At 37.9% G+C, this 57,671-nt stretch carries 51 protein-coding genes (2 of these 51 cut by a window edge); 31 read left to right on the top strand and 20 right to left on the bottom strand.

Translation table 11 applies throughout. The features are described 5' to 3' along the window. Positions 1–66, bottom strand: partial view of a uracil-DNA glycosylase gene (locus ACFINR_RS00500; RefSeq protein ID WP_375620809.1) — the start only. It extends 603 nt beyond the left edge of the window; 66 of the gene's 669 nt are visible here — the first part of the coding sequence; the start codon lies at positions 64–66; the stop codon falls past the left edge of the window. A 572-nt stretch (positions 67–638) separates the two neighbouring features. Here ACFINR_RS00500 and rpoZ point away from each other — a divergent pair. From rpoZ to panB, 11 genes are all read left to right on the top strand, one after another. Beyond that, a complete protein-coding gene (gene rpoZ / locus ACFINR_RS00495) occupies positions 639–1,037 on the top strand; it encodes a DNA-directed RNA polymerase subunit omega (protein ID WP_273791104.1) in 399 nt (132 codons plus the stop codon). 128 nt (positions 1,038–1,165) lie between these two features. After that, positions 1,166–3,391 (top strand): RelA/SpoT family protein, encoded by a 2,226-nt coding sequence (locus tag ACFINR_RS00490; protein WP_375631699.1) that lies wholly within the window; start codon positions 1,166–1,168, stop codon positions 3,389–3,391. 16 nt (positions 3,392–3,407) lie between these two features. Next, positions 3,408–3,986 (top strand): orotate phosphoribosyltransferase, encoded by a 579-nt coding sequence (gene pyrE, locus ACFINR_RS00485; protein WP_375652362.1) that lies wholly within the window; start codon positions 3,408–3,410, stop codon positions 3,984–3,986. A gap of 93 nt (positions 3,987–4,079) precedes the next feature. After that, positions 4,080–4,688 (top strand): DUF2062 domain-containing protein, encoded by a 609-nt coding sequence (locus ACFINR_RS00480; protein WP_375631701.1) that lies wholly within the window; start codon positions 4,080–4,082, stop codon positions 4,686–4,688. A gap of 26 nt (positions 4,689–4,714) precedes the next feature. After that, complete coding sequence (gene acpS / locus ACFINR_RS00475; RefSeq protein WP_375652288.1) at positions 4,715–5,116, top strand: holo-ACP synthase; 402 nt, start codon at positions 4,715–4,717, stop codon at positions 5,114–5,116. Between the two features lie 79 nt (positions 5,117–5,195). Further along, positions 5,196–6,008 carry a signal peptidase I gene (lepB, locus tag ACFINR_RS00470; protein ID WP_375611213.1) on the top strand — a complete coding sequence of 271 codons (813 nt, stop codon included), beginning with the start codon at positions 5,196–5,198 and terminating at the stop codon, positions 6,006–6,008. Further along, the gene (gene rnc / locus ACFINR_RS00465) at positions 5,989–6,696 is read left to right on the top strand and encodes a ribonuclease III (RefSeq protein ID WP_375631703.1); all 708 of its coding nucleotides are present in this window, start codon (positions 5,989–5,991) and stop codon (positions 6,694–6,696) included. Before lepB ends, rnc begins: the two co-directional genes overlap by 20 nt. Further along, on the top strand, positions 6,689–7,591 hold the full coding sequence (gene era, locus ACFINR_RS00460; protein ID WP_375631705.1) for a GTPase Era: 903 nt from the start codon (positions 6,689–6,691) through the stop codon (positions 7,589–7,591). The genes rnc and era overlap by 8 nt, the downstream gene beginning before the upstream one ends. A 28-nt stretch (positions 7,592–7,619) precedes the next feature. Further along, a complete protein-coding gene (gene recO / locus ACFINR_RS00455) occupies positions 7,620–8,366 on the top strand; it encodes a DNA repair protein RecO (protein ID WP_375612947.1) in 747 nt (248 codons plus the stop codon). A 23-nt stretch (positions 8,367–8,389) separates the two neighbouring features. Further along, positions 8,390–9,250, top strand: a complete 861-nt coding sequence (gene panC / locus ACFINR_RS00450; RefSeq protein WP_375612946.1) for a pantoate--beta-alanine ligase — start codon at positions 8,390–8,392, stop codon at positions 9,248–9,250. Beyond that, the gene (panB, locus tag ACFINR_RS00445; protein WP_375612945.1) at positions 9,247–10,062 is read left to right on the top strand and encodes a 3-methyl-2-oxobutanoate hydroxymethyltransferase; all 816 of its coding nucleotides are present in this window, start codon (positions 9,247–9,249) and stop codon (positions 10,060–10,062) included. Before panC ends, panB begins: the two co-directional genes overlap by 4 nt. Positions 10,063–10,653: 591 nt before the next feature. Here panB and ACFINR_RS00440 read toward each other — a convergent pair. Next, complete coding sequence (locus ACFINR_RS00440) at positions 10,654–11,271, bottom strand: YfbR-like 5'-deoxynucleotidase (RefSeq protein WP_375652287.1); 618 nt, start codon at positions 11,269–11,271, stop codon at positions 10,654–10,656. Then, complete coding sequence (locus ACFINR_RS00435; protein ID WP_375652286.1) at positions 11,264–12,136, bottom strand: YgfZ/GcvT domain-containing protein; 873 nt, start codon at positions 12,134–12,136, stop codon at positions 11,264–11,266. Before ACFINR_RS00435 ends, ACFINR_RS00440 begins: the two co-directional genes overlap by 8 nt. Before the next feature lie 64 nt (positions 12,137–12,200). Between ACFINR_RS00435 and ACFINR_RS00430 the strand changes: the two genes are divergently transcribed. Then, entirely contained in the window at positions 12,201–13,529 is a 1,329-nt protein-coding gene (locus ACFINR_RS00430) for a dihydroorotase (protein ID WP_375612943.1), read from the top strand. Between the two features lie 417 nt (positions 13,530–13,946). On the opposite strand, the gene ACFINR_RS00425 is transcribed toward ACFINR_RS00430, so the two are convergent. After that, on the bottom strand, positions 13,947–14,315 hold the full coding sequence (locus ACFINR_RS00425; RefSeq protein WP_375612942.1) for a TIGR02301 family protein: 369 nt from the start codon (positions 14,313–14,315) through the stop codon (positions 13,947–13,949). A gap of 499 nt (positions 14,316–14,814) precedes the next feature. On the opposite strand from ACFINR_RS00425, the gene cysS reads away from it, so the two are divergent. The 5 genes from cysS (at position 14,815) to pssA (ending at position 20,708) form a co-directional block, all read left to right on the top strand. After that, a complete protein-coding gene (cysS, locus tag ACFINR_RS00420; RefSeq protein WP_375652285.1) occupies positions 14,815–16,323 on the top strand; it encodes a cysteine--tRNA ligase in 1,509 nt (502 codons plus the stop codon). Positions 16,324–16,373: 50 nt separating this feature from the next. Beyond that, positions 16,374–17,045: a DUF421 domain-containing protein gene (locus ACFINR_RS00415; protein WP_375631812.1), complete on the top strand. Its 672-nt coding sequence runs from the start codon at positions 16,374–16,376 to the stop codon at positions 17,043–17,045. A gap of 115 nt (positions 17,046–17,160) precedes the next feature. Continuing rightward, on the top strand, positions 17,161–19,044 hold the full coding sequence (locus ACFINR_RS00410; protein WP_375612940.1) for an ABCB family ABC transporter ATP-binding protein/permease: 1,884 nt from the start codon (positions 17,161–17,163) through the stop codon (positions 19,042–19,044). A gap of 117 nt (positions 19,045–19,161) precedes the next feature. After that, positions 19,162–19,860, top strand: a complete 699-nt coding sequence (locus ACFINR_RS00405) for a phosphatidylserine decarboxylase (protein WP_375612939.1) — start codon at positions 19,162–19,164, stop codon at positions 19,858–19,860. An 8-nt stretch (positions 19,861–19,868) separates the two neighbouring features. Then, positions 19,869–20,708: a CDP-diacylglycerol--serine O-phosphatidyltransferase gene (gene pssA / locus ACFINR_RS00400; RefSeq protein ID WP_375611225.1), complete on the top strand. Its 840-nt coding sequence runs from the start codon at positions 19,869–19,871 to the stop codon at positions 20,706–20,708. 70 nt (positions 20,709–20,778) lie between these two features. On the opposite strand, the gene ACFINR_RS00395 is transcribed toward pssA, so the two are convergent. The 9 genes from ACFINR_RS00395 to rpsF form a co-directional block, all read right to left on the bottom strand. Next, positions 20,779–21,528 (bottom strand): SDR family NAD(P)-dependent oxidoreductase, encoded by a 750-nt coding sequence (locus ACFINR_RS00395; RefSeq protein WP_375640134.1) that lies wholly within the window; start codon positions 21,526–21,528, stop codon positions 20,779–20,781. Between the two features lie 2 nt (positions 21,529–21,530). Beyond that, on the bottom strand, positions 21,531–23,024 hold the full coding sequence (purF, locus tag ACFINR_RS00390) for an amidophosphoribosyltransferase (RefSeq protein ID WP_375631714.1): 1,494 nt from the start codon (positions 23,022–23,024) through the stop codon (positions 21,531–21,533). 82 nt (positions 23,025–23,106) lie between these two features. Continuing rightward, entirely contained in the window at positions 23,107–23,682 is a 576-nt protein-coding gene (locus ACFINR_RS00385) for a CvpA family protein (protein WP_375629260.1), read from the bottom strand. 142 nt (positions 23,683–23,824) lie between these two features. Continuing rightward, positions 23,825–25,201 (bottom strand): DNA repair protein RadA, encoded by a 1,377-nt coding sequence (radA, locus tag ACFINR_RS00380; protein ID WP_375612937.1) that lies wholly within the window; start codon positions 25,199–25,201, stop codon positions 23,825–23,827. A 6-nt stretch (positions 25,202–25,207) separates the two neighbouring features. Beyond that, the gene (locus ACFINR_RS00375; protein WP_375610161.1) at positions 25,208–26,698 is read right to left on the bottom strand and encodes a replicative DNA helicase; all 1,491 of its coding nucleotides are present in this window, start codon (positions 26,696–26,698) and stop codon (positions 25,208–25,210) included. Positions 26,699–27,292: 594 nt separating this feature from the next. After that, the gene (gene rplI, locus ACFINR_RS00370; RefSeq protein ID WP_273791080.1) at positions 27,293–27,889 is read right to left on the bottom strand and encodes a 50S ribosomal protein L9; all 597 of its coding nucleotides are present in this window, start codon (positions 27,887–27,889) and stop codon (positions 27,293–27,295) included. Positions 27,890–27,914: 25 nt separating this feature from the next. Then, positions 27,915–28,895, bottom strand: a complete 981-nt coding sequence (locus ACFINR_RS00365; protein WP_375631716.1) for a hypothetical protein — start codon at positions 28,893–28,895, stop codon at positions 27,915–27,917. 149 nt (positions 28,896–29,044) lie between these two features. Beyond that, complete coding sequence (gene rpsR / locus ACFINR_RS00360) at positions 29,045–29,293, bottom strand: 30S ribosomal protein S18 (protein ID WP_012754957.1); 249 nt, start codon at positions 29,291–29,293, stop codon at positions 29,045–29,047. Further along, positions 29,293–29,700 carry a 30S ribosomal protein S6 gene (gene rpsF, locus ACFINR_RS00355; protein WP_375612935.1) on the bottom strand — a complete coding sequence of 136 codons (408 nt, stop codon included), beginning with the start codon at positions 29,698–29,700 and terminating at the stop codon, positions 29,293–29,295. Before rpsF ends, rpsR begins: the two co-directional genes overlap by 1 nt. A 335-nt stretch (positions 29,701–30,035) precedes the next feature. On the opposite strand from rpsF, the gene ACFINR_RS00350 reads away from it, so the two are divergent. The 7 genes from ACFINR_RS00350 (at position 30,036) to gmk (ending at position 36,445) form a co-directional block, all read left to right on the top strand. Continuing rightward, positions 30,036–30,623, top strand: coding sequence for an undecaprenyl-diphosphatase (locus ACFINR_RS00350; RefSeq protein ID WP_375631718.1), 588 nt, complete (start codon positions 30,036–30,038; stop codon positions 30,621–30,623). 77 nt (positions 30,624–30,700) lie between these two features. Beyond that, on the top strand, positions 30,701–31,645 hold the full coding sequence (gene fabD / locus ACFINR_RS00345; protein ID WP_375612933.1) for an ACP S-malonyltransferase: 945 nt from the start codon (positions 30,701–30,703) through the stop codon (positions 31,643–31,645). 18 nt (positions 31,646–31,663) lie between these two features. Beyond that, positions 31,664–32,401 (top strand): 3-oxoacyl-[acyl-carrier-protein] reductase, encoded by a 738-nt coding sequence (gene fabG / locus ACFINR_RS00340; RefSeq protein WP_375652284.1) that lies wholly within the window; start codon positions 31,664–31,666, stop codon positions 32,399–32,401. 260 nt (positions 32,402–32,661) lie between these two features. Then, on the top strand, positions 32,662–32,898 hold the full coding sequence (locus ACFINR_RS00335; protein WP_375652283.1) for an acyl carrier protein: 237 nt from the start codon (positions 32,662–32,664) through the stop codon (positions 32,896–32,898). Positions 32,899–32,999: 101 nt separating this feature from the next. Further along, entirely contained in the window at positions 33,000–34,262 is a 1,263-nt protein-coding gene (gene fabF, locus ACFINR_RS00330; protein WP_375652282.1) for a beta-ketoacyl-ACP synthase II, read from the top strand. 96 nt (positions 34,263–34,358) lie between these two features. Further along, complete coding sequence (gene mltG, locus ACFINR_RS00325; protein ID WP_375652281.1) at positions 34,359–35,468, top strand: endolytic transglycosylase MltG; 1,110 nt, start codon at positions 34,359–34,361, stop codon at positions 35,466–35,468. A gap of 299 nt (positions 35,469–35,767) precedes the next feature. Continuing rightward, a complete protein-coding gene (gene gmk, locus ACFINR_RS00320; RefSeq protein ID WP_375652280.1) occupies positions 35,768–36,445 on the top strand; it encodes a guanylate kinase in 678 nt (225 codons plus the stop codon). 29 nt (positions 36,446–36,474) lie between these two features. On the opposite strand, the gene rsmA is transcribed toward gmk, so the two are convergent. From rsmA to lptF, 6 genes are all read right to left on the bottom strand, one after another. Further along, complete coding sequence (gene rsmA / locus ACFINR_RS00315) at positions 36,475–37,305, bottom strand: 16S rRNA (adenine(1518)-N(6)/adenine(1519)-N(6))-dimethyltransferase RsmA (RefSeq protein ID WP_375611238.1); 831 nt, start codon at positions 37,303–37,305, stop codon at positions 36,475–36,477. Beyond that, positions 37,296–38,309 (bottom strand): 4-hydroxythreonine-4-phosphate dehydrogenase PdxA, encoded by a 1,014-nt coding sequence (pdxA, locus tag ACFINR_RS00310; protein WP_375631728.1) that lies wholly within the window; start codon positions 38,307–38,309, stop codon positions 37,296–37,298. The genes rsmA and pdxA overlap by 10 nt, the downstream gene beginning before the upstream one ends. After that, positions 38,309–39,265 carry a SurA N-terminal domain-containing protein gene (locus ACFINR_RS00305; RefSeq protein WP_375620739.1) on the bottom strand — a complete coding sequence of 319 codons (957 nt, stop codon included), beginning with the start codon at positions 39,263–39,265 and terminating at the stop codon, positions 38,309–38,311. The genes pdxA and ACFINR_RS00305 overlap by 1 nt, the downstream gene beginning before the upstream one ends. A 109-nt stretch (positions 39,266–39,374) precedes the next feature. Next, positions 39,375–41,735: an LPS-assembly protein LptD gene (locus ACFINR_RS00300; protein ID WP_375652279.1), complete on the bottom strand. Its 2,361-nt coding sequence runs from the start codon at positions 41,733–41,735 to the stop codon at positions 39,375–39,377. Then, a complete protein-coding gene (gene lptG / locus ACFINR_RS00295) occupies positions 41,736–42,827 on the bottom strand; it encodes an LPS export ABC transporter permease LptG (RefSeq protein ID WP_375629231.1) in 1,092 nt (363 codons plus the stop codon). It abuts the gene before it with no gap. Beyond that, complete coding sequence (lptF, locus tag ACFINR_RS00290; RefSeq protein WP_375631736.1) at positions 42,824–44,014, bottom strand: LPS export ABC transporter permease LptF; 1,191 nt, start codon at positions 44,012–44,014, stop codon at positions 42,824–42,826. The genes lptG and lptF overlap by 4 nt, the downstream gene beginning before the upstream one ends. Positions 44,015–44,421: 407 nt before the next feature. On the opposite strand from lptF, the gene ACFINR_RS00285 reads away from it, so the two are divergent. The 3 genes from ACFINR_RS00285 to ACFINR_RS00275 are packed head-to-tail and all read left to right on the top strand — an operon-like array spanning position 44,422 to position 45,300. Then, positions 44,422–44,868 carry a DNA polymerase III subunit chi gene (locus ACFINR_RS00285; RefSeq protein WP_375652278.1) on the top strand — a complete coding sequence of 149 codons (447 nt, stop codon included), beginning with the start codon at positions 44,422–44,424 and terminating at the stop codon, positions 44,866–44,868. Next, positions 44,868–45,047 (top strand): hypothetical protein, encoded by a 180-nt coding sequence (locus tag ACFINR_RS00280; protein WP_375629223.1) that lies wholly within the window; start codon positions 44,868–44,870, stop codon positions 45,045–45,047. Before ACFINR_RS00285 ends, ACFINR_RS00280 begins: the two co-directional genes overlap by 1 nt. Next, positions 45,037–45,300 (top strand): hypothetical protein, encoded by a 264-nt coding sequence (locus ACFINR_RS00275; RefSeq protein WP_375629333.1) that lies wholly within the window; start codon positions 45,037–45,039, stop codon positions 45,298–45,300. The genes ACFINR_RS00280 and ACFINR_RS00275 overlap by 11 nt, the downstream gene beginning before the upstream one ends. Here ACFINR_RS00275 and ACFINR_RS00270 read toward each other — a convergent pair. Then, on the bottom strand, positions 45,297–46,586 hold the full coding sequence (locus tag ACFINR_RS00270; protein ID WP_375611247.1) for an MFS transporter: 1,290 nt from the start codon (positions 46,584–46,586) through the stop codon (positions 45,297–45,299). The two genes, ACFINR_RS00275 and ACFINR_RS00270, sit on opposite strands and share 4 nt — an antisense overlap. Before the next feature lie 570 nt (positions 46,587–47,156). Here ACFINR_RS00270 and bafA (ACFINR_RS00265) point away from each other — a divergent pair. From bafA (ACFINR_RS00265) to bafA (ACFINR_RS00250), 4 genes are all read left to right on the top strand, one after another. Next, positions 47,157–52,661: a BafA family autotransporter gene (gene bafA, locus ACFINR_RS00265; protein ID WP_375652277.1), complete on the top strand. Its 5,505-nt coding sequence runs from the start codon at positions 47,157–47,159 to the stop codon at positions 52,659–52,661. Positions 52,662–53,022: 361 nt separating this feature from the next. After that, the gene (bafA, locus tag ACFINR_RS00260; protein ID WP_375652276.1) at positions 53,023–55,587 is read left to right on the top strand and encodes a BafA family autotransporter; all 2,565 of its coding nucleotides are present in this window, start codon (positions 53,023–53,025) and stop codon (positions 55,585–55,587) included. A 229-nt stretch (positions 55,588–55,816) separates the two neighbouring features. Continuing rightward, positions 55,817–56,068, top strand: coding sequence for a hypothetical protein (locus ACFINR_RS00255; RefSeq protein ID WP_375652275.1), 252 nt, complete (start codon positions 55,817–55,819; stop codon positions 56,066–56,068). A 357-nt stretch (positions 56,069–56,425) separates the two neighbouring features. Next, a protein-coding gene (gene bafA, locus ACFINR_RS00250) for a BafA family autotransporter (protein WP_375652274.1) crosses the window boundary here: on the top strand, positions 56,426–57,671 show its 5' end (the start). The gene runs 1,343 nt beyond the window's last position; the window shows 1,246 of its 2,589 coding nt (coding positions 1–1,246); its start codon is at positions 56,426–56,428; the stop codon falls past the right edge of the window.

Here is a 57,671-nt window from a genome sequence, read left to right as displayed (position 1 = left end):
AAGCCTAGGACATAAATTGCAATTTTGGGGTGGTTCTGGGCAAAGTGATGTTAATTGGCTATTCATGGTGTTAGGCATCAATCGTTTTTCTATTTTTTTGAGTCTTTATATAGCGTATATGACGGGTTATGTTTTGATAAACAATCTATAATGAATATAAATAAACTTTTTTAGAAGAAAGTTTAATATAAACTTATTGCTCATTATTGTGTAAAGAGAGGTCATCTTTCAGTAATTTATTCGATGAATAAGAGTGCAATACACATGATGTTCAAAGAAAAAAAGTTGTCTCTTTAGATAAAGATATTATCATAAAAAGTATGTATAAGGCTGCTGTTATTGCAAAGGGTTTAAACAGCAGGTATTCCTTTTAAAAGGATAAGGACTCCAGACAAGTATTTTGTCAAGAAAGACCTCCCTTCGTTTGAAGTCAATCTATTGGAATGCTTTTAAAAGAAATTTTGATAACGAGCATGAATAGGTCATACATTTTTATAAATTTTCCAAGAATTTTTTTAAATAAGTTCTTTAATCAAAAAATATAAAAGTTTGTGTTGTTTTTCTTGTGTTTTATTTTGATTATTGTATATACTCCTTTATCCGCTATTAAATTTTTTTTATTTGAGAAAGAGGCATAAATGGCCCGCGTAACGGTAGAAGATTGTATTGATAAAGTTGACAACCGCTTTGAATTGGTACTTTTAGCAGGTCATCGGGCGCGTCAGATTTCACAAGGAGCGCAGATTACGGTTGATCGTGATAATGATAAAAATCCAGTTGTTGCTTTGCGTGAAATAGCAGAAGAAACATTGTCGCCTGCTGATTTAAAGGAAGACCTTATTCATTCGTTGCAAAAGCATGTGGAAGTAGATGAGCCAGAAATGGCAAGTGAATTTATTACCCATTCAGGTGAAGCTGAAAGTGTTTTTAATACGTCGTCGCAAGAAGAAGGTACTTCATTTGATCATATGTCAGAAGAAGAGCTTTTAGCGGGTATTGAAGGTTTGGTTGTTCCAGAAAAAAGTGACGATTATTAATTGCAGCAATTTATGTTACAGGAGTAAAGATACCTTGTCATGTAAGGAGCAATTATTTTTCTTGTCTTTTATTGATAGGACATGTTCAATAAAGATTAGAGGTGTGAAAAGATAAAGGATATGCTCGTATGATGCGTCAGTGTGAGCTTGTTGGACGTGTTCAACGTTACAAGTCTGACGTAGATGAGGCTCTTTTAAACAGGGCCTATGATTATGCAATGAAAAAGCATGCACATCAAAAGCGTGCATCAGGTGATCTTTATTTTTCTCATCCTTTAGAAGTTGCTGCTATTTTGACAGATATGCGGTTGGACGAGGCAACGATTGCTGTTGCTCTTTTGCATGATACAATTGAAGATACAAGCGCTACACGAGCAGAAATTGATCAGCTTTTTGGTTCTGAAATTGGGAAGTTGGTTGAAGGGCTTACAAAGCTTAATAAGCTTGATCTTGTATCAAAGAAAGCTGTACAAGCAGAAAATCTTCGTAAACTTCTTATTGCTATTTCTGATGATGTTCGTGTTCTTTTAGTCAAACTTGCTGATCGTCTTCATAATATGCGTACCCTTGGTGTTATGCGTGATGATAAACGTCGGCGAATTGCTGAGGAGACGATGGATATCTATGCGCCACTTGCAGGTCGTATGGGTATGCAGGATATGCGTGAGGAATTAGAGGATCTCTCTTTCTTTTATTTAAATCCAGAAGGTTATCGTACGATTACCAATCGACTTTCTGAATTATTGAAACACAACCGTGATTTGCTTTCCACAATTGAAAATGAATTGACAAAACTTTTTTTCGAGCATGGCATTAAAGCAGATGTTAAAAGCCGTCAGAAAAAATCTTATTCAGTTTTTCGCAAAATGGAAAGTAAAGCATTATCTTTTGAACAATTATCGGATATTTTTGGATTTCGTGTGATTGTTGAGTCCGTGAATGATTGTTATCGTGCTCTTGGTGTCATTCATACGACATGGCCAATGGTTCCTGGTCGTTTCAAAGATTATATCTCTATACCAAAGCAAAATGATTATCGTTCTATTCATACAACAATTGTTGGCCCTTCAAGACAACGTGTTGAGTTGCAAATTAGAACGGCTGCTATGGATGAAGTTGCTGAATATGGGGTTGCTGCTCATTCCATCTATAAAGAGCATGGTTCCAATTATTCGACTGTGAAGTTATCAAGTGAAACGAATGCCTATGCATGGTTGCGTCAAACGATACAATCTTTGTCTGATGGAGATAATCCAGAAGAGTTTTTAGAACATACAAAACTTGAGCTTTTTCAAGACCAAGTTTTTTGTTTTACGCCGAAAGGTCGATTAATTGCTTTTCCTAAAGGAGCTACGCCTATTGATTTTGCTTATGCCGTCCATACAGACATCGGTGATTCTTGTGTGGGTGTAAAAATCAATGGTCGTATTATGCCTTTAATGACCAAATTAAAAAATGGTGATGAGGTTGATATTATTCGCTCACACGCTCAAATTCCGCCAGCAGCATGGGAATTTCTTGTTGTCACGGGTAAAGCACGTTCAGCTATTCGACGAGCAAGTCGTGCAGCGGTACGTAAACAATATTCGGGTTTAGGATATCGTATTCTCGAGCGTTCATTTGAATATATGGGAAAGCAATTTTCAAAAGACCTTTTGAAGAAAGTTTTGCCACGTTTAGCACGTAAAGATGTAGAGGATGTATTGGCTGCTGTTGGGCGTGGAGAGCTGTTTTCCGCTGATGTGATTAAAGCGGTTTATCCTGATTATCAAGATCACCGTGTGGTACAAAAGTCATCTTTTAGGCCTGGGGAAGAAGGTTGGTTTAATATTGAAAATGCTCAAGGTATGATTTTTAAAGTTCCAGAAAATGAAAAGAATGCAAAGGTCGAGAATCATCAATCTAAAGCATTGCCTATTAGAGGAACCCGTGGAGATATACCCGTACGTTTTTCACCGGAAGGAGCAGTACCTGGAGATCGGATTGTTGGTATTATGCAGCCAGGAGCTGGGATCGTTATTTATCCAATACAGTCTTCAGCTTTGATGGCGTATGATGATCAGCCAGAACGATGGATTGATGTTCGCTGGGATATTGATGCCCAAATGAATGAACGTTTTCCTGCACGGATGAATATTTTGGTTGTAAATAGTCCTGGTTCTTTGGCTGAAATTACACAAATAATTTCTGCTAACGATGCCAATATCCAAAATTTATCTTTTATCCGTACAGCACCAGATTTTACAGAAATTATGATTGATTTGGAAGTGTGGGATTTAAAACATTTGAATCGTATTTTTTCTCAGTTAAAAAAGGCAGGTTCAGTAAGTACAGTACGGCGGGTTCATGGATAAAAAGAAAGATTGTGCAATGAATACACAAGATGTCATTGATATTTTTAGACAAGCAGATGCTATTCTAGAAGGGCATTTTATTTTAACATCGGGGCGCCATAGTGCGACTTATATGCAAAAAGCGAAAGTATTCATGCATGCTAACTTGACGGAAAAGTTATGTCGTGGATTGGCTAAAAAAATCAAAAAATCTATCGAGGGAAAAATTGACTATGTTGTTGGTCCCGCAATTGGTGGTCTTATTCCTTCCTATGAAACTTCACGTCACCTTGGTGTTCCTTCTCTTTGGGTAGAGCGTGTAAATGGCATCTTTGAATTGCGTCGTTTTGAAATCAAGAAGGGTGCACGGGTTGTTATTGTTGAAGATATTGTAACAACGGGTCTTTCCATTCGTGAGACTGTTGAAGCGCTTGTTGCAGCAGGAGCAGAGGTATTGGCCAGTGCATGTATCCTTGATCGTTCTGGTGGTAAGGTCAATGTTGGAGTTCCATTGATTGCGCTTGCTGAATACGAGATAACCTCTTATGCTAGTGATGCACTTCCTGCAGAGCTTTCTGTTCTTCCCGCGATTAAACCAGGCAGTCGAAATATTTAATTGTCGTTCTATTTTTTTTGTGCAAAAGCTTAAAAAGATTAATTTGGATGATATAGATTATTTCATCATCAAAAGATGTATATTGAGAGTCATATGCTTTTTCGTCGTCGAGAACCAATAGATTTTGTAACGCGTATTCGACTTTGGTTATGGCCACGTCGTTCATTTTCTCGCTCATTTTGCTACATACATAAACGTATTTTGCGTATATCAGCAACACCGCATGAAGTAGCATTAGGGGTTGCTGTTGGCGTTTTTTTAGCTTGTTCCCCTTTCTTTGGGCTGCATATTATTTTGGCAATATTTTTTTCTTGGCTTTTGCGTGCAAACTTTGCTGCCGCAATCATTGGGACAATTTTTTCTAATCCACTCACATTTTTATTGATTGTCATGGCTGATTATAAAGTAGGGTATTTTTGTTTATCACTTTTTAGCGATGTCAAAGAGATTTCTCTTTCGCAAATTCGTGCTCTATTTAATGGTTTGACATTGTCAAATCTCTCTCTCCTCTTTAAAGGCGCATGGGACACAATTATGAGTCCTATGATTTTAGGGGGAACTCTTTTAGGTGTTGTTTTTGGTGGTTTATCTTATATAGGTGTTTACAGAGCAACGGTTCGTTTTAAACAAAAGCGATATCAAAAGATTATAAAAAAAAGGCGTTTAAAGAAGCGCTCATCGCCTGTATTAAAACAGAAATAAATTTAAGAAAGATCGGGTAATATCTTATGATTATTGGTCTTGGAAATGATCTGGTTGATATACGACGTATTGAGAAAATGTTGGTTCGTTATGGTGAGCGTTTTATCGAACGTATTTTTACGGATATTGAAAGAAATAGATCTGAAAATCTCAAAAAAAGCTCCTCTTCCTATGCAAAAAGATTTGCTGCTAAAGAAGCATGTGCTAAAGCCTTAGGAACGGGAATCGCTTGTGGTATCAATTGGAAAGACATGGGGGTAGTTAATTTGCCATCTGGTAAACCAATAATGCAATTAACAAATCGTGCGCAAGTGCAACTTCAAAAGTTATTACCTCCTCATCATGATGCAGTTATTCATCTTAGTATAACAGATGATTTTCCTTGGGCACAGGCATTTATTATTATCGAAGCACTTCCACGTGGATAGATGGCATGAGAGATTGTGCTTTTGTTATTTGAATATTATGATGAAAAAAATTATATCTGTGATGAGAAGGCAGTTGGTGATGATCCAAAAAGATAAAGTGCATAAAAAAGAAAAAAAAGGTGGGCTTCGTGAATTTATTTCTGTTTTAATACAGGCTTTGCTTTTAGCAGCGTTTATTCGGACACTTTTTTTCCAGCCGTTTAGTATTCCTTCCGGTTCAATGCGTCCTACTTTGTTGGTGGGAGATTATCTGTTTGTTTCTAAGTATGCATATGGGTATTCTCGTTTTTCCATCCCCTTTTCTCCTCCTCTTTTTTCTGGACGGATTTGGGCATCTCAACCTCAACGTGGAGATGTGGTCGTTTTTCGCTTACCAAGTAATCCGAAGATTGATTATATAAAACGCGTTGTTGGGCTACCAGGTGATCGTATACAAGTCCGTCAAAGTGTCCTTTATATTAATGATGAGGCTGTTTCACGTCACTTTATGGGGGAGATTGATAATTCTGATATAACAGAGGTTAACTATCCTGTTGAGGTTTATCGCGAGACAATGCCTAACGGTGTCAGTTATGATACACTTGATTTAGCTTTCATCCCGAAAGTTGATGATACAGAAGTCTTTGAAGTTCCTCAAGGACATTACTTTATGATGGGAGATAACCGCGACAATTCAGATGATAGTCGTTTAGATGTAGGCTATGTTCCAGAAGAAAATCTTATTGGTCGCGCGAGCGTGATTTTCTTTTCTATCAGTAATGGTTCAAGTGCTTGGCAGATTTGGCGCTGGCCATTTGATGTGCGTTGGAAACGTTTGTTTTCTTTCATAAATACGGTTCATGATTTGCCGCTTATCAAGCAAGGAAACAACGATGAAACGTCTCATGATTGATCAGCTTTTCAAGCTGACGGGGCATCGTTTTAAAGATGAAGAGAGGTTAAAGAAGGCATTAACACACTCGAGTGTACAAGATTCGGAACAGGGGAATTATGAACGACTAGAGTTTCTAGGGGATCGGGTTTTAGGGCTTTTGATTGCAGAGATGCTGTATCAACTTTTTCCTCAGGCAAGTGAAGGTGAATTATCAGTCCGTTTAAATCATCTGGTCAATGCACAGACATGTGCTGATATTGCGCGTGAAATGAGACTTCCTGATATGATCCGTGTTGGTTTTGAGATGAAAAATTTTGAGGGGCGTCGACTTATCAACATGCATGCAGATGTCGTGGAAGCTTTGATTGCCGTAATATATCTCGATGGAGGATTGGAAAGCGTTCGCCCTTTTATTCAAAAATATTGGCAAAGTCGGGCAAAGAAAATGGATGCTGGTCGACGTGATGCCAAGACAGAATTACAGGAATGGGCGCATATCCAAGGCAATGCACAACCACATTATCAGGTTATAAAACGTTCAGGTCCAGATCACGATCCTGTTTTTATTGTAGAGGTCAGTATTTCTGGGTTTGCTTCAGAGATTGGGCAGGGAAGCTCCAAAAGATATGCTGAAAGAATGGCAGCTGAAAAAATTTTGCGACGAGAGGGTGTATGGAAAACAGTGGGAAAAAATGATCATGAGTGACGTTATGAAAACGCGTTCTGGGTTTGTTGTGCTTATTGGGATGCCTAATGCCGGTAAATCGACACTGGTTAATCAATTGGTTGGAACAAAGGTTTCAATTGTAACACATAAGGTACAAACAACACGAACTTTAATCCGCGGTATTGTCATTCATGATGATGTGCAAATTGTGTTGGTCGATACACCGGGTGTTTTTCGTCCCCATAAGCGCTTAGAACGAGCCATGGTCTCTGCTGCTTGGGGAGGGGCTAAGAGCGCTGATGTTCTACTCGTTTTAATTGACGCTCAAAGTGGTCTTTCGGATGAAGTTGATATGATGTTAGATATTGTAAACAATATGAAACAAGAAAAAGTTCTTGTTCTTAATAAGGTTGATACAGTTGTTAAATCATCTCTTCTAGCGTTAACCACTAAAATAAATGAACGTGTAAAGTTTGCGCAAACATTTATGATTTCTGCTCTAAACGGTTCTGGTTGCAAGGATTTACTTCATGCGTTGAGTAACATGATGCAGGAAGGGCCATGGTATTATCCGGAAGATCAAATTTCTGATATGCCTATGCGTCATCTTGCTGCTGAAATTACGCGTGAAAAACTTTTTCTTCGTCTTCATGATGAACTTCCTTATTCCTCAACGGTTGAAACAGAAAACTGGGAAGAGCGTTCAGATGGTTCCGTTAAAATTAATCAAGTTATTTATGTCGAGCGTGAGAGTCAGAAAAAAATTGTCTTAGGAGCAAAAGGCGATACAATTAAAGCGATTGGTCAAGCAGCACGTAAAGAACTCATGGAAATTATGGATCAAAAGGTGCATCTTTTTCTCTTTGTGAAAGTGCGCGATAATTGGGATACCGATCCAGAACGTTATCGTGAAATGGGATTGGATTTTTTTTAATAAGATTTTTAAAAATAATTAAAGTAAAATGAAGTGGAAAGAACAAGCCGTTATACTTGGTACACGCCAATATGGTGAAACAAGTGTTATTCTTGAGATTATGACACGTGAACATGGTCGTTATATGGGAGTGGTAAAAGGGGGGCGCTCGCGTCGCATGGCAGCTCTTCTTCAACCTGGAAATTTTGTGGAGGCTGAATGGTGGGCTCGTTTAGACGAACATTTGGGACTTTTTCGGCTTGAAGCTCTTGATTTACATGCGGCACGATTAATCTGTCTACCAGAAGCACTTTATACTTTGCAATTGATAGCTTTTCATTTGCGGCTTCTTCCCGAACGTGATCCGCACCCCATTTTATATGATATTTTACACCTTTTTATGCAGAATTTTGATGAACCATTTGTAAATGCAGAATTGCTTGTACGTTTTGAAATGCGGCTTCTTGAAGAACTTGGTTTTGGTCTTGATTTATCTTGTTGTGCTGCAACAGGTCGTCAGGAAAGGCTTCATTACGTATCACCAAAATCTGGACGGGCTGTCTGTGAAGAAGCAGGGGAACCTTGGAAAAAAAAGCTTCTCATTCTACCACAGTTTCTTGTACAAAGAACGACTCGTCCTGCTGATTTTAGTGACATAATAAATGGTTTTATACTGACGGGTTTTTTTCTTATGCGTCATGTCTGGGAGCCACGAGATATAAAGCAGCCGTCAGTGCGCATGAATTTGATACAATTGTTTGAGCGTCAATTTGGTGTACAGGCATTAATTGGTTGATCTGATGATAATTGAATGGGAAAATGAGAATTTTAAAGACAATTGCTGAAGTCCGCCAATATACTTCAGAGGAACGACGTTTAGGTTTTTCGATTGGTTTTGTTCCAACAATGGGGGCATTGCATGATGGACATCTTGCATTAGTACAGTATGCAAGAGCAATGTGTGATCGCGTAGTGGTTTCTATTTTTGTCAATCCAAAGCAATTTGGACCTCATGAAGATTTTTCTCAATATCCAAGAGATTTGAAGGGCGATTGTGCTTTGTTAAAAGAAGCAGGTGTTGAATGTGTTTTTGCTCCTTCTGTCGATGAAATGTGGCCACTGGGGAATGATACAATTGTACAAGTGAAAAAATTATCACGTATTTTGATGGGAAAATTACGTCCGGGGCATTTTTGTGGTGTAACAAGCGTTGTTGCTAAACTTTTTAACATTGTCCAACCAGATAAGGCTTTTTTTGGGGAAAAAGATTTTCAACAAATTTTAATTATTCGGCGTATGGTTGAAGATTTGGCTTTTCCTATTGAAATCGTTGGAGTTCCTATTCTACGGGAGTCAGATGGTGTAGCGTGTTCTTCACGCAATCAGCTTTTAACATTAGAAGATCGTAAAGCTGCCAAAATTATTCCTGAAAGTGGAAAAGCTGCTGAAAAGCTTTATCATGAAGGTGAACGGTCGGTTGATAAATTATGCAAAACTGTTCGTGATATTTTACAACAAGAAACGCGTGCAATCATTGAAGCGATAGATTTACGGGATATGGAAACTTTATGCGTGGTTAAAGGAACATTGAATAAACCAGCAGTTTTACTTCTTACTGTCCGCTTTGGTGAGATAAGGCTGATTGATCAATATATATTGCAAGAGAAGGGTGGAAAATGAGTGTACATAAAACCGTAAAGCGTATAACATCTTCCGAAATACGTGCACGAAAGGGACAACAGCCAATTGTTTCTTTAACAGCTTATCAAGCTTATACTGCGCGGATTGCTGATCCATATTGCGATATCCTTTTGGTTGGTGATAGCGTTGGGATGGTTGTGTATGGGTTTGAGACAACGCTTCCTGTTAATTTAGATATGATGATTTCACACGGGAAAGCCGTGGTGCGTGGATCTCAAAAAGCTCTTGTTGTTATTGATATGCCTTTTGGTTCTTATGAGGAAAGTCCAGAGCAAGCTTTTTTAAATGCATCGCGCATTCTTGCACAAACGGGGTGTGGTGCAGTTAAGCTTGAAGGGGGCGTTTATATAGCCGAAACAGTAGATTTTTTGTGTAAACGTGGCATTCCAGTGATGGGGCATATCGGTCTTACACCCCAAGCAATGAATCGTTTTGGTGGTTTTAAAACACAAGGACGCAAGGAGAATGATTGGCAAAGAATTGAAGCAGATGGAGCAGCGATTGAAGAGGCAGGTGCTTTTGCTGTTGTTTTAGAAGCAATGGTTGAACCTTTAGCGGTGAAACTGACAGATAAGCTTTCTATCCCTACGATCGGTATAGGGGCGTCCAATCAATGTGATGGGCAAGTATTGGTTATGGAAGATATGTTGGGCTATGGTTCTCATGTGCCAAAATTTGTACGCCGTTATGGAGACCTTGAACAAGCCATGGAAACTGCAATAAAGAATTATGCAGAGGATGTCACATCTCGTGCTTTCCCAGCGGATAATGAAGTTTATAAACTAAAATAAACTTCAGTTTAAGATGAAAGGTTTGACAAGAGAACATTTGTTATTTTGATAATGAATGTGCATTTTTAATATATTTTATATGCAATTTGAACTGTGATTTTTTCCATTTCTTTAATGAAGTCACGCCTCTCATGCAAAACAGAACGCCATTGGGTCGCTAATTCACATGCTTTTTTAAAGAAAGCTTTCTTAAGGTACCCAACCTATTTCGCGACGGCGTTCGTGAATAGTATAGTGGTAAGTCCCTTATGAAGTGTATAAAATTTATAGAGTACTCCCGTCTTTACGCTTCATAAGAGAGCAAGCCGGCATCATCACACACTTTGCCAATTTTCAATGCTGCGACAGCGCTTAGCACTTGAGATGGTTCATAAGAAGCATTTTAACTCTTTCTTTAAAAAATTTTACCCACACGCCAGACCCGCTTGTGGTGTGCAAGAGAATGATTTTGATTGATTCAATATAAACAGATTTGAAATGAGTGAAGCTTACGATATTAGGAGCTCTCATTCAAAATGAAAAAACAATGAATTATTATTATAAGTCAGTGTGATGATTCTGTAATGACAAGGAATCAACAATGCGAAGAGTCTATAATCTTTGGGCATCCAAGTCATTAAAGCGCGCTAAAAATGCGTTTTCAATGTGTTGTGTAGAATAAGGGGATAAATTAAGATCATCGGGTAGAATATTATTGGGAAAGCCAAAATAGCGAAGGGCTTCTTCTGTATTAAATCCAGCAAGCGTAATCGCTTCATAATAGGCAGCAATACAGTCGGCTTGTTTAATTTTTTTTAAAAGTTTTTGAGAAAGATCAACGGGAAGAGAAAAGCGCATGTGGATAGCATCTTGGATGCGCTTTTCAACGCGTTCATATTGTTTTCCTATGACAGCTTTAAAAGGGGAAATCATATCGCCGATGACATATTCTGGAGCATCATGAAGAAGGGCATAAAGACATTCGTTGCTTCCCGATTGTGGAAAAAGTTTTTGAAATATTTGTTCAACCAAAAGTGAATGTTGTGCAACAGAATAGGCATGCTCTCCTCGTGTTTGACCGTTCCAACGTGCCACGCGAGAAAGTCCATGGGCAATATCTTCAATTTCAACATCAAAAGGAGACGGGTTGAGAAGATCAAGTCGCCTTCCAGAGAGCATCCTTTGCCAAGCGCGGGCTTCTCCATTTTTTAATAATTCAGCTTTAGCCATGAGTGTTTTCTATAGTATTTTCAGGAAAGGTAAAATTCATATTTTCAGCAATGCTTATAGTGACAGGAATGTTTTTTACAGTAAAGGGGATGTTATGATCCATAGCATCTTTGACGTGGTCAATACGCATTAAAGCAAGAGCCTCATTTTCTACACATGTTCCCAAGTAGCCAAGCACTTTTGTTCCTGCTTCAATGCTAGATTGAGGGGTTAATTTACACTGGCCTTTTACAATAAAAATACGGCGATGTGCTGCACGGCGGTGGTGCATTCGTGAAACAATTTCTTGTCCAATATAACATCCTTTATTGAATGCAAGTCCATTGATTTGATCGTAATTAATATCATGAGGAAAGACTTTGCCAATTTCATAGTCTTGATCACTTTCCGCAATTGCATAACGGATACGCAATTGATTCCATGTGTCATGATATTCTGAAGTTAAAAAAGGTTTTTTGCCATAGATTCGTATTATTTTTTCTTTTTGTGGGAAGCGTTTATCAACAAAACTTGAATCAAAATTTAAAGCATCTGATTCATTATTCAAAGAAACTGTAACAAGCTCTTGGAATGGTTGTGTAATTTCTACTTTTTTGCGCAGCTTATAGAGCAACAGACGCTTATGGAGCGTATCAGCTAAAGGCATCCTGATATCAATCAGGTAACCATCTTCTTTTTTTCCGATAAGAAAATCAGCAAGAACCTTTCCTTGTGGGGATAAAAGGGCTCCAGGGAAAAGTTCCTGTGGACTGATTTTTTTTACATCTGTCGTGATCAGGGATTGTAGAAAATCTGTTGCTTCTTCGCCTGTAATTTGAATAAGTCCGCGGTTTTTTAAGCAAATGGCATTTTGTTTTTCAATCATGGTTCTTGCCTTTCTGCTCAAAGTTACATAATCGATAAGTGAGCAATATGTAAGGAGCGTGGTTATGTTTAAAACATTTGATACAATTTTTAAAGGTGCAACACTTGTGAATCATGATGGAAGAAGCAAGCGTGATATTGGTATTACAAATGGTCGTATTGCTGAAATAGGCGACCTTACATGTGCATCGGCTAGTGAGGTCATTGATTGTACGGGGCTTCATATTTTACCAGGAATTATTGATAGCCAAGTGCATTTTCGTGAGCCAGGAAATGAATATAAGGAGGATTTGGAAAGTGGCTCGTATTCTGCTGTGTTAGGGGGTGTTACGGCAGTTTTTGAAATGCCTAATACCAATCCATTGACAACATCAGAAGAAACATTAAGCGATAAGGTTCAACGCGCATTTCATCGAATGCATTGTGATTTTGCATTTTGGGTTGGAGGAACGCGTGAAAATGCTCATGAACTATCTGAATTAGAAAGACTTCCTGGTGCGGCTGGAATTAAAGTCTTTATGGGGTCCTCTACCGGTGATCTTTTGGTTGATGATGATGAAAGTGTACGCCTTATTTTGAAGAATACACGCCGTCGTGCGGCTTTTCATTCTGAAGATGAGGCGAGGCTCAAAGAGCGTAAAATATTGCGTATTGAAGGGGATGCATCGTCACATCCGATTTGGCGTGATGAAGTTGCGGCATTAAAATGTACGCAGCGTTTGGTAAAAATTGCTCATGAGACGAAGGCTCGGATTCATGTGTTACATCTTTCGACAGAAGAAGAAATTGATTTTCTAAAAAAACATAAGGATGTTGCAACAATTGAAGTGACACAACATCATTTGACGCTCACGGCTGATGATTATAAGAAGTTTGGTACATTAATTCAGATGAATCCGCCTATTCGTGAGCCGCGCCACCGTGACGCTCTTTGGTACGGTGTTCAACAAGGAATTATTGATGTCTTAGGTTCAGATCATGCGCCTCATACTCTTGAAGAAAAACTTCAACCTTATCCCTCTTCACCTTCAGGTATGACAGGCGTGCAAACAACAGCAGCAATTATGTTGACACATGTGAATGCAGGAAAAATATCTCTTGAACGTTTTGTTGATCTCACTTCACATGGCCCTAGTCGTATTTTTGGTATAAGTTGTAAAGGGCGCATTGCTGTTGGGTTTGATGCTGATTTAACCATTGTTGATCTTAAGCGAGAGGAAATTATTACGAATAGCTTAATTGGTTCTCGCGCCGGTTGGACACCTTATGATGGTCAAAAAGTTAAAGGTTGGCCTGTTGGGACTATTATCCGTGGTATGCGCGTTATGTGGGAAGGTGAAATTGTCACACCTTCACAAGGAGAGCCTGTTAAATTTATGGAAACTTTGGTGTAAACAGATTAAAATTATAAGTATGCCGTAAAATACCATCCTTTAGAGTGGTGATATAGGGTATGTCAGCCTCTTTGATACATAAGTGTTTTTTTTATGCGTGGTGAATATTCTTAGGCTTGTTTGTAGAAACTATGCAGCAAATTACATGTGTTAGAAGCCAAGAGAAACCTTGTTCAACAAGAACCTAGATTATTTACAGAGCAAATTTAGTTAAAAATCTTTGTCCGTTAAAGTGTGGGGAGGAAGCCAAAGAACAGTTTTGTATGGGGAAAAAGGCGCATATGAATAAAAGCGTATCAAGACATTATTCTTTAAACGTCTCTCTATTTTCAGAGCTGGTTTATTGCTCCCCGCATTTGTGAAAGGAGTATCATTGATATCGCTAAGATTGAGAGAGCTACTTTTTGTATAGATTAATTATTTATAATGCATGAGGAGGTTTTCAGATAAAATTCTTCCTTCCTCAATGTATCTTTGGTTGGCTTCAATGGCTGCTTGTGTACAATGATGATAATTTTCTGAGAAAGCACGATACGCTTCATTAAACGCTTCATAAAAATAAGCACGTCTTTGTGGAATGGGGCGTTCTGCTTCAATCAGTGCATTCATATAGTCATACCATTGGTTTGTTGGAGGCTCGCAAAGATTTTGGAGAGAATGCAATGATCCCAAAATTTCTGCTAGTCGGAGTAATTTTTTTTCATAAGGTGGAGATTGTTGTGCAAAGGTTGGCATTGAAATGACAAGAAATATTAAAATAATGATGTTCATCAATCTATACCGCATTATTTTTATTGCTTTCTTTGAATAAAAATCTGTAAAGATAAAATAATTTTGTCATGAGAACGGTGTAAAAAAATAAAGTTAATTGCTACATTATTCTCAATTATTGATTATAAAATATAGGGCGTAAGAGGCAGTAAGGAACCCATTGTGGAATATTGAAAATACTGACGAAGCTTTGTGTGGTTAAAAATTTAAGATTTTCTGCCTGCAAGCTATCTATTTTTCACATAGATTTATATTGTATTGCCTATAGATTTTTTTCTAAGCTCATTTTCTTTAAGGAGAGAACGCATCTCTAATGATAGAACGCTTTTGTCCAATCAAATAAAATAGATTGTTTTTATGATAAACGATGAATACAGCCGTAAATACAATGGGAAAATGGTAAGAAGAATTTACTATAAGATACAAGTTTTTAGCTTAAACCGCGTAATACAATGATTTGAGATAAGATACATCTAAAAGGATCGGTGCATAATATCGTCCATGGAGTCAATAAATGAAAGAGTTGCGATTTTATAATACGCTAACACGTAAAAAAGAAAAATTTACACCAATAGATGCGACAAGAGTACGCCTTTATGTTTGTGGACCGACAATTTATGATTATGCGCATATAGGAAATGCACGTCCTGTTATTGTTTTTGATATTTTATTTCGCTTATTGCGTCATGTTTATGGCAATGAGCATGTTCTATATGCACGTAATATTACAGATGTCGATGATAAAATTAATGCACGAGCAGCTAGCGAATATCCAAACGTATCATTGAATGAGGCTATTCGTCACTTAACAGAACGTACATATTCTCAGTTTCAACAAGATACCATAGCACTTGGTTGTCTGTTGCCAACCAGTCAGCCACGCGCCACTGAGCATTTAGAGGAGATGCGCTCTTTAATTGAAAGGTTGCTTGAAAAGGGGCACGCTTATGAAGCCGAAAATCATATATTATTTTCTGTAAGTAGCATAAAAAATCCTCCCCATTATGGGGCATTTGCAAATCGTTCTTTAGATGAAATGAGGGCGGGGGCGCGTATCGATGTTGCTGCTTATAAAAGGGAAGAGATGGATTTTGTTTTGTGGAAGCCTTCTGTGGAAGGAGAACCAGGTTGGAAATCACCGGGCGGAATTCCTGTTTTAGGTCGTCCAGGTTGGCATATTGAATGTTCTGCAATGTCAATGGCAAAGTTATTAGCGCCCTATGGCGGTGGTTTAACCTGTGATGATCCGACCGCCAATGTTTTTGATATCCATGGTGGTGGAATTGATTTAATTTTTCCTCATCATGAAAATGAGATTGCACAAAGTTGTTCAGCTTTTGGGACGGAGCGAATGGCTAATTTTTGGATGCATAATGGTTTTTTACAAGTTGAAGGCAAAAAGATGTCGAAAAGCTTTGGCAATTTCATAACTATTCGTTCTGTTTTAGAGAGTAATTTGGGGGAGTTTAATGGTATTTTAGCCGATGAAATGAAGCAAAATTGGGCTGGTTTGTCTGCGCGTTTTTCGATGTTGCAAACGCATTATCGTGAACCATTAAATTGGACAGCACAGCGTTTAATACAATCGAGCAGCGAACTGTATCGTTGGTATGAATGGCTTCGCAGCAAAAAGAGTGAGATGAAAAACAATGAAGCAATTGATGATACTTTGATAGATGCACTTAGTGATGATCTTAATACTCCAAAAGCACTGACTCTTTTGCGAAAATTTTATAAAGAAGGAAATGCTTTGGCTCTTCTGAATGGGATGAATTTATTAGGACTGTTAAGACAAGAATGGATTAAAGAAATAGATTGCCCATTATTTATGAGAAAAACTTTCCTTGATACAAAATTTATTGATCAGCGCATTGCCGAAAGACTAAGACTTATCCATAATAAAGAGTGGGAAGCTGCGGATACAATTCGTGATGAGCTTGCAGCCGAGGGGGTTCTTTTAAAAGACAGTAAGGATCCGCAGAGTGGTGAGCGCATAACTGTGTGGGAAATAAAGCGACACTAAAGCGACACTAATGTCTCTATTCCAGCAGCTCCATAAAAAAGGAGAATATGATGGAATTTTTATATCATTATGGGTATGTTGCACTAAAACTAGTTGTAGGACTTATCGCTTTCCTCTTGATTTTAAGAACCACAGGTCGTGGTAGTCTTAGTCAAATGACGCCAGTTGATTTGGTAAGTAATTTTGTCATGGGAAGTATTATTGGAGGCGTTATTTATAGTCCGGATGTTAGCAGTATTCAATTGTTGATTGTCTTATTTATTTGGCAGACTTTAGTCACATCTCTTAATTTTCTGATGCGCTATTCAGTTTTTTTTCGTCGTCTCATTGCAGGACGACATATTGCATTGGTTTTAGATGGAGTATTTCAAGTGGATAAGATTAAAAAATTAGGTATCAGTGTGAATGATCTGATTACAATGTTGCGCATTAAAGGCTGTAGTTTACATGAAGCTGCTTTCGTTCGTTTAGAAACCAATGGCGATTGTTCCGTTATTAAAAAGGAAGAAGGAAAGAAGTCTATCATTTTAATACAAAATGGTGAAATTCTTGATAAGGGGCTGAAAGAGATTGGTAAAACAAGAAAGTGGCTTCATGCAGAACTGAAAAAAAAGCGTGTAAAGTCTGAGAATTTATTTGCGGCAGAGTGGTATGAAAATACAGATCCAAATAATAAATTGTATAGTGGATTATTTCTTGTTCCTTTTTCAAAAACAGTCTAACTTCAAAAAACGGGTAGGTATAGCTTATTGGAAGCCGTAATGAAGAGATGAATCTATAAATAACCACAGAGGGTATTTTGCCTGTTTGTGCGGATGATAGAGAAGTAAGGACTTTATGAAACGCAATGAAATGACAAAAACTGTATCATCAGATACAGGGAAGACTCTGCACACACTTTACAATTTATGGCCCTATATGTGGCCGGTAGGGCGGCGTGATCTAAAAATGCGTGTGCTATGGGCAATATTTTATCTTGTTTTGGCTAAGCTCGTTCTCATATCTGTACCGTATTTATTTAAATATTCTACGAATGTGCTTGATTCAAGCTTTCAGCTACCTGAATGGTTCCCATCCAGTTGGATTATTCCCATCATGCTCGTTTTGGCATACAATGTCGCGCGTATTATGCAGGCTGGATTAAATCAATTACGCGATTCCCTGTTTGCCACTGTTGGTCAATACGCTGTTCGTCAATTAGCTTATAAAACCTTTGTACATATGCATGAGTTATCTTTGCGATTTCATTTGGAACGCCGAACAGGTGGGCTTTCTCGTGTGATTGAGCGTGGAACAAAAGGAATTGAAGCGATCGTAAGATTTTCAATTCTTAGTACAGTACCGACAGTTTTAGAATTTATATTAACGGCACTGGTATTTTACATAAGTTATGGGTGGCATTATCTTCTCATCGTTGTTGCAACGGTTGGATTATATATCTTGTTTACCATTAAGGCGAGTGATTGGCGTATTCGTATTCGGCAAAAAATGAATACAGCGGATACTGAGGCGAATACTCGCGCTGTTGATTCTCTTTTGAATTTTGAAACGGTCAAATATTTTGGTAATGAAACTCTAGAAGCCGATCGTTTTGATGCTTCTATGGTAGGTTATGAAAAAGCCGCAACAAAGATTTGGACATCTTTAAGCTGGCTTAATTTTGGTCAGACTCTTATCTTTGGTATTGGAATGACGATCATGATGCTGATGTCAGCTTATGAAGTTTTTTATAAGACACAAACTTTAGGAGATTTTGTTTTTATTAATGCGCTTTTAATGCAACTTTCCATTCCACTAAATTTTATTGGTTCAATGTATCGTGATATTCGACAAGGTTTAACGGATATTGAAGCAATGTTTGATCTTTTAGATGTTCAGAAAGAGATCGTTGATAAATCGGATGCTAAACCGTTAGAGATAAGCGATGGGACCATTTGTTTTCATCAGGTAAAGTTTTCCTATGATTCGAGACGTCAGATTCTCAGAGATATTGATTTTGAAGTTCCTGGAGGAAAAACAGTCGCTATTGTCGGTCCATCAGGTGCCGGTAAATCTACTATTTCTCGGTTGCTTTTTCGGTTTTATGATGTTGATGCAGGCTCTATCACAATTGATGGGCAGGATATTCGTGACGTAACACAAAAGAGTTTGCGTGAAGCGATTGGCATGGTCCCACAAGATACGGTGTTATTTAATGATACAATTGCCTATAATATTTGCTATGGGCGTCCAAGTGCTACAGATGAAGAGATGCGCAAAGCTGCTGAAATGGCACAAATATCAAAATTTATTGAAATTTTACCGGAAGGTTTTCAGTCTATGGTAGGAGAGCGAGGTCTCAAATTATCAGGTGGTGAAAAACAACGCGTGGCTATTGCACGGACACTTTTAAAAGCTCCTCCACTTCTTATTCTAGATGAAGCAACGGCGGCTCTTGATACGGCGACGGAACAGGAAATTCAACAAGCATTGGATATTGTAAGCCGTGGACGTACAACATTGATTATTGCGCACCGTCTTTCTACTGTTATCAATGCGGATGAAATTTTAGTTCTTAAAAGTGGTCGTATTATTGAAAATGGGACGCATACAGAGCTTTTACGCAAGAAAGGTCTCTATGCTTCAATGTGGAATAAGCAGCTTGAAGCATCGCAAGCGGAAGAAAAATTACGTAAAATGCGTGAAGAAGATGAGACGAGTGTTGTTAATCGTAAAAAATAAATAGAGCAAAATGTAATCTATATCTTTATATGGAGTGATTGATTAAATACATAAAAAGACACAAGAGGAACAAAAAGCTTTGTTGCTTGTTTAAGTTTACGATGAATAGGAAATTATATGAGTATTCTGCAATCTTTCCATAATAGCTTTGTAACGGTTCATAAAGAAGGTTATCCTTTTATTGTAGCGTTTTTTGTTATTTCGCTCATTCTTGGTTGGATATGGAGTCCGTTGTTTTGGTTTGGTCTCGTTCTCACGGTGTGGTGTGTATACTTTTTCCGTGATCCAGATCGTGTGATCCCTTTGAATTCAAATTGGGTTATGTCGCCTGCAGATGGGCGTATTTCATTTGTGGAATCATGTGTTCCACCTGAAGAATTAGGATTAGGGAAAGATGAAATGATCCGTATTTCCATTTTTATGGATGTTTTTTCATGCCATATTAATCGTATTCCTATCAGTGGTACAGTAGAGTCTATCGTTTATCATCCAGGTCGATTTACCAATGCTGACTTTGATAAAGCTAGTCAGTTTAATGAGCGTAATGGGGTGGTAATTGATAGCAAACATGGTAAAATTGGTGTCGTACAAATAGCGGGAATGGTTGCGCGCCGGATTGTTTGCTGGTCAAAAGAAAACGATGCCGTTATGACTGGTGAGCGATTTGGATTGATTCGTTTTGGTTCTCGCCTTGATGTTTATATACCAACTGAAATGAAATTGCGTGTTGCAGTTGGACAGACAGCAATTGCTGGAGAAACAGTTTTGGGTTCTTTTGATGATAAGAGTGCCACAACGGACTTCAGATACGATTAGGACTCACAATGAAAAATTTTTCGCCATTTTCTTCATTCAATCCTGAGGGGCAGCATGATGATGTTGCAAATCGGCGGCGTTCACCTACATCAATGCGGTATGTCATTCCTAATATCATTACTATTTTAGCAATTTGTGCAGGGATGAGCAGCATTCGTTTGGCTTTTGAACATCGCTATGAAGCTGCTATTTTAATGGTGCTTTTGGCCGCAGTTTTAGATGGTGCTGATGGTCGCATTGCCCGTTTAATAGATGGTAGTTCATCTTTTGGGGCACAGATGGATTCTCTTGCTGATGTTATAAATTTTGGTGTTACCCCTGCACTCATTGTTTATTCTTTTATCTTGAATCAAGCGAATCATATTGGGTGGGTTGCTGCCCTTGTTTATTGTGTTGCTTGTTGTTTGCGATTAGCACGTTTTAATGTGATGTTAGATAACCCCAATATACCTAAGTGGCAGAGAAGTTATTTTGTTGGTGTTCCAGCACCAGCAGGAGCATTATTACTTTTATTGCCTACCTATTTAGGCACTCTTGGTTTGGTCCCCAATTGGGGGTGGGCATTATTTTTTAGTCTTTATACTGTAATTATTGCTTTTCTTTTGATTAGTCGTTTACCGGTATGGAATGCAAAAACAATTGATCAAAATTTAAGGCGCGATATCGTTATACCTTGCATGTTGGTCATTGTTATTTATGTCGGTTTTCTTGCGACTTACACATGGGAAACTTTATTGATTACAGCTGTTAGCTATATGATTTTTCTCCCTTGTAGTTTTATCGCTTATAATAAACGTGCTACTTTAGAAGAGAAAAAGGCTGATGCTAAAGCTATCCAAGAATTATAAAGTGCTTCATTCTTCTGTCGAAAAGCACAGGAAAAAGAGAGAGTCAAACGATTTACTTCTCATATGATGATCAATCAGGTACATGATAATCTACAAACCGATTTTTATGGACATTAAAGAGTTTTCCAGTTTCCTTTAAATCAGGTGATAACAAATGGACTATCTTTTTTGCAACCTCTTGTGGTGAAGGAAGAGTTTGTGGATCTTCACTGGGCATAGCTTCAGCGCGCATGGCAGTGCGTGTGGCACCAGGGTTGACACAATTAATCTTAATAGGGGTTTGTTTGAGTTCTTCTGCCCAACAGCGGGCAATCACCTCTAAAGCCGCTTTAGAGGCTGCATAAGCTCCCCAGAAAGGGCGCGCAGCATGCGCAACGCTTGAGGATAACAGGATGGCTCGTCCAGCATCAGATTCACGTAATAAAGGCTCAACGGCTTTCATTAAGCGCCATTGGCTGAAAAGATTTATTTGAAAAACATCTTCAAATACCGTGTTTTCTATATGCGCTATTGGTGAGAGTGTTCCAAGAATTCCTGCGTTTGCAACGATAATATCAAGTTTTTTCCAGCGTTTGGCAATTGAGATAGCAAGGGTATCGATGTTTTCCATATGATGCAAGTCAAGGGGAACAAGGGTTGCATGAGCTCCTTTTTCTCGGATTTGATTATCTAATTCAGTAAGTCCACTGACTGTTCGTGCAAGAGCAATAATATGAGCGCCGCGTGCAGCAAGCTCGAGTGCCAAATAATAGCCAATCCCTCTTGATGCGCCAGTAACAAGTGCAACACGCCCATGGAGACTAAAGTCACGTTTTGTCATCATTAATCTCTTGTTTTAAGAACAGATGATTGATGAATTTTGGAGAGATTTTCTTGATCAACCAGATGCGTAGGATAATATCCAGTAAAATAATGGTCAGTAAATTGTGGATCGGCGTTATTCCGTTTTTCCCCTGCTACAGCAAGATATAATCCATCCGTTGAAAGAAATTCTAATGAATCCGCTCCAATAAAATCACACATAGATTTTAAATCTGGATATTGATTTGCTAAAAGGTTTTCAGCTTTAGGTGTATCAATACCATAAAAGTCAGGATAAAAAATCATAGGGCTAGAAATGCGCATATGAACTTCTTTTGCTCCTGCATCGCGAAGCATTCGTACAATTTTAAGGGATGTTGTTCCACGCACAATAGAGTCATCAACCAGAATAACACGTTTTCCTTCAATCACAGGACGGTTTGCCGAATGTTTTAACTTGACGCCAAAAGCGCGAATTTGTTGTGTTGGTTCGATAAAAGTGCGGCCAACATAGTGATTACGAATAATACCAAGCTCGAAGGGAATTCCAATTTCTTGTGCATAGCCAATTGCGGCAGGTGTTCCTCCGTCAGGAACAGGAACTACAACATCACCCTTACAGGGGGCTTCTTGTGCTAAACGAATTCCCATATTTTTACGTGTTGTATAAACACTACGCCCTCCAACGATTGAGTCCGGGCGGGCAAAATAAACATATTCAAATAAACAAAGCTTTTCTGGTGTCTCATTTTCTGGTTTTATAATTTTTTTCGTAATTTCCCCATTTTTTTGTATTTCACATATGATGATTTCTCCATTTTTAACATCACGGACATATTTTGCTCCAATAATATCAAGAGCACAAGTTTCAGAACAAAAGATAGGCTTACCATCAAGTTCCCCCATCACGAGAGGTCTAATTCCTGTTGGATCGCGTGCCGCAATAAGCTTTGTACGTGTGAGCGCTAACATAGCATACCCACCTTCTACTTGCCGAATCGCATCAACAAAACGATCAGAGGACGATTCATAACGTGAGCGGGCGATAAGATGGAGAAAAACTTCTGAATCTGACGTTGATTGACAGATAGCACCAGAAGCGATGAGTTCACGGCGTAATGTGAGACCATTGGTAAGATTACCATTATGCGCAATAGCAATACCTCCAACTTTCAATTCAGCAAAAAGGGGTTGAACATTGCGTAATGCCACTTCTCCAGTTGTTGAATAACGGGTATGTCCAATAGCACGATTTCCTGGTAAGCGGGCAAGTGTTGCAGGGTTTGTATAGTGATCGCCAACAAGACCTAAATGCTTTTCTTGATGAAATATTTTATTATGGTAAGAAACAATCCCAGCTGCTTCTTGCCCACGATGCTGAAGTGCGTGGAGTCCAAGAGCTGTTAATGTTGCAGCATCTTCATGCCCAAGAATACCAAAAACTCCACATTCTTCATGAAGGGTATCATCATCTAATGAAAATTCTTGACAGAAAACATCGCTTTTTATCATCATATTCTTTCAGTTGTGATATGGAGGAATCATTAATATCACATTTTACATCATTTAGTTCTCTTTCCTCATGAAAAACTATTCTCTATTTTTTGAAAATTATCTTTTCATGAGAGTGTTGCTCATACGTATGTTTATTGCTGTCTTTAAACAAATTTTCCGTCTTTTCGAGAACAGATCCAATATCTTTGGGGAGTATTTCCCAAACTTTTTGTCCCAATGAATCTAAAATAGGCCTTGTTTTTGCATTTTTTAACCAATTCGCTTGAAGCTCGGGTTTAATCAGTGCATTAAGCAGCAACATACCGATGACCATGATAAGTAAACCACGAAGTGCTCCAAAAATAAAACCAATAGCACGGTCAAGGATACCAATTCGACTATCAATAATAAAATCAGAGATCTTCATTGTAATAATTGAAGTAATAATGAGAACAATAATAAAAATTGTGACCAATGTTGTGATCAATGCAATCATTTTATTAGAGAGATATTGTTCAAAGAAAGGTAAGACAGGTTTGAATAAAAACAGTGTCGTAACAGCTGCAACTGCCCAAGAAATCAACGATAACACTTCACGTGAAAATCCTCGAAGCATAGCAAGAAAAGCGGACAACAGGATGATTACTACGACAATTCCATCAAGGATTGTTATGATCATTTGTTTGTTCCTTATACATAAAGTTGTGTTCTTTTAAGTCTGTGTGCAAATATATTTTTTGTTATGCCATTTTTTGTTCTTATAGCAAGGATCTTTTGTATTTTATAGAGTTTTTTCTATATTATCATATCTGTGGTGCAGATCATTTTTTACTTACGGTAAGAGTAGCAACGAGTTCGGGAAGGTCGGAGAAAGTTTTTTGTTGAAAGTTGAGCGACTTCATCATTTCGGTTGTTGTTGTGGGGTGAAAGGCTCCTTGAAAGCCGAGTTTTTTTGCTTCATTGATGCGCTGTGCTGAATGTGCAACAGCGCGGGTAGCTCCTGAAAGACTGACTTCACCAAAATATACATAATCCGTTGGCAATGCGATATTGGCAAGAGAAGATACCAAAGCAGCGGCTACAGCTAAATCAGCAGCAGGTTCTGATATGCGATATCCACCTGCCACGTTCAGATAGACATCATGCTGTCCAAAACGAATGCCACAATGAGCTTCTAAAACGGCAAGAATCATAGAAAGGCGATTTCCATCCCATCCGACAACCGCACGTCTTGGTGTCCCAAGGGAAGAAGGAGCAACAAGCGCTTGAATTTCTACGAGTATCGGGCGTGTCCCTTCCATTCCTGCAAAAACAGCAGCGCCTGGTGCTTTTTCATTACGTTCCCCTAAAAATAATTCAGATGGATTTATCACTTCGCGTAATCCTTTATCAGACATTTCAAAGACACCAATTTCATCTGTTGGTCCGAAGCGATTTTTTACAGTTCTAAGAATGCGATAATGATGTCCTCCTTCACCCTCAAAATAGAGAACGCCATCAACCATATGTTCAACGACTCGAGGACCAGCAATTTGTCCATCTTTTGTAACATGCCCAACAAGAACAACGGCGGCTCCTGTTTTCTTGGCAAAGCGGATCATTGCCTGAGCACCGATACGTACTTGTGTGACAGTGCCAGGTGCTGAATCTGCTGTATCTGACCATAGGGTTTGAATCGAATCGATAATCACCATATCAAGGTTTTTATGTTCGCTTAAGGTTGCCAGGATATCTTCAACATTGGTTTCAGCAGCAAGTTTCACTTCTGTATTGTTAGCTTCAAGCCTTTGTGCGCGCAGACAAATTTGCGCAATAGCCTCTTCACCTGAAACATAGATGACATTATATCCTTTACGTGATAAAGCAGCGGCTGTTTGTGTCAGCAATGTTGATTTACCAATACCCGGATCACCTCCAACAAGGAGTGCTGATCCACGGACAAAGCCCCCACCGGTAACACGATCAAGTTCAGCAATACCAGAATGAATACGTGGAGCATCTTCGATATTTCCAGAAAGAGATGTGAGTGTGACAATGCGTCCTTTACGAGCATTTTGCTTAGGACCACTTCCTATGCCGCTATTTATAGTTTCTTCGATAAGGGAATTCCATTCCCCACAAGCGCTACATTTTCCTGCCCAACGGGAATGGATGGTTCCGCAATTTTGACAGATAAATTGAATACGATTACGCGCCATGTCGATTTAACCAATTTGCTCTGGAAGGTAATTGCTATCGGCCAGATCACTAAAGCGTGTGAAATCAGATTGAAAGGCAAGGGGCACGATTCCTGTCGGCCCATGGCGCTGTTTTGCAATAATAACGTCAGCTTTTCCAAAAGCTTTATCCATTATTTCTTGCCATTTCGTATGTTCCAAGCTACCTAGTTTTGGTTCTTCATTTTTGAGATAATATTCTTCGCGATAGACAAACAGAACGATATCGGCATCTTGCTCAATTGAACCAGATTCACGTAAATCTGAGAGCTGTGGACGTTTATCTGTTCTATTTTCTACTTGACGAGAAAGTTGAGAGAGAGCGATAATAGGAATATTCAATTCTTTTGCTAATGCTTTTAATCCTGTGGTAATTTCTGTGATCTCTTGAACACGATTTTCTGATGAACGCTTTGAACTGCTTGTCATGAGTTGGATATAGTCAATAAACAAGATATCTAAACCATGTTGCCGCTTGAGACGCCGCGCACGAGCAGCTAATTGCGTAATTGATATTCCCCCAGTTTGATCAATATAAAGTGGTGCCTTTTGTAGTTGGTTCACCGCACGAATAATTTTTGAAAATTGTTCATCTGAAATATTGCCACGCCGAATATCAGAAGAAGAGACTTCTGTTTGTTCAGAAATAATACGGGTTGCAAGCTGTTCGGATGACATCTCAAGTGAGAAGAATCCCACAATGCCGCCTTCATTTTCTTGGATATTGGCATTACGATTATAAGCATTAGCAATATTAAAGGCAATATTGGTAGCCAGTGAGGTTTTACCCATACCAGGGCGGCCCGCAAGGATAATTAAGTCAGATGCTTGTAATCCTCCCATTTTTTCATCAAGTGTTTTAATATGGGTGGCTATCCCTGATAATTGTGAAGAGCGCTTTTTCGCAGCACTTGCCATATCGATAGCTTTTTTAATAGCCTCATTAAAATTTTCAAATCCACCTCCATATTTCCCTTTTTCTGCTAGCTCAAATAACTGATTTTCAACAGTTTCAATTTGTTGGGTAGGCGTGAGTTCTACAGGAGCATCAAAGGCTGTATTGACGACTTGAGTTCCAAGGTTAATCAAAGACCGGCGGATAAAAAGATCGTAAATGACGCGTCCATAATCTTCAGCGTTAATAATAGTGACTGCCTCTGTGGCTAAGCGAACAACATATTGGTATACAGTAATATCTCCAATTTTTTCTTCCATTTGGATATAGGGCTTGATTGTAACTGGATCTACACGTTTTCCTATTTTAATAAGGTGAGATAAAACATGATAAATTTTTTGATGCAATGGTTCAAAAAAATGTTCTGGTTTTAAAAAATCTGAAACGCGGTCAAGAGAATCATTGTTGATAAAGATGGCACCAAGCAATGCCTGTTCAGCTTCAATATTATGCGGAAGTTGCCGAAAAGAAGGAGAATCCTCTTTCTTTGAAGAGCTGACATTAACAACGTTAGTTTCTTCCATAATATTTTTCCACTAAAATTCTAAGTCTAGCTACTTTAGGCGATAAATTGAAAATCGTATAATTAAAAGAATAGAGCGACAAATCTTCATTTTAAGTTAAAATTATATAATTTTTTAAAACTCTCTTTTCGTTCCTCATTTATCATTTGTGTATTATTTATATAACATCTATCTATTTTATTTTATAATATGTGATTTTAAAGTGGAAGTTTTACTACTCTAAATTTAAGTATTTTTAAGTTACTTAACCTTAAAATTCCAATATCTGTGTAAGTAGAATTATTTTTTTATAACTGAAATTATTTCAGATCATGTGAGGATATAATCAACTTAACGCTCATACAAACTTTAGCCTTAAGGGTAGAACTTTAAATTATTTTTGCTTTATATGCTGGAAAACAAAAGACATTTCCTCTTAGTGATATTATTATTCTCGGCATGTAATGCCTTTAAATAGTATATTTCTAATTCTTTCATAAAAATTAGGTTCTTTATGTACGATAGCCATAAAATACTCACTTTTAAAGTGTGAGTATTTTATGATCGATATTTAAAATGGAATAAAAAATATAAAACAGAAAGAAAAAATAGAAATTAAGCTTCTTGATGAGAACTGTTTATATCGTTGTCATTAATTTCTTCTGCCAATAATTCTTCCTGACTTTCTTCTAATAATTCTTCTTGAATATTATATATTTCTTTAGCCGAAGTGAGAGTTTCACCTTCTGCTTGGCGTTGTGCTTCACTGGTAGAACGCGCAACATTAATAATCACAGAAATTTGAACCTCTGGATGTAAACTAAGAGTGATAGTGTGAAGACCGATCATTTTTATTGGATGATTAAGTTCGATTTGATTTCTCCCAATAGAAAAGCCTTCATCTGTTATAATTTCAGCAATATCACGTGTTGACACAGAACCATAAAGTTGTCCTGTTTCACCAGCAGAACGAACAACAATGAATGATTGTCCATCAAGTTTTTCAGCAATTTTTTGCGCTTCGCTTTTGCGTTCAAGATTACGTGCTTCAAGTTGTGCACGTTGTACCTCAAAATGTTTTTTATTAGCTTCATTTGCGCGTAAAGCTTTACCTTGAGGCAAGAGAAAATTACGCGCATAACCATCTTTAACTGAGACAATATCACCCATCTGACCAAGACGAGGAATGCGCTCAAGTAAAATAATATCCATAGTTTTTCCTTTCGAACAAATAAATTTAGTGGAGTTTTTTGCGTGATTGAAAATTGTATTGAATAGCAGCCCAAATTCCCATCAAAAGCATCATGAAAACAATAGGTGGAGTAAAAACGACTGTAAAAATAGCAATATAAACAAGAGAAAGTATAATAATCCGACCGTTTACCCCTTTTGTAATATTGTGAAGATATGCTAGACCGCTAATTAATATGATGACAGTGTATGCAGTACTAAAGGCAAGGGTACTCAAGTTAAGAGAAGCGCTCAACTCAATCATCGATGCTATGCAAACAATAATAAAAATAATAATTCCAGAAATTGGAAGGCGGAGAGTTTGGCTCCAATCATCACGGGGTCTTTTCAGCCATTTCATATGTTGTGCTGCTATCATGGAAAAGTAAAGGTTACCAATGAGAAAAACCAAACTATAAATAGTCAAAGAAAAAGCAGTAAAAGTTGCTGTATGCGTCATTAAAAGCTCATTAAAAGCGCGTATATCGGCTTCTTTTATTGACTGTGTTTGTTGCAGAGTTTGTGCTATGTTTTCGGTGATTTTTTTTGCAACGATGGGTGTGGAAGGACGTGTTTGAACATAAAGCCCAATGAAAGTTGCTATAAGAGCGATAAAATTAGTTAAATGAAAAATAACCGATGATAATGGATACCATATCAGTTCGTTTTCTTTTTGCGCTGGTCGTGCAAGCCCAAGAAGCCAAGAAGCATAGACAGCAGGAAGGAAAAATAAGAACATAAAGCCAAGAGCAATATAGGTATTAGTGGTTATGCTAAGAACAACAGTGGCACTTATGAGGGCGATGAGACTGGCTAATGTTCCTTGACCGAACGCAACAATAAAAATTGGCAATGAAAGAAAGCAGCCAAGAAGAAGAGAAAAAAAGGGCGCGATATTTGCAACACTGATGATTGCCAGTCCTATCACAACAGCAAATAATCCTGCCAAAATACCGGTTAATATCTCATAAGTACGATTTTTTTTCATTTATTGCTGTCCTGCTTTCTGCAGTTAGAGGCGTGTCAATACCCCAACTTTGACATTTAATAGCTTAACATAGGATACAACAAGCTATTTTTTAACCATATAAGAAAAGCAACTGGAGAAACTCTCCAGTTGCATAGCGTATTGATTGCTTACTTTATAACGTACGGAAGTAAGCCTAAAAAGCGAGCACGTTTGATAGCATTAGCTAATTCACGCTGTTTTTTCTGACTAACAGCAGTAATCCGTGAAGGAACAATTTTCCCACGTTCGGAAATATAACGTTGTAACAACTTGATGTCTTTATAATCAATTTTGGGAGCATTGGTCCCTGAAAAAGGACATGTTTTACGACGACGATGAAAGGGGCGACGTGCAGAGTTTTGATTAGTATCAGTCATCATTCTACCCCTTCTATAGTATTTTCACGTTGACGACGTGGAAAACGGGGACGCTCTTCATCATGTCCAATGTGACTATTGCGATCAAGGTGTGAGAGCATAGCAGATTTTTCTTTTTCGTGTTTTTCTACGCGAATGGTCATATAACGCAAAATATCCTCATTGATGCGCATCTGACGCTCCACTTCAGCAATTGCTGAAGCTGGTGCATCAATATTGACTAAGACATAATAAGCTTTACGGTTTTTACGAATACGGTAAGCAAGAGGACGAAGTCCCCAATTTTCTATACGCCCAACTTTTCCACCATGCGCTTCAATGACACCTTTGTAGAGACTCAAAAGTTCATCAACTTGCTGCGGTGCAATGTCTTGTCGGGCAAGGAACATATGTTCATAAAGAGCCATTGTTTTGCCTTTCTTCAATTAAATTTCACCGGTTTTAGCGCAAAGCCTCTGCGACTTGTCTTTTTTGGAAATCCAAAGAAGAAAGGACGCGTTTACAATTCGAGACATCTCAGAGCGGAGATACGGGAGGCCGGAAACATTATATTTCCTACTGATATTTTACAGCCCTCCGTTCAACCTCCAGCTAAAGTGCCGGCAACGAATATTTCATATCTACAGGTTATCTTTTAAAATAGCAAGTTTATGCACATAAAAAAATTGATTTGTTAAATCTTGATATATTTCCTTCTTCTACAAAAAGATAATACTGTAATATAAAGGCAAAGGAGGGAAAAATGGACTTTTTAAACCAGATTGATGTTACACTCTTTGAAATGTTTGTCGGCAATCATCAAGCTTGGTCGATTGTAGTTTTGTTTAGTATTTTTTGTGCAAAGTTTTTAATTTATATTATTCCTCTCCATCTTTGTGCGTTGTGGTTTTGTGGTGGGGAGAGGGAACGGTGTGTTGTGCTAAGCATTTGCATGAGTATTTGTGCATCTCTTTTCATAGGTTATCTCATTTCTCTTTTTTATTTTCATCCTCGCCCATTCGTGGTAGGGCTGACGACACCGCTTATTCAACATCGTGCAACAGCTTCTTTTCCTAGTAATCATGCCTTGACCATTGCATCTTATGCAGCTAACTTTTATTTTTACCGATACAAAGTTACTTTTAAATTTGCCACCGTATTTTTGTGTTTGATCTGTTGGGCGCGCATCTTTGTGGGTGTACATTATCCCTTTGATATTTTAGCAGGGGCAATTTTAGGAAGTCTCATAAGTTTGGGTGTTATTCAGTTTATAGCACCTTATTTTCCTAAGTTTTTATATCAAATTCCGCCTTTAAAATATAATTTTAAGTGTGGTATTCGTTTTAAATAAAGGGCTTTATCTTGATTTGTGCGGATGAATAAGGTCAAAAGAAAATAATTTAATTGTACAGTTTTAGGAGTTGATAAATGGGTGCAGCTTTTATTTTTCCAGGGCAGGGGAGTCAACTTGTTGGTATGGGGAAAGCGCTTGCAGAGCAATTTATTGTCGCACGGATGGTTTTCGAGGAAGTTGATGATGCTTTGGGTGAGAAATTATCAAAGATCATTTTTGAAGGACCAGCAGATGTTTTAACGTTAACAGCAAATGCACAACCGGCATTAATGGCTGTATCTATGGCTGTCATTCGTGTGATGAAACAATTAGGGCTTCGTATAGAAGAAAAGGTAAGGTTTGTTGCTGGTCATTCTTTAGGCGAATATTCGGCTCTTTGTGCTGCTGGTACATTTACTCTCACAGATACGGCAAGACTTTTGCGTATTCGTGGCAATGCTATGCAGGCTGCTGTCGCGGTTGGTGAAGGTTCTATGGCTGCATTAATTGGTTTAGAAGAGCACATTGTGGAAGAAATTTGTGAAACTGTTTCTGGAGAAGGACTATGTCAGATTGCTAATGATAATGGTGGTGGGCAAATTGTTATTTCCGGTAAAGCAAAAGCAGTTGAGGCAGCGGTAGAGATTGCATCAACAAAAGGTGCAAAACGTGCACTTCTTCTTCCTGTTTCTGCACCTTTTCATTCATCTTTAATGCAACCTGCTGCTGATGCCATGAAGAAAGCACTTTTGACTGTTAACAAAATGTCCCCTATTGTTCCTTTGATTGCCAATGTTTCTGTTGCACCTGAGAGCAATCCAGAGCGTATTACTACTCTTCTTGTCCAACAAGTGACTGGGAGGGTGCGATGGCGTGAAACAATAGAATGGATCGCTGCTAATGGAGTTGATACGCTTTTTGAAGTTGGTTCTGGAAAAGTATTAACAGGTTTAACGCGTCGTATTAACAAAGATATAAAGGGGGTAACCATTGGAACAGTTGATGAAATAGAATCAGCGCTAGGTATGCTCGGCGTTTAATCTATAAGGAGTTTAAAAATGTTTAGATTAACAGGACGTAAAGCTCTTGTAACGGGGGCTTCGGGAGAAATTGGTGAGGCAATTGCACGCTGCTTTCATGCACAAGGAGCTATTGTTGGACTTCATGGAACACGTGAAGAAAAGCTCAGAGAAGTGGCGGCAGAATTAGGGCAGAATGTTTTTGTATTTCCCGCTAATCTTTCTGAACGCCAATCGATTAAACAATTGGCTGAAGTTGCAGAGAGAAAAATGGATGGCGTCGATATTTTGGTTAACAATGCGGGAATCACTAGGGATGGTCTTTTTGTGCGTATGCAAGATAAAGACTGGGATGATGTTTTAGAAGTTAACCTAACAGCTGCTTCTCTTTTGACGCGTGAATTAATACATTCTATGATGCGCCGCCGGTATGGAAGGATTATTAACATTACATCTGTTGTTGGTGTTGTGGGAAACCCTGGACAAACGAATTATTGTGCTGCAAAAGCAGGCTTGATAGGTTTTTCTAAAGCATTGGCACAAGAAATTGCTTCGCGAAACATCACTGTCAATTGTATTGCTCCAGGATTTATTAAATCCGCAATGACAGACAAGCTTAATGAAAAGCAAAAAGAAGCCATTATGGCTGCGATTCCGATGAAACGTATGGGAAGTGGGCAAGAAATAGCCGCTGCTGCTGTTTATTTAGCAAGCGATGAAGCAGCCTATACGACAGGTCAAACACTCCATATCAATGGTGGAATGGCAATGATTTGAGTATTTATTTTATTCCACATTGATTTATGAGTTGTATTATTTTAGATAGTAACGATTGAAATGGATAGATGCATCTATTTCTTTAATATGGTCGTTGATCAATTGATGTCGGAATGTCAGATTGGTTCATTTTGTAGGGGATATCCACAGGATGTTTTAAATCATTACTAAAATCTTTTAAAGTAATGCATCTATTGCTTGATTAGATGAACCGATATAGTTAACCAAATTATAGGAAATATAAATTCGAGGATTTCAACATGAGTGATACAGTAGAGCGCGTTAAGAAAATTATCGTGGAACATCTTGGGGTTAATGCTGATAAAGTTGTAGAAAATGCAAGCTTTATCGATGATCTAGGGGCTGATAGCCTTGATACGGTTGAACTCGTTATGGCTTTTGAAGAAGAGTTTGGGGTAGAAATTCCAGATGAAGCTGCTGAAACGATTTTCACAGTTGGCGATGCAGTCAAGTTCATTGATAAAGCTTCTGTGTGATTACTAAAGGGCAAAGGCATAAATTGCTTTTGCCTATATTCTTCGGAGCTCTTTTGAAAAGAGAGCTTTGAGAGGTGAAGTTTAGTTCAAGGTTAGAAGTTATGAGACGTGTTGTTGTTACTGGTTTAGGATTGGTATCTCCATTAGCTGGTAATATTGAATATAGTTGGAAGCGACTTCTTGAAGGAAGAAGTGGTGTCCGACGTATCACAGAGTTTGATGTGTCAGATTTGCCATGCCAGATTGCTGCGCGTATCCCCTTAGGGGATGGAACAGAGGGGACTTATAATGCTGATTTGTATATGGAACCTAAAGAGCAACGTAAAGTTGATGCATTTATTGTTTATGCAATGGCTGCTGCTAACCAAGCGCTTGCAGATGCCGAATGGTTTCCTAAGAGTGATGAAGATCAGATTTGTACAGGCGTGTTAATTGGTTCGGGAATTGGGGGAGTTGAGGGTATTGTTGAAGCTGGTTATACGCTTCGTGATAAGGGCCCACGTCGTGTTTCTCCTTTTTTTATTCCAGGTCGTTTGATTAATCTTGCTTCTGGTTATGTGTCTATTCAATATGGTTTACGGGGGCCTAATCATTCTGTTGTAACGGCTTGTTCAACAGGGGCGCATGCAATTGGTGATGCGGCACGTTTGATTATGTTTGGTGATGCAGATGTCATGGTGGCAGGGGGGACTGAATCTCCGATAAATCGGATATCTCTTGCAGGTTTTGCAGCTTGTAGAGCTCTTTCTACTTGTCGCAATGATGATCCTGAACGGGCGTCACGTCCTTATGATACTGATCGTGATGGTTTTGTGATGGGGGAAGGAGCAGCTGTTGTTGTTTTAGAAGAGCTGGAACATGCCAAAAAACGAGGAGCGCGTATTTATGCTGAGGTTATTGGCTATGGTTTATCTGGTGACGCTTACCACATTACAGCGCCTTCAGAAAGTGGTGAAGGGGCTCAGCGTAGTATGATAGCTGCTCTTAAGCGTGCACAAGTGAATATAAGTGAACTTGATTATATTAATGCTCATGGTACATCTACGATGGCTGATTCCATAGAGCTAGCGGCTGTTGAGCGTGTTTTAGGGAGTTATGCACCACAAGTTTCTATGTCATCAACGAAATCATCTATCGGGCATTTACTTGGTGCAGCCGGTGCTGCTGAGGCTATTTTTTCTATTTTAGCTATACGGGATAATATAGCCCCAGCGACACTTAATCTTGACAATCCATCGATTGAAACAAAAATCGATCTTGTACCACACAAACCGCGTGAACGAAAGATTGATACGATTCTTTCTAATTCTTTTGGATTTGGTGGGACAAATGCATCGTTGGTGATGCGACGTTTTAGGGGATAATAAGTATTTTTATTTAATTTTTGCTTTTGAGTTTTCTACTTTATTATAAGGTGAATAAGAAATTATAATATTATCCTTAATCGCTATTGAGGGGTTATGTCCGATGTGAAAAATGGAAAATCATTAAAGGACGTAAGTGATTCCTCTTCGAATCATTTAGCAGATAGTTATGACATGTTAATACATAAAAAACGAAAGAAATCATCTATCGTCCGTAATCCGTTGGTCATTCTCGGTCATTTTTTTCTTATGCTGATTGTGATTATTCTTTTTGCCATAAGTATTCCTCTTTATATTGGAAAAAGTATTTTTGAAGAAAAGGGAAAAATTGAGGAAGAACAAATTGTTCTTATCCATCCTGGTACCGGAATTCGTGAAATTGCTTCATTGCTAGAAAAACGCGGTTTCATTCGATCATCAGATATTTTTGTTTATGGGGTTGGTTATCACCAAAAAACAACGCATCTGAAGGCTGGTGAATATTTAATTCCGGCTCATGCTTCGATGCAGGATATTATGGATATTCTTGTGAAAGGAAAATCTATAGAGTATACATTTACAGTACCTGAAGGTTTAACGGTTCAGCAAGTTTTCGATCGATTAGCTGCGAATGAAATTTTGATTGGAGACCTTCCAAAAATTTTGCCTCCAGAAGGTTATTTAATGACGGATACTGTTCGTTTTATTCGGGGAACAACGCGTAAAGAGATTGTAAACAGGTTGCGTGAAGGACAGACAAAATTAATTCATGCTATATGGGATACGCGTTCACCTGATTTACCCATTAAATCAATTGATGAATTTGTTATATTAGCCTCAATTGTTGAGAAAGAAACGGGAATTGCAGCAGAAAGACCAATGGTTGCTGCGGTATTTTATAACCGCCTTACAAAGCATATGCGTCTTCAATCAGATCCAACAGTAATTTATGGTCTCTTCGGAGGAAAAGGAAAACCATCCGGTCGTGCAATTTATCGTTCAGATCTTGAGAAGGAAACACCATATAATACTTATAAAATTAATGGTTTGCCCCCAACGGCTATTGCAAATCCAGGTCGAGATTCTTTAAAAGCGGTGGCACATCCACCAAGCAGTGATGCACTTTATTTTGTTGCTGATGGTTCAGGAGGGCATGTTTTTTCTCGAACTTTAGAGGAACATAATATGAATGTTCGCAAGTGGCGAGAATTAAAGGCAAAACATTGAATTTATAGTGATAACACATCTTTTTGCATCGTAAATGAGAATCCCAAATATAGTAAAATTTTTCTATTTAAACTTTTTATGAGAATGATAAAAAATCATTTTCTTGTCTGTCACAAGTGGGGTTGGCGTATGGATAAAAATATTTAAGAAAGAAGTGAATATACTGCTAATACCTTATCTCAAAAAAGAGCAGAATAACATTGAGAATTGCTAAGAAAACACATTGATTAGGAGAGAGGTTGAGATAATGTATAATTCAAATTTTGGAGAAACATTTATGAACAAAGTAGAGTGATGTAATGACAGTCTTTGAAAGTAAATTGAGTACTATAAAAATGAATCAACGCCGCGGTTTTTTATTTATTCTCTCTTCGCCTTCAGGTGCTGGTAAATCAACAATTTCTCGATTACTTCTAAAAGAGGGACAATTAGAGCTTTCCGTAAGTATGACTACAAGGAAAAGGCGTCCTAGTGAAGTAGATGGGCTGCATTATTACTTTATTTCAAAAGAAGAGTTTGAATATAAGCGTGATAGGGATGAATTTATTGAGTGGGCAGAAGTTCACGGAAATTATTATGGCACTTTACGTGAAACTGTTGAAAGCGCATTGAATGCTGGCCAAGATATGTTATTTGATATTGATTATCAAGGTACCGAGCAGCTGCAAAAAAAGATGCTAGGAGACACTGTATCTGTTTTTATTCTTCCACCATCAATGAAAGAGCTTGTTTCGCGTTTACATCGTCGAGCAGAAGATAGTCAAGATACTGTCAATTTGCGATTGGAAAATGCACGAACGGAGTTAAAGCATTGGCTTTCTTATGATTATGTTGTGATTAACGAAGATTTAGATCAGTCTTTATCTTTTATTAAATCAATTTATTTAGCTGAAACCGTAAAACGTGAGCGTTGTTCTTATCTTGGCTCTTTTGTTGATGGGCTTATTGCTGAAAAAATCGATAAATGTTGTGATTAAAAAAGGTTTTATAACACAAAGTGCATTTTTTAGAGCACTAGATGCGCTAAAGTTACAAATTCAGAAATCGAGAGCGTTTCAGCACGGCGCGTTCCATCAATTCCAGCTTTTTCTAATAGCTCTTCACCTCCAAGTATTTTGAGATTTTGACGAAGCATTTTTCGTCTTTGCCCAAAGGCGGTTTTTGTGACGAGGCTTAGTTTTTGTGCAGAGCAGGAAAGAGGTTGTATTCGCGGAATAATATGAACAACGGAAGACGTTACTTTAGGTATTGGTATGAAGGCTTGAGGGGGGACATCAAAAGCAATTTTAGCAGTGGTACGCCAGCCAGTTAAGACACTAAGACGTCCATAATGAGTAGATTGAGGTTTGGCTGTAATCCGTTTGGCAACTTCACGTTGAAACATCAATGTCATTGATTCATAAAAAGGAGGCCATGGTTCAGTCAAAAGCCAATTTAATAAGAGTTGTGTCCCAATATTATAGGGAAGATTTGCAATAATGCGCGGTTTTACAGGGCTTGTTTCAAAGAGTTTTGAGAAATCTTGCTTCAGTGCATCATTACAAATAACTTTTAATTTTTTAGGATAGTGTTTTTCTATTTCTAAGAGAGCCGGTATGCAGCGCTCATCGCGTTCTATTGCTGTTACAATGGCACCCTTTGCTAGCAAGGCACGTGTGAGACCTCCAGGACCAGGACCAATTTCAAGAACAGGTTTTCCTTCTATATTGCCTGCTTGATGAGCAATTTTAGATGTTAAATTAAGATCAAAAAGAAAATTCTGCCCCAAAGATTTATGCGCTTGTAATCCATATATATCAATGACCTCACGCAGAGGAGGGAGATTATCTATTGGCATGGGTTTAAACTATTTTTTGCAAGTTGATTTGCAAGTTTAAGAGCAGCAATAAAGCTTTCGGGAGAGGCTATCCCTTTATCAGCAATGTCAAAAGCAGTTCCGTGATCTGGAGACGTGCGAATAAAAGGTAGACCTAACGTGACATTAACAGTGCTATCAAAGTCTAATGTCTTAACAGGGATAAGGGCTTGATCATGATACATACAAATGGCAACGTCATATGCTTTTCTTGCGCATTCATGGAACATTGTGTCGGCAGGCAGCGGGCCTGCAATATTGAGTCCTTTCTTTTTAAGATATTCAATAACAGGAGTGATAACTTCAATATCTTCTTTTCCCATCGCACCTCCTTCTCCAGCATGAGGATTAAGACCAGCAACAGCTAGTCGGGGTGATGTTATTTTAAACCTTGTTTTTAAGTCATATTCAGTAATAAGTACCGTTTGAATAATTAAATCACGGGTAAGCTGTGAAGGAACATTTTTAAATGGAATATGAACAGTTATTGGTACTGTTTTTAATCGAGGTCCTGCTAACATCATAACTGGATGATAACATTTATGAAAAGCTTTATGGGCTAAATCGGCTAAAAATTCTGTATGACCTGGAAATTGAAAACCGGCATCATAAAGACTCTTTTTTGCAATAGGACAAGTGATAAGTGCACATGCATGGCCATTTTGAATCAATTGAACACAGCGTTTAATTGCTTCAATAATTCCAGCTGTATTTTTCGATGAAGGTATACCTAATTGATCACTTTGTTTGTTTTTTAACGGTATGATAGGAAGAGCGTTTTGAAAATTTTTTGCAGGATTATTGATTAAAACAGATTGCACCTCAACATCAATCTGTAAAAAACGAGCGCGCGAACGAATAACATCTGGATCAGCAAGAAGTACAAAAGGTGGAATTTGGCGTGTAACACGCAAATTCCACGCTTTTAGTACTATTTCAGGACCAATTCCGGCAGGATCACCACCGCTAACAATAAGAGCAGCCATTATGAATTTTGAATGCGTGCCACTCGGCGCAGTTCTCCTAAATATTTGTCGCTTAATTCTTCAAGTTTTTGCGGGCTTCTTTTTTTACTATCTTGAAGAGAAAATATCAGTCGAGCGACATAATCATCAGAAACTCTTTTTATTTTGCAGACAGCAATTGCTTCGATTCCATCAGATGTTTCTTGTAATTTTGTCATTTTTCCAGCAGGCGTTTCAAGAATAGCTTGTTCCCATGCATTAGGAAGTTGTGGCTCCAGAAACTTTCCTAAGTGGCGGATAGTAACGTCTAAAATACCTCTTGCTTGATTGTGAGCATTGGCACATCCACGGAAATGTGCGCGAAAATTACTTGCTTCTCTTTGACGTCTTTCAAAGATCTCTGAACGACGATGTGCAGGAATGACAAAAACAATTCGCTGTAATGTATATTCGTTGGTTGAAGGTTTTACACCACCATTTTTTAATATTCTGCGTACAGCTTCTTGTTCGCTAATCATACCTGTTTCAGCTTGATAGCGTGCGCTAACAAGACGCCCCCATCCTATTTGTCCACGGATGTAATCTTTAAAGTGTTGCACTGTGATCTCAGTTTGGATCAGAATTTGGTTGAGCTGATCAATCGTCATATTATTTTGTGTCGCAAAATTCTCAAAAGCTCTATCAACTTCATCATTGCTTACTTCAATATTACGACGTTTTATTTCAATATTTTTTAGCTTTTCATCAATAAGCTCTTTTTTAGCCTGTGCCACCAAATTGCCTTGCTTTTGTTGTAGCCTGAGAAAAGCAAGGCGTCTTTGTATATCATAATTTGTGATGGGGTTGCCATTAACTGTAACAACAATAGAAGTCTGCGCAAAGACTGTCGGAATCAAAAATCCATTTATTAGCAGGCTACTTACGCTCAAAGATGCAATATAAAATAAAGCAAGAAAACGCTTTTTCAATTTATTCATGTAAATAGGCTTTCGCATTGTTTATTAATTCTCATCAACAACTTAAAATACACGCTTTCTTTCATAAAAACAATGATAAGTTAAATGACTGATACATTCCCTTTATAAATTAATCTATCTTTTTTCCGATATCTGCAATCGTACGCAATGAAAGAGAGAAATTAAAGTTTTGCAAGGGTGCTTTCCTGCCTGGATTCGTTACCTGTTGATAACCGAATGTTAACCCGAAACATTCATCCATATAACTCAAGCTAATTCCTCGCTTTATAAATGTACCAGATACTAAATCATAACCGGCGTTGCTATTAATGGACCAATAATCTGCTAATTTAAGTCCTGTTTGAAAAGAAATTTCTTGGCGCTCTTGAGAATATTCATAGTCTGGTTGCTTTGCGATATAGGCATATTGTAGAGCCGCCCAAAAATTTTGCCATTTTTGTGATGCTTCGATTTCACTACGGCGGATTTTTCCTGTTTTTTTGTCAAAGCGTCCACGCGTTTCTAAGGAAAAACCACTTTTATGGGTTGTACCAAACATTGCAACATAGTCTGAACGTTTTGCCTCTAAGCTAGAATGAGTACCGACATTGATAAAGTCCTTTTCTGCAAAAGAATTCTTTCCTGCTAGATGGAAGGATTGTCCAATGAGACCATAAAGAGACCAATTATCATTAAGGCTTCCAGAATATCTTATACCTATATTGGCTCTTGTACCACCTTCTACACGATCATAACCAGAAAATTTGTCTCGTTGAAAGAGAGTGGTTGCATCAAAGACAAAGCTTTGAGCATCTTCATTAGGAATTTGTCCAATATATTGTTCATTATTGCGTATAAAAATTTGTGCAGTTGGTTCTATAATATGTGTAGAATGATTAGCTGTAATGAGGAAGGGATAACGTAGTTCCAACCCTGCTGTTGCCATGCCACGAATTGCTGAACCATGAATTGCGGATAAGGCATTGTTTTCTATAGAATCTGTGTGATTTTCGCTTGCATTGGTTGTAATGATATCAGCTCGTAGAGAGAGAAGAGGGGTTAAGATGAGTCCGTTGTGCGTGTTGAAGCGCTTTTTCCACTGAAGCTCGTTTGTTAAACGCAAACTATTTCCAGCCATACCAGAAAGTTTTACTGTGTTGAGAGGGTTTCCGTTCTGGTCGGGTGAACTGAAGTCAGCATGGCGACGATAAACTGATTGCATATTACTATGGAAGGTAAGCTCTCCATTATAAATGGGTTCATCTGGTGTGAAAAAATAATCGATGCGTGGTAAGACCCACGCTTGCCGAGAGTGACGTTCATAATGAGGATCATTCAATATTGAATCTTGAACTTTAAAATGATAAAAACGCATATCAAAATAATTTTTTCCTGCAAGACCATTCAGATAGATCTGAGAAAGTTGTGTAGGATTGTTATAGTTTTCAAGTTTATAGGCACGACTAAAATGCCGATCTGATTGTGCAAGAATATCCCATCCATAAGTCCAGTGTGAATTAATACGAAAATCCCCCTTTGTCGCCAGCATATAACGGTTTTTATGTTGGGCATCAATCGTATCATTATCAAATCTATGCGGTTTCATTTGATATATATGAGCAAAGCGAATGTTATAACGTCCCGTTTTTAAACGCTGACGCCATTCCCCTTCGGTTAAAAGCCCTTGTTGGGTATAAACCGTAGAAGAAAGGGTAAAATCATAATGGGGGGCGAGATTCCAGAAATAAGAATTCTTTATCCCCATACCGAGATAATCAGTATAAAAAAAATGAGGAGTAAGCAGACCGCTAGCACGCCTGACAGTTGGATCATAGATCTCAAAATTTGGAAATTTTATAATCGGTACACCAAAAACTTCAAAACTGCTATTTTCAAACCGAATTTTTTTGACGCTATTATTCCATATGATCTTTCTTGCTTTAATTTTCCATAGGACGTCTCTATCTGGTTTATAAGAGCAAGGTTCACAGGCTGTATAGGTTGCATTTTCAAAGACTGTTATGTGATTGTGTTTGCGTGTAGCATTTTGGGCTGAAAAGTGAACATTGTTGGCTGTATCAATACGTAGGGCGTTTACAAAACCCTCGCCAAGATCTTTGGTCATATCAATTTGGTTGGAATAAATTTTATTACCATCCTTTTGAGTAATTTCAACGTTCCCTTGTGCTATAAGCCGTCCTGTTTTTTGATTGTAAATAATTTTTTGAGCGACAACTTTATTGCCATCATATTCGATTTGGACATTACCGTGTGCAGAAACAGTGTTTTCATCACGATTGTAGATGAGTTCATCCGCAGAGAGCAAAAGAGGAGGTTCCAGATTTTGAATGCGACTTTGAGAAGGAGATTGAAGGCTTTGAGCGTGCGCACAATAAGACAAAGCACTTCCTAAAATAACCCCCACAACACTTTTAAAAGCGAGAGCACTTAATTTTGTTAAAATAGTTTTTTTAAGTGTTAATGCTTTCACTTAGCCATCCTCTTTATGAAGTAAAAAAGAGATTCCTAAGAATAACGCAATAACAACGGGTGTCCAAGCTGCAATAATTGGTGGAATATATCCAGCATTACCGAAAGCTTGAACAAGTACGGAAATAACATAAAGCATAAACCCAGCTATTACGCCACCAAGAATCAACATTCTAGATTGCCCAAAACGTGTAAAATTTAAAGATACAGTTGCTGCAATGAGGGTCATTGCCACAAGCAATGCCGGTAATGCAATCAAAGATTGAAAATACATATCAAAATTATGAGCAGAATAGCCAAATGAACGTGCAATCATAATTTTTTTTGGCAATTGGTAAAATGGAATAGTTGCGGGATTCACTAAACGTTCCGTTAAAAATTCAGGTTTTAGATTGGTTTTTATTTGCAACACGGTAAATTTTTCAGGAGGATGCCCTATTTTATAGATTGTTCCATTTGTTAATAGCCAAAATCCATTAGTCAAGGTTGCTTTTGGGGCGTTAATCCAATTTTTAACGGTTGCATTGTCATTGTATTGTACAAAGGTGGCATCGAGAAGAGAAAGTCCTTGATCGGTGATAGATTTAGCACCAATGGTTGTTCTGCCTAAATTTGTACGTTGTGTTAACCAGTGGATACTTGTATTGTGAAGAGGTGTTAGTACATTGTGATTGCGCCATTCAGTCATCTTTTTTTCTGCTTGAGAAAATCCCCATGCAGCAAGTGGATTAATGAGAAGAATTGAAAATAATCCTAAAAGAAAAGCTCCAAAACAAGCTGGCATAAGAAATTGCCATGCAGAAACACCGATTGAACGAGTCACCACAAGTTCAAGTTTTTTGTTGAGCGAGATAAGCGTTGCCATTGCAGAAAAGAGTGCAATGAAAGGGATAAGTTGTTGCATGATAAAAGGGATGCGTAAAGCAGAGAGGAAAAATGCATCTTTTGCTGTATAATGCGGAAGGGAAGATAGCCTACCGGAATTCTCTGTGAAATCGATTAAAAGAGCAAGAACAAAAATGCTTCCCCAGAAATAACAAGTTATTTTAAGATAACGTATAAAAAAATATCGTCCAAGTGTCCACCCAATCATGATATTTCATCCGAGGAATCTTGAGATTTTCGATGTTCAAATTTGTTCATTATTTTTTGAAAAGCGATTTGAAGTATCTCATTAACTTTTGTGGGAAGCCCAATTTTATGATTCGTTAAAAGCATAAAAAAGACAAATGCACTTGTTCCTATAGGTATAATATAAAGGAGAGGAACGTATGCAAGATCGCTTTTTGCTTTTTCTGCGAAAAAATATCCTATCCAATACACCAGAAAAGAGAGGGCAATTGCCGAGAGATTTGCGGAATGATGAGCTTGTCGATGGGAGCGTACATCCCCTGCCGCTGCTAATGCAATAAGTGAAAAAACAATAGGGTAGAGCCATTGTGTTAATCTGCGGTGAAATTCAGCTTTATATTGGAGTGGTTTTCGTTGATAGTAGGGATCTTTTGGGTCAGGGTTTTGTAAATAAGAAAGAGACCGATCTTTTGGATAAAGAGTAGGTGTTTTATCACTGGGGATAAACTCTCCTAGGCTAAAAGTATATGAGCTAAATTGCACGATTGAAACACTGTTATTTTGATGATTGACTCTTTCTATTTCACCGTTATTGAGAACCAGAAAACTGCCGTTTTTATTGCTCACAATGGATGCGTCTGTTGCATAATAAAAAAGATCAGTCTTAGGATCACGCTGGTCGGCAATGAAAAGGCGTTCAAGTGTTCCATTTGGATTTCGTTCGCCAATTTCTATGTAAAGGTTATTGGTGAGTTTTTGGAAGCTCCCTTCACTAATGAATAGATTAATAAGATCAAAATGAGCGCTTGCTAGCATTTGTCGCATATGAAGACGCGCTTGAGGAACAACAAAATTAGCTATAGAAAAGGAGGTACAGGATGCAACAATAGCAAGAAGAAGGATAGGTTTCCAAACAGTACTTTTAGGAAAACCAGAGGCATTGATGACAGCAAGTTCTGAGTCTTGATGCATTGCTGAGAGGATGGTTGTAATTGCGATCACTAATGCAAACGGAATGACAACAAAAATAACAGAAGGAACCAATGAGAGTGAAAATTGTAAGACTGTGAGGAGTGTTTGTTTACTTGTTGTGAGAAAGTTTATCCGTGCAAGAATTTGTATAGTCCAACTAACGCCCACTGCTGCAATCATGACAGAACTAAACAAAACAAGGACACGTTTCAGGATGTAGAACTCAATAATACGCATAAATTGGGGAAAATCCTCAGTTTTTAATTCGATAGCAAATATTCTTACTGCTTTCGGTTAAAATGTAATAAAGTTTGTAAAAATATCCTTTCATGAATTGGATATTTTTACCAAATAAATAATATAAAATTGCCTATGAGGTCCTCTTTAAATTTTCCGTACATTATATTTTATTTTCAACTATAGTCTACAAAGAATCTAGAAGAATCTAGAAAATAACTTAAAAAACTTTTTTATTAACGTTGAAGATAAAAATTTTTGTCTTTTAAAGACACGTGCAAAAAGATAATGCATCTCAATCAAAAAAGAGGGTTTATATCTTGAACCGTTTCCTTTGTATTAGGGATATAGAAGTTTTTTTAAAAAGATGTTAGCTTTTTTATAAAGAATGATGAAAGCTTAAGAGATTGGATATTTTATTCTATCATTTGACGCAGTCAACGCTGAAGGATATTTTGCCGACGCTTGTGGAGCGTGCATTGGCTCGTTTTGGTAAAGTAACAATACAGTGTGTGAGTAAAGAACAACGCGATTCTATAGATATACATTTATGGGTTTATACTGATGAATCATTTATTGGACATGGAACGGAGTGTGATCAATATCCAAACTTTCAGCCTGTATTTCTTACGACAGGACAAGAAAATCCGAATGATTCAAAAATTCGTTTTCTCATAGAGGGAGCTGTTTGTTCGGATATTGATGCTTATCAACGGCTTGTCGTGATATTTGATGGTAGAAGTGAAGAGCAGTTGAATCTCGTTCGTGCACAGTGGAAAAAATATAAAATGGAAAATCATAATTTAACGTATTGGCAACAGACTGAAGATTATCGCTGGGAAAAACAGGTTTAATGCGTCTTGTATCTATTGTTCTGATTTTTATAGGATTACTGGGAATAGTAAATCCTGCACTTTTTATTACGGAAGGCTCAGGGGGAGGGCGTTGGGTTTTTATTGTGATTTTTCTTTTAGGCATGTTAAATATATGGACTATAATTAAAAAAACGAAACGCCATAATGATGATCATTGATCGAATTTTGCTTGTTTTATGGGCTGTGATGTTGGCCTTCTTTTGCGTTTCATGGTTGGGGACAACGCATATCTTATCAGAAATGTTTGCTGTTTCTTATATAAGCAATATTGCAGATTTTTTATTTTTCTTTTTGAGTGCCTTGTTTGCAGGAATATTGTGGTGGAAAATACCTCAACCCCTATCTTTAAAAACGAAACTGGCAGCATTTTTGCCGCCAGTCCTTATTTTATTCTTCGTTATTATATTTTAGTTGGATATTTCATCATCTGTAAATCCGACGAAGCAAATCAGTGAAATAAAAGAAGCAAGAAGCAAATAATAACCGATATAAGATGTATCGAAATGTTGCACCAGATATTCTGCAATATAAGGCGCGAGAGATGCTCCTACAATAGCAGATAAATTGAAAGTAATAGAAGAACCGGTATATCGAATTGCTGTTGGGTATGGTGAAGCCAAAACAGCACCAAGAGGACTGTATATCATTCCCATGAGAGACAAACCGATAACAGACATTGCAAGGACTCCTATAACTCCAGAATTTAAGAAATAAGGAATTGCGAAAGAATAAATACCGGTGATGATTGTAATCCAAATCATCAAAGTTCTACGTCTAATACGGTCAGCGAGTCTTCCCGTGATGACAGTAAAAATCCCACAAAAAATAGCACCGACAATTTCGATTTGAAGAGCTTGATGAAATGGCAATTGCAAATGGTTTGTTGAATAGCTTAACAAATATGTAGTAACCAAGTAAAACAAAACAAAAGTTGCCATACCAGAAAATATTCCAAGAAATAGGATTCGTGGACATTTTAAAAAGACATCTATGATAGGAACTTTGACATGTTTTTTACTTTCAAGAGTTTTTTTGAATTGAACAGTTTCATTGATTGAAAGACGGACCCATAATCCTATAATCATAAAAACAACTGAAGCAATAAAAGGAATACGCCATCCCCAGGCTAAAAGTTCTTCACGATCAAGGAAATGCAGCAGACCCAAATAAACAGCAATAGATAAAAACAAACCTATTGAAACGCCTAATTGGGGAAACATTGCATACCAGCCGCGCTTTTCTGGAGGGGCATTTTCTGTAGCGAGCAAAACAGCTCCTCCCCATTCTCCTCCTAATCCAATTCCCTGTCCAATACGGCACAAGGTTAAGAGGAAAGGGGCAAACCACCCAGCTATTTCATAAGTAGGAAGAAAACCAATAATGACTGTTGAAAGACCCATTGTGAGAAGAGAAGCGATAAGTGTTGCTTTTCTTCCAATCTTATCTCCAAAATGTCCAAAAACAACTGATCCAAAAGGGCGGGCAAAAAAGGCTGCTCCAAATATTAGGAAAGATTGTAAAATAGCAATTTGATCATTTTGTGTTGGAAAAAACACATGAGGAAATATAAGAGCTGCGGCAGTGCCAAAGACATAAAAATCAAAGAATTCAATTGTTGGGCCAATAAGGCTTGCAAATAAAATCCGACGAGGGGAGTTTCTGTTGCTTGTAGCTTTCATTTCTGAGTTTATAGACATGAATAGAATGTCCCTTTTAGTATATGACAAATCAAATGACGAGTTAACTGACTATAACTATAGAAATTTCAAATCGGTGTCGAGTCAATATTATGACACTTCGTTATATATTAGAACAATGATTATGGACTGATGGGTATGAATAAGTGCTCTATATATTATCCATATTGAATAAAATAAAGACACTGCTTTAAATGCTGTAGAAGATGGCAATAGGTGGCCATAAACGCAGCTCTCATTCACATTGCTGTTTCCTTTAAAGTTTAATGCCATTTTTATCTATTAAGGGATCAATCTTATTCGTAGATCAGTGTTTAGTGTCTCAAAATATTAAAAATATTTTTCATGGATGCAATTATAACACTTTTAAAGTGTATCTAAAAAATTAAATCTTTTAGTTGTGCATGCATTTTAAAACACATGGTGTATATTTGATCTGTCAGAGCTTAATCCATCGAATGCTTTGCTATCTTAAAAGACATGAGGTTGAGCAATTACGTTGTGTTGTTTTGATCTATGCACTTTTTTCTAAATGGGAGAATTTAAATTTAAAATTATGGAGTGTAAATAATGCAACGCAAATTGAAATTAAGTTTTTGTGCGGTAATGGCCAGTGGTTTTTTTGTCAAGATTGCGAGTGCATATGGAGTAGCTACACCAAGAGAAAAGTTATTAACACCAGTAAGTATCAGTGAACACCTAGAAGAGACAAGAAAGTTGTTATCAGAAGTGAGGGGACTAAAAGAAAAAAAGGGGGGATCAAAAAAGATAGAGAATAAACAGACAGTAGAAGGAAGTGATCTTTCAGAAGAGGAAAGGAAGAGATTAGAAAAGCTATTCTTTGAAGTACTCACAAATTCAATAATAAGCGATGGTGCTACGATCTATATTACTAACCGTGACTCTGAAGGTTCTGAAATAAATAGCTTTAACTATAAAGATGCAGCTTATTCCATTAATAATACGGTTAGAGAAGGGGGAAAACTCTACATTGATGCAGCAAGTGTTAGCAGGGATACGACAATTGAGCATGGTGGGATTGAGTTTGTCCAAAACTTGAGCAGTTCGGAATATGCCGCTGTTAAAAAAGGGGGGAAACAAATTGTTGAGAGTGGTGCAAATGCAGAAGGGGCTCAAATCCATGGCGGTGAGCAGATTATTTTTGGTAAGGGGTTTCTTGGGGATGGTTTGTCGCGTAAAGATAAGGAAAGTAGTGCTTATGGCACTGAAATTCATGCTGCAGATGGAATGCTAGGAATACAAAGTGTCTATAGTGGGGGGATGGCTGTTGACACAAAGGTTATGAAAGGAGGTGTCCAGAATCTTGATGGTAAAGAGAATTTTCATAACGGTTTCTCAGAAGATACTGATACAGCCGATATAGAAGATGAAGATTTTACAATTAATGAGGGGGCTTTTGCACTGAGTACCGAACTTTTTAAAAATGGTATACAGAATATCTTTGCAGGAGGGAATGCGAGTGAAGTCGCTTTATACGATAGAGCTATTCAGAATATATATGATTCTGGATACGTGGATAATCTAACCATTAATCATCAAGCAAGGTCATGGGCTTTTGCTGGTGCAATATTAGATAAGGATACAAATGTTCATGATTTTGGTAGTCTCTATCTTTATGCTGGGAATGGTGAAGCTGTTACGGAAGTAGAAAATCTTAATTTAAATGGAGAAGATAGCAAACTATACATTATTGCTCCTGAAGATAACAGCAAAAAACCTCACGTTAATATCCAGAATTTAACTGGAAGTGGCAGAGTTATTTTTACGTACTTAGGGACTAATAAGCATTACTCTAAGCTTAATATTGATGATCTTTCAGGTTCTTTACATTTTGATTTTAATGTCAACTTTGCCAAGCATCTTAGTGATTATCTTGTCATTAAAGAAAGTGGTTCAGGTTATCACACAATAAGTGTGGCTGATTCTGGGCGTGAAATTACAATCCCTTCCCACAAAAAGCTTAAATTAATTTCTGATCGCAGCGGAAATGCCCATTTTACTCTGACAAACACTTTTGGTGAAAAAATCGGAACTGTTGATGCCGGAACCTATCGGTACAGTTTGAAACATAGAAACAATAAGGGTACTGGTAAAATTTGGTACTTAGATGCAAACCACACCATTGATGAGACAACTTCTCAAGTTTTTGATAGTGTATTGAAACCATATACTGGTTCATCAAGTGATTTACTTACAGAACTCACAATTGATCAAGGAACAACTGTTTCTATTGCAGATCCTAGCTTTGACACGAGTAGCAAGGAAGTTGATAGCAATGGAGAAACTTCAATTAGTAATACAGTTAAAGATGGTGGAAAGCTTTCCGTTTATAGCGGTGGTTTTAGCTTGTATACGACAATTCAAAGAGGTGGCACTGAGCTTATTAAAACACAGGGTCTTTCACAGGATACTATTGTTCATAAAGGTGGGCAACAAAAGGTTAAAGAGGGGGGAAAAGCTGAAGGGGCTAAAATTTACGGAGGTGAGCAATTTGTTTCAGGAAAGTCTGATATCAAAGGGGAGATGGTAAGGAGTAGCGCTCATGACACTATCGTTTCTGGTGAGAATGGAGTGCGAGGATATCAGAATGTGTATGATGATGGAGAGGTTTTTAACACACAGATCATGGAAGGAGGGGTACAAAATCTTTATGTGGAAGAAGATTTAGACCATTATAGCAGTTTTGCCTTTGATACGAAGGTCTTTTCTGGTGGACAGCAACATGTTTTAGCGGGAGGAATCGCGATTGGCGTTCTTTTAGAAGGGACTGCTTTTCAGGCAATAGATTTAGGAGGTTATGTAAAAGATTTAACCGTTAAGGATCAAGCACAATCGTGGTTACATGGTGGCGCAACATTGGAAGGAAAGACAACGGTTAATGATTCTGGACGGATTTATCTTTATGCTGGTGCAGAGCAATCTCGTACTGAAGTAGAAAAAATTGTCTTAAATGGCAGAGATACAAAATTGTACGCGATTGCCTCTAATATAGATGGTGAAAGTTCTTTGATTGAGAATCTGAGTGGGAATGGTCGTGTTATTTTTACTTCTACCGTGTTTGATCCACATTACTCTAAACTTGAGATCAATGATCTTTCAGGGAGTTTACATTTTAGGTTGCATACTAATTTTGCAGAACAGCGCGGTGATTATCTTCTGATCAAAAAAGGATCAGGTAATCACACCATAAGCGTTATCGATTCTGGTGTTGAAATGACCAATTCTCCTCTACAAGATCAGAATTTAGTTTTGGAGCTTGATTTAATTCATGTTCAAAGCGGAAATGCGCATTTTACTCTGACAGATTTTTCTGGTGAAGAGACGAGTACGATTGATGGTGGAGCCTACATGTATGGCTTAAAGACAAAAGATGATAATGGGGGAAAGACTTGGTCTTTGGCTACATCACAAATAACTTCTGCTCCTGTAATTCCTTCACCTCATGTGGAGTCGCCTATAGATAAGCTTCCTGAAAAAGAAGAAAATATGACATCGTCAAAAGATTTTAGTATCTCTGATGTAATTCATTACAGCATTGGGGAAGGAGGAGAAATTCTACAAAGCTCTTTGCTCGGTGACGATAACGTAGTTTATGTCTCTGATGATGGAGAGCAAGGTGTTCTTAAGAAGTCTATTAATAATACAATTCAGGGATCAGGAAGACTTTATGTTGAAGCTGGTGGTTTCAGTAAAAATACAACCATTGAAAATGGTGGTACTGAGATTGTAGGGGAACAAGGGATCTCAGAATCTACGATTATTTACGAGGGTGGAAAACAAAGAGTGGAGGGAGGAGGAACCGCATTGAGAGCTGAAATTTATGGTGGGGAGCAGCTTGTTTTCGGAAATGGTTATGTAAATGGTGGAATTGTGGGGAGCAGTGCTTATAACACGACACTTTATGGTCAAGGTGATACGCTGGGACAGCAGAATGTATATGATGATGGGATGGCTGTGGGAACAAAAGTGATGAGTGGAGGAGTACAAACTCTTGCTAAGTGGTTTCCTAATGATGATAACTTTGCAGAAAAAGCCGGCGGTTTAGCTGTAAATGCTGAAATCTTTTCAGAGGGTGTGCAGCGTGTTTTAGCAGGAGGTGAAGCAAATACAGTCATTTTACGCACTGGTGGTGTTCAAGAAGTCTATGCAGGTGGAATTGTAAAGAATCTAACGATTGAAGGTAATGCTAATTCATGGATTTCTCCTAGTGCAATATTAGGAGGAGAAATAAAAGTTCAGGATTTTGGTGGGCTCCATCTTGATGCTGGAGACGATGGTCAACAAACTATAGTAGAAAACATTGAATTAAATGGAGAAGACGCTCAATTATACTCCGTTGCTCGTGGGTTTGACGACAAAAGTACACGCATTCAGCAGTTAAGCGGTGTAGGAAAAGTCATTTTTACCTCTTTTGAAGATGATTTATATTACTCTCAGCTTTACATTGATAATCTAGCAGGGAGTCTACATTTTAACTTTAATGTTAGCCTTGCAGAAGAAAAAGGTGATTATCTCTTTATCAAAAATGGCCGTGGTTCTCACACAATAAGTATTTTAGATTCCGGTATTGAAATTGTTGATCCTTCTTCAACAGAACTTGATTTAATTGTTGATCAAAGTGGTGGCGCACATTTTACCTTGAGAAGCTTTTCTGGTGCAAATGTTAAAACTATTGATGGCGGAACCTATACGTATGGTTTAAAACAGAGAATTGATGAGGGTGGGGGTGAAAAAGTTTGGTATTTATCTGCAGTATTTATTGATAATGTTTCATTTCTCAACAGTTTACCACATAGTAGAAGCAGATCTGTGCGGCATTTAAATCAAAATCAATCAGTTTCTTCTCTTTCAACGATTGCAGCACCACAAGCACATGTTATTAAATTGCCACGTCGAAGAGAGAACCGCCAAAACTTAAGGCAAAAATCTCAGGTTTCTGTCTCTCCAACTGTTTCCTCTCTTGGAAGTCACGTTATTGAAGTCTCAGGTCCAGCGAGTTCTCATCCTCTTTCTGCTGAAGAGCAACAAACTGCTGTTTCAGAATCTTCTCACTCTTTAGCCGATCAGATGATTGTGCGTCCAGTTCATAAAGAACAGCCTTCTCCACAATTGAGTGAGACGCTTTCAGTTTCTCACTTTTTGACCACGCCCTCTACAGATGCGGTATTGTCTATGTCTGTAGCTCCAGCGATGGTGTTTCACAACGAAATGCAAACAGTGCGTGCGGGAAGAGGAATTCTAGATAAAAGTAAAAAGAATGCAGCTTTATGGACCTATGCGATTAAATCTAAAGAGAGTATTGCGACAGAGCATATAGATTTTAAGTTAGATCAGACAGGTATTGTTTTAGGGATCAATGGTTTAAGCGAGTGGGAAAATGGAGAATTTTATATAGGTGGTTTTGGCAGTTATGATCGTGCCCGTGTTGCGCATGCACGGGGGGGTAACAGTGGAATCAATACTTATGGTATTGGTGCTTATGTCACTTATTTTGATCATAGTGGATGGTATCTCGATGGTATTTTAAAATACAATCATTATCAAAATACTCTAAAAGCCGTTTCAACGAATGGTTTAGAGATTGAAGGAACATATACTCAAAGGGCATTGGGAACTTCCTTTGAAGCTGGTTATCGACTTAAGACGTCAAAGAACAGTTGGTTACAGCCTTATGGACAATTTACATGGTTACAAGTTGAGGGTAAAGAAATCAAGTTATCGAATGACATGACAGGTGACATGCGTCCATTCACTTCATTACGCAGTGAGGTTGGCTTATCTTTAGGATATGAATTTGGTTCTCACATGGATTCCTCATCGCTTGCGTATATTACAGCAGCATGGTTGCGTGAGAATAAAGATGACAATCAAACGTTAATTAATCAACGGCATTCCTTTACCACGGACTTATCAGGGAATGCAGGTAAATTAGGAATAGGTTTAAGCAGTTTAGTGAGTGAGAAGTTAAAGTTATATGGTGAGGCCCATTATATTAAAGGGCGTAAAACAAAACAGTCCCTTCAGGGAATTATAGGTGTACGCTATAGTTTCTAAGTATATGGTTATTTTTTAGTTATCTTTAAATATATGATTGTTTTTAAAGGTCTTTAATTAAAGGTTCAGAGAACAATTTTTCAGAGCACGCAGCTTCGTTGTTCATGATAAACTGTATACCCTTATATACTTGATTATGCATTACTTTTTATCTTTGATAAGAAAACTCCGAGAAAATGCTAAAGAAGCACTATAAAAGCGCTCTTATATTCTTGATCAAAAAAGTATTTAAAAACTATAAAGAACGGTTTTTTATGAGATAAGGGGGATTTTTAAGAAGGATTATTGCAATCTAAGGTTGAAAATATGTTTTGTAGAGCTAATTACGTTTAGTGTCTATGCAGGCGTGAAGGGGGAGGATATGGCTCTACAATATAAATGGAAACGAAATTTTTGGATACTCATGTTGAGCAGCTGTTTTGTGCAAGCTGCTGCTGCAAATGAGGGGGGAACAGCACTTTTTTGTCAATCTTCAAGTTATGAAGATGATAAAGTATTTCAAGATCAATACAATGAGGATATGAAAACAGGCAGATGCATACTTGGAGCCTCTAATGATGTTATGGTAAGAACACGCAATGAATTAGACTTTTTGAAAAAGCCTAGCGATTTTATCATGGATAAGGGTGCTAGAGTGTTTGCGAGTCAACAGAAGCTTGACAGCAGTCATCGTGACAATGCTGGATATAATGCACAAGAACAAAATACTGCATTTCTTAAAAAGCCTGAACTTATTTCCATTAAAGATGGGGCAATGTTAGAAAATTATATCCTTGATAATGAAGGTAAAGCATACATTTCAAATGATGGTGAGATTGATAGTCCAGGGCGATCCATTAATAACACTGTAAGGAATGGTGCAGAGCTTTATGTGTATGCAGGAGGACTCAGTGAGAATAGTAAAATTGAACATGGTGGAATTGAAAATGTTCAGGCTTTGAAGGGAAAACAAGGTTTTTCGAAAAATGCTGTTGTTGAAGAAGGCGGACACCAAAGTGTTGAAAATGGAGGAAAAGTAGAAGGGACTAAAATTTATGGTGGTGAGCAGCTTGTTTTCGGGGAGGGGGATATTGGAGGAGAGATTAAAGGCAGTAGTGCTTCTCATACTGTCATTTATGGTCAAGATGAAACACTAGGCCAACAAAAAGTATATGATGGCGGAAAAGTTTGGAATACGAAAGTTATGCAAGGGGGTGTCCAAGAGGTTGGGCAAAAGTCTCAAAGTGCAAAAAATGGTGGTTTTGCATTTGACACAGAAGTTTTTGGTGGTGGTAAACAACGTATCTTAAAAGGCGGTCAGGCTATTGGAGTCACTTTAAATGAGAGTGCTATTCAGGAAATATATACTGATGGATCTGTAAAAAATCTAACAATGAATGATCAAACAAAATCATGGGTGTATGCTGGAGCAACATTAGAAGGCAAGACACAGGTAAACCATTCTGGGCAGATCCATCTTTATGCTGGAAATGATCAACAACGCACCACAGTAGAAGATATTATTTTAAATGGAAAAGATACAAAACTATACTCTATTACTGATGAGTTTGATGGAAAAAGTTCTTTGATACAAAAATTAAGTGGTGAAGGGAGTGTTATTTTTTCGTTTACAGGTTCTGATCCATATTATTCTCAGCTTCATGTGAATAATCTTTCAGGAAATTTACATTTCGCGTTCAATACTACGATTGCCCATAACCGTGGTGATTATCTCTTGGTTGAGAAAGGCGCTGGGAAACATACAATAAGTGTTGCTGATTCTGGAGTTGAAATCACGGATCCTTTTTCAAATAAGCGTGATTTAATTACGGATCAAAGTGGTGGAGCGCATTTTACGCTGACAGATCTTAAGGGTGAAAAAATTAACGCCATTGATGGTGGAACTTATATGTATGATTTGAAAGAAAGAAAGGATGAAAATGGAAAAGTTTGGTTTTTATCGGCAGACCGCCTCAGTGGACCAGAACCTTCTATACCAGATCCGACAAATCCTTTTTTTCCTGGAGAAACATCAACAACCCCCTCTACAGATGCAGTGTTAACGTTGTCCGTAGTTCCTGGGCTTATTTTTAATAATGAGTTGCAAATTATACGGAATGGTAGAAAAATTTGGGACAGAAATAAGAAAGATATCGAACTATGGACTTATGGGATTAAGAGCAGAGAACGTGTTGCGACAGGCCATACACACTTTAAGCTTGGGCAGACAGGTTTAGTCTTTGGTGCTGATCAGTTGAGTGAATTAAGGCATGGAGAGTTGTATGTTGGTGGTTTCGGGAGTTATGATCAAGCACGTATTTCTCATGCACGAGGTGGTGACAGCGATTTGAGCTCTTATAGTATTGGAACTTACGCAACTTATTTTGATCATCGTGGATGGTATATGGATGGTGTTTTGAAATATAATTATTACCGAGATAATTTGAAAGCCATATCAACGAATGGTTTAGCCATTCAAAGTCATTACAATCAGTGGGCGATAGGTGGATCATTTGAGATTGGTTGTTATTTTGAACCGGCACAGAATACTTGGATGCAGCCTTATATCAAGCTAACAGGTTTGCAGGTTGAAGGTAAAAGAATAAAACTTTCCAATGGAATGATAGGTGATCTAAGCCCATTAACTTCATTCCGCAGTGAAGTTGGATTGACTGCAGGACATGAATTTTTTGTGAGTTCAGAAACTTCATTAACAGCTTACATTATGGCAGCTTGGTTGCGTGAGAATATAAATAATAATTATACGACCATTAATAACCAGTATAAATTTATTACAGATTTATCAGGCAGTGCGGGTAAATTGGGAATTGGTTTAAACGGTTCGGTCAATGATAAACTAACACTTTATGCGGAAGCACATTATCTAAAAGGACATAAGATTAAGAATGCTCTTCAAGGTATTTTAGGATTACGCTATAGTTTCTAAATATGTGTGCATGGCTGATTAACTTTACAAATGTAATTGTTTTGCAAACTTAAACAGATAACGTTCGGCTATGTCTTCTCGAGAGTGTAAGGACTTTCTCAAATAGTAGAAATGTCTTTATACTCTCTCTTTTAAAGGCAACATACTGAATTTATAATAATAATTCATTTCTATGCATGTTGAATGAGAGTCGCGAAAATCATAGGATTCTCTCATTCCAAATCTGTTTATGTTGAATCAATCAAAACCATTTTCTTGCACGTCACAAGCAGGGAAGCCTGCGTGGATAAAAATTGTACAAGAAAGAACTAAAAATACCTCTTATAAACTGCCTCAAGTACCAAAGGGTGTCGCGTTGCAACATTTTAGGGCTGGAAAAGTGTATGATGATATCGGCTCGCTTCTTCATAAGCGTAAAGATTGGGGGGTCAATGGCTTTACCGGTATATCATTCATGGATGACATGGCGAAATGGGCTTGAGTGCATTGAGAGATGTCTCTTTAAAACAAGTGAGTGAATGTACAACCCAATGGCGTTTTGTTTTACGTGAAGAGGGGGCCCCATTAAAGGGCACGAGCATTTTTTTCATCTATAATTCCAGATATGCAAATTATTCCTTTAACTTAAGTGAACATTTTGAATTTTATTCAATTTTTCTGCCTTAAGTTAGAGTTTTTTAGTGGTTTATAGATAAACAACTTTAAGTTGTTTAAATTAAAAAATACACTAAAAAATTGTATTTAGACATAAATAAAACACATTATGATACAATCTAAAATGAGCTATCTATGTAGTCGCGGGGTATTTTTCTAAATAATTGAGAGTGGAGTGTGGATAATGCGGTATAAATACAAATTAAGTTTTTCAGTATTGATGATCAGTAGTTGTCTTTTGCAATCTGCAAGTGTAGTCGAGAGTAGGAATAGAGTGCTAACAAGAGCAACAGATGTGGGAAATAGAGAAGAGGAAGAAAAAAATTTAGAACTGATTGCTAGTTTTTTCAAAAATAATATTACGATTGAATATGGTGATGTAGAGCTTGTTGATAATGGAAAATCCTCCGTAGGATCTAATATTAAAAAAGGTGGGATGCAGATAGTTGTACGCGGAGGAACTGCAATTAATGCTGAAGTTAGAGGTGGTAAGCAGTTTATTCATGAAGAGCCCAATATTGATCTTACACGCGTGTTGAGACGGAGTAGTGCATATAATTCCACAGTTACTGGTGTAGATGGAGCAATAGGGCAGCAGAATGTGTATGATGGGGGAGGTGCTTGGTATGCGAAAGTGGGAAATGATGGAGAACAAAATATTTATGCGGGGCAAAGAAAGGAAGGGGGGAGAGCAATGTTTACAGAAGTTTCTGGGAATGGGAGACAGCATGTCTTAGCACTAGGGGAGTCTGTGAAAACTACTTTGAAGGATCAAGCTATTCAAGTTGTATATCCTATGGGATTTGTAGATACTTTAACAATTACCGATTTTGCTAAATCGTGGTTCCATGTTGGTGTACAAGAAGTCGTTGGAGAAGTAAGGATCAATGGTGGCGGAGAACTTTATTTATTCGCTGGCGATAGGACAAATCATATAACTAAGAAAAAAATTCCTATAGAAGAGAGCGTGGATGAGATAATATTTGAGGTTGGTGAACGGAAGATAGGAGAAAAACCACAGATTAAAATTAAAGATTTAGGGGGGCAGGGTGGGACTGTTATTTTTTCTTCTATTCCGTATGATCCACGTCATATTTCACTTTATGTTGAGAGACTTTCAGGGGATTTACATTTTCGATTCAATATTAGCGCTACGTGGGATGCGAGTGATTATTTGTTGATTGGTGAGGGCTCAGGGAATCACAAAATAAATATTGCAGATTCTGGACGTGAAATTACAGGTCCTCTCTCACAAAGGAATAGTTTGGTTACTGAGCTTCCGTTAATTACCGATAGAAGCCACAATGGCGGAGCTAATTTTACTCTGGCAGATCTTTTGGGCAAGGACATTACAGCTGTTGATGGTGGAACCTATCAGTATCGCTTAGTGAAGAGAGGAAGATGTGCTGATTCTAGTGGTAGTGCTACAA

Source organism: Bartonella sp. AP19HLJMH, from assembly GCF_042196245.1.
Taxonomy (GTDB): domain Bacteria; phylum Pseudomonadota; class Alphaproteobacteria; order Rhizobiales; family Rhizobiaceae; genus Bartonella.
Note: the sequence above shows the minus strand (reverse complement) of the source record. Positions and strands in the feature narration are given on the sequence as shown.

Coding starts and splice junctions, on each gene's coding strand:
- fabG (WP_375652284.1), top strand. CDS start 31,664: ATGTTTAGATTAACAGGACGTAAAGCTCTTGTAACGGGGGCTTCGGGA.
- ACFINR_RS00480 (WP_375631701.1), top strand. CDS start 4,080: ATGCTTTTTCGTCGTCGAGAACCAATAGATTTTGTAACGCGTATTCGA.
- ACFINR_RS00415 (WP_375631812.1), top strand. CDS start 16,374: ATGGAATTTTTATATCATTATGGGTATGTTGCACTAAAACTAGTTGTA.
- ACFINR_RS00430 (WP_375612943.1), top strand. CDS start 12,201: ATGTTTAAAACATTTGATACAATTTTTAAAGGTGCAACACTTGTGAAT.
- lptG (WP_375629231.1), bottom strand. CDS start 42,827: ATGATTGGGTGGACACTTGGACGATATTTTTTTATACGTTATCTTAAA.
- pdxA (WP_375631728.1), bottom strand. CDS start 38,309: ATGGCTGCTCTTATTGTTAGCGGTGGTGATCCTGCCGGAATTGGTCCT.
- panB (WP_375612945.1), top strand. CDS start 9,247: ATGAGTGTACATAAAACCGTAAAGCGTATAACATCTTCCGAAATACGT.
- lepB (WP_375611213.1), top strand. CDS start 5,196: ATGATCCAAAAAGATAAAGTGCATAAAAAAGAAAAAAAAGGTGGGCTT.
- era (WP_375631705.1), top strand. CDS start 6,689: ATGAGTGACGTTATGAAAACGCGTTCTGGGTTTGTTGTGCTTATTGGG.
- ACFINR_RS00280 (WP_375629223.1), top strand. CDS start 44,868: ATGCGTCTTGTATCTATTGTTCTGATTTTTATAGGATTACTGGGAATA.
- bafA (WP_375652276.1), top strand. CDS start 53,023: ATGGCTCTACAATATAAATGGAAACGAAATTTTTGGATACTCATGTTG.
- ACFINR_RS00440 (WP_375652287.1), bottom strand. CDS start 11,271: ATGGCTAAAGCTGAATTATTAAAAAATGGAGAAGCCCGCGCTTGGCAA.
- ACFINR_RS00270 (WP_375611247.1), bottom strand. CDS start 46,586: ATGTCTATAAACTCAGAAATGAAAGCTACAAGCAACAGAAACTCCCCT.
- ACFINR_RS00365 (WP_375631716.1), bottom strand. CDS start 28,895: ATGAAAAAAAATCGTACTTATGAGATATTAACCGGTATTTTGGCAGGA.
- ACFINR_RS00275 (WP_375629333.1), top strand. CDS start 45,037: ATGATCATTGATCGAATTTTGCTTGTTTTATGGGCTGTGATGTTGGCC.
- ACFINR_RS00350 (WP_375631718.1), top strand. CDS start 30,036: ATGGACTTTTTAAACCAGATTGATGTTACACTCTTTGAAATGTTTGTC.
- purF (WP_375631714.1), bottom strand. CDS start 23,024: ATGATGATAAAAAGCGATGTTTTCTGTCAAGAATTTTCATTAGATGAT.
- ACFINR_RS00425 (WP_375612942.1), bottom strand. CDS start 14,315: ATGCGGTATAGATTGATGAACATCATTATTTTAATATTTCTTGTCATT.
- ACFINR_RS00405 (WP_375612939.1), top strand. CDS start 19,162: ATGAGTATTCTGCAATCTTTCCATAATAGCTTTGTAACGGTTCATAAA.
- ACFINR_RS00410 (WP_375612940.1), top strand. CDS start 17,161: ATGAAACGCAATGAAATGACAAAAACTGTATCATCAGATACAGGGAAG.
- ACFINR_RS00335 (WP_375652283.1), top strand. CDS start 32,662: ATGAGTGATACAGTAGAGCGCGTTAAGAAAATTATCGTGGAACATCTT.
- cysS (WP_375652285.1), top strand. CDS start 14,815: ATGAAAGAGTTGCGATTTTATAATACGCTAACACGTAAAAAAGAAAAA.
- acpS (WP_375652288.1), top strand. CDS start 4,715: ATGATTATTGGTCTTGGAAATGATCTGGTTGATATACGACGTATTGAG.
- fabF (WP_375652282.1), top strand. CDS start 33,000: ATGAGACGTGTTGTTGTTACTGGTTTAGGATTGGTATCTCCATTAGCT.
- ACFINR_RS00490 (WP_375631699.1), top strand. CDS start 1,166: ATGATGCGTCAGTGTGAGCTTGTTGGACGTGTTCAACGTTACAAGTCT.
- fabD (WP_375612933.1), top strand. CDS start 30,701: ATGGGTGCAGCTTTTATTTTTCCAGGGCAGGGGAGTCAACTTGTTGGT.
- rpsF (WP_375612935.1), bottom strand. CDS start 29,700: ATGGCTCTTTATGAACATATGTTCCTTGCCCGACAAGACATTGCACCG.
- pssA (WP_375611225.1), top strand. CDS start 19,869: ATGAAAAATTTTTCGCCATTTTCTTCATTCAATCCTGAGGGGCAGCAT.
- rnc (WP_375631703.1), top strand. CDS start 5,989: ATGAAACGTCTCATGATTGATCAGCTTTTCAAGCTGACGGGGCATCGT.
- rplI (WP_273791080.1), bottom strand. CDS start 27,889: ATGGATATTATTTTACTTGAGCGCATTCCTCGTCTTGGTCAGATGGGT.
- bafA (WP_375652277.1), top strand. CDS start 47,157: ATGCAACGCAAATTGAAATTAAGTTTTTGTGCGGTAATGGCCAGTGGT.
- rpsR (WP_012754957.1), bottom strand. CDS start 29,293: ATGACTGATACTAATCAAAACTCTGCACGTCGCCCCTTTCATCGTCGT.
- panC (WP_375612946.1), top strand. CDS start 8,390: ATGAGAATTTTAAAGACAATTGCTGAAGTCCGCCAATATACTTCAGAG.
- ACFINR_RS00395 (WP_375640134.1), bottom strand. CDS start 21,528: ATGACAAAACGTGACTTTAGTCTCCATGGGCGTGTTGCACTTGTTACT.
- radA (WP_375612937.1), bottom strand. CDS start 25,201: ATGGCGCGTAATCGTATTCAATTTATCTGTCAAAATTGCGGAACCATC.
- ACFINR_RS00385 (WP_375629260.1), bottom strand. CDS start 23,682: ATGATCATAACAATCCTTGATGGAATTGTCGTAGTAATCATCCTGTTG.
- rpoZ (WP_273791104.1), top strand. CDS start 639: ATGGCCCGCGTAACGGTAGAAGATTGTATTGATAAAGTTGACAACCGC.
- gmk (WP_375652280.1), top strand. CDS start 35,768: ATGACAGTCTTTGAAAGTAAATTGAGTACTATAAAAATGAATCAACGC.
- ACFINR_RS00255 (WP_375652275.1), top strand. CDS start 55,817: ATGTTGAATCAATCAAAACCATTTTCTTGCACGTCACAAGCAGGGAAG.
- recO (WP_375612947.1), top strand. CDS start 7,620: ATGAAGTGGAAAGAACAAGCCGTTATACTTGGTACACGCCAATATGGT.
- ACFINR_RS00435 (WP_375652286.1), bottom strand. CDS start 12,136: ATGATTGAAAAACAAAATGCCATTTGCTTAAAAAACCGCGGACTTATT.
- lptF (WP_375631736.1), bottom strand. CDS start 44,014: ATGCGTATTATTGAGTTCTACATCCTGAAACGTGTCCTTGTTTTGTTT.
- pyrE (WP_375652362.1), top strand. CDS start 3,408: ATGAATACACAAGATGTCATTGATATTTTTAGACAAGCAGATGCTATT.
- mltG (WP_375652281.1), top strand. CDS start 34,359: ATGTCCGATGTGAAAAATGGAAAATCATTAAAGGACGTAAGTGATTCC.
- ACFINR_RS00375 (WP_375610161.1), bottom strand. CDS start 26,698: ATGGAAGAAACTAACGTTGTTAATGTCAGCTCTTCAAAGAAAGAGGAT.
- ACFINR_RS00305 (WP_375620739.1), bottom strand. CDS start 39,265: ATGAATAAATTGAAAAAGCGTTTTCTTGCTTTATTTTATATTGCATCT.
- rsmA (WP_375611238.1), bottom strand. CDS start 37,305: ATGCCAATAGATAATCTCCCTCCTCTGCGTGAGGTCATTGATATATAT.